The sequence below is a fragment of the Sphingomonas sp. genome (genome assembly GCF_965200105.1).
In the GTDB taxonomy this organism is placed as follows: Bacteria; Pseudomonadota; Alphaproteobacteria; order Sphingomonadales; family Sphingomonadaceae; genus Solisphingomonas.
Genome location: NZ_CBDATN010000002.1, coordinates 55735 through 111529 on the forward strand (window position 1 = coordinate 55735; position 55795 = coordinate 111529).

Below are 55795 nucleotides of genomic sequence, written 5' to 3' on the forward strand. Positions count from 1 at the left end.
GGCGAGCGTACCGGCCGTCGCCGTCGACTACCCGGACGGCAGCTCCGGGCTGCGGCTCGTCGAGCGGCTATGGTCGGAAGCGTGAGCGCGCTCGCGCTCGTGGCGGCGCTCCGCGATCCATCAACGACCCATACGCTCGATCGCGAAGGATGGACCAGCCTGCTGACCGCCGCGCGCGCGGAGCGGTTGATGGGGGCGCTCGCGACCCGCCTCGATCGGCGCAGCGCACCTGCGGAAGTGGCGGCGATCCTCGACGACGCGGATGCCGGCGCCGCCCACGAGCGCCGCGGCGCGCTGTGGGAAGCGGAGATGGCGCGGCGCGCGCTGGTGCCGCTCGGCTGTCCGGTGGTCCTCCTCAAGGGCACCGCTTTCGCCGCCGCCGGCCTCGACGCCGGACGGGGGCGCGCGATTGGCGACCTCGACATACTCGTACCGCGCGCCGCGCTCGACGCGGCGGAGGCGGCCCTGCGCGCGGCAGGATGGGAGCCGGTGAAGGCCGACGCCTATGACGATGAATACTACCGCCGCTGGATGCACGAGCTGCCGCCGTTGATCCACCGCGCACGGGATCGCATGATCGACGTGCATCATACCATCCTTCCCACGACCGCGCGTCCGACCCCGGATGCCGCCGCGCTGATCGCCAGTGCGGTGCCGCTCGGCAACGGCCTGGCGGTGCTCTCGCCCGCCGACATGGTGGTGCATGCCGCAGCCCACCTGTTCGCCGACGGCGATCTCGCGGGGGGCTTGCGCAACCTGTGGGACATCGACCGGCTGTGCCGCGAGTTCGCCGACGACGATGCGGACTTCTGGACCAAGCTCGGCGCGCGCGCCCGGCTCCACGGGTTGGTGGATGCGGTCGGCCGCGCCCTGCGCCTCGCCGCAGACCTGTACGCCACGCCGGTGCCCGCCGCCCCGCATCGGCGCCATCCGAACGACGCCGTCTATCGTCGCCGCCTGCTCGCGCGCGACGGTTGGGGTCGGCAGACGCGTCCGGTCACCCGATTGGCCTTCTACGTCCGCTCGCATTGGCTGCGGATGCCGCCGCACCTGCTCGCGCGGCATCTTCTCGTCAAAGCGTGGCGAGGGCGGGGATGAGTTCGTCCCAGTGATCGATAAGCCGATCCGCGCATAATGCTTCCGGCGGCCGGTCGGAGAAGCCGAAGCTGAGCGCCACGCACGGCACGCCCGCCGCGCGCGCGGTATCTGTGTCCGTGATGGAGTCGCCGACGAACGCCGCCGGTCCACCGCCGGCCGCCTCGATCGCGGCGAGCAGTGGGGCGGGATCGGGCTTCCTCACCGGCAGCGTGTCGCCGCCGACGATCGCGGCGAAGCGGTCTTCCCAGCCGATCGCTGACACGAACCGGCGCGCCAACTCCTCCAGCTTGTTGGTACACACGGCCAACGCCACGCCGTCCGCCGCGAGCGCGTCGAGCGCCGCCTCGACACCGGGAAAGGGACGCGAGCGATCGGCGATGTGCGCCTCATACCAGTCGAGGAAGATCGGGAAGCCTTCCTCCACCATCGTCTCGTCGCCGCCGCCGGTCGCCGCCAGCCCTTTGCGGAGCAGCGCGCGCGCGCCGTGGCCGACCATCGCGCGAACGTCGTTGGCCGGCACCGCGGGGCGGCCGAGCACGCCTAGCGCGTGATTAAGCGCGTCGGTCAGGTCCGGCGCGGTGTCGGCGAGCGTGCCGTCGAGATCGAAGACGACGGTGCGGAAGCGCAGGCGAGTCATCGCCCACCCGAGTGGCGAACGGCGCTGGAAACGGCAAGCGCGCCGTGGCATCCGCGCCGCCCATGACGCAGCACCCCTTCGCCGCCGTGATCCTCGCCGCCGGCAAGGGCACGCGCATGAAGTCCGATCTGCACAAAGTGCTGCATCCGATCGCGGGCCGGCCGATGTTGCTCCACCTGCTCGCCGCGTTGCGCGAGTTGGGCGCCGCGCGCGAGGTGGTGGTGGTGGGCTCGGGCCGCGATCAGGTCGAGGCGGCGGTGGCGCCGCTCGGCGTGGAGGTGGTGGTGCAGGAGCCGCAGCTCGGCACCGCCCACGCGGTGCGGCAGGCGGAAGGTCGCGCTCGCCGGCTTCGAGGGCGACGTGCTCGTCCTCTACGGCGACGTGCCGTTGGTAACGGCGGCCACCTGCCGGCGGATGCTCGACCGGCTGCACGAGGCGGACGCGCCCGCCGTAGTGGTGCTCGGCTTCTGTCCGGCCGATCCGCTCGCCTACGGCCGCGTGATCGCGCACGACGGCATCATCGACAAGATGGTCGAGTACAAGGACGCGAGCGAGGCCGAACGTCAGGTCGAGCTTTGCAATTCGGGCCTGATGGCAGTTCGCGCTGTCGACCTGTGGCCACTGCTCGGGCGCGTCGGCAACGACAACGCTGCGGCTGAATACTATCTGCCCGACATCGTCATGCTCGCTGCCGCCGAGGGCCGGCCGTCCGCCGTGATCGAGTGTGGCGTCTGGGAGGTCGAGGGCGTCAACAGCCGCGCGGAGATGGCCATGGTTGAAGCCGAGTGGCAGCACCGCCGCCGCGCCCGCGCGATGGCCGAGGGCGCGACCCTGCTCGCGCCCGAGACGGTGTGGTTCTCGCACGACACCGAGATCGGCCGCGACGTCACGATCGGGCAGGATGTCGTGTTCGGGCCGGGCGCCAGGATCGCGGACGGCGCGACGATCCATGCCTTTAGCCACATCGAGGGCGCGAGCGTCGCGTCGGGCGCGATTGTCGGCCCGTTCGCGCGGCTGCGCCCCGGCGCGGCGATCGGCGCGCGCGCCCACATCGGCAACTTCGTCGAGGTGAAGAACGTGACTGTGGGAGAGGGCGCCAAGGCCAACCACCTGAGCTATCTCGGTGACGGCTCGGTGGGCGCTGGCGCGAATATCGGCGCGGGCACCATCTTCTGCAACTATGACGGCTTCCTCAAATATCGTACCGAGGTGGGCGAGGGCGCGTTTATCGGATCGAACAGCGCGCTGGTCGCGCCGGTGTCGATCGGCGCCGGCGCGATCGTGGCGGCGGGATCCACCGTGACGCGCGACGTCGCGGCCGACGCGCTCGCGCTCGTGCGCCCGGCGCAGGAGGAGAAGCCCGGCTGGGCCGCGCGCTTCCGCGACAGGATGCGCGCGGCGAAGGCGGCGCGCGCCAGGTAGGGCTTGCGTCGGCGGCCGTTTGCGGCTGTCTGGCCGACGCGGTTGGGACCGGGGGGTCGGCCGCGCAGGTCCAGACAAGGGGTAGACATGCGCAAGATCCTCCCGCTGCCGCTGGCGGCGCTCCTCCTCGCTTCCATCGCGGTCGCGCAGACGCCGTCCGATCATCCGAGGCCCGGTGCGTCCGACGACAAGGATGCCGTCTCGAAGCAGGCGGCCAAGGACAAGGCGGACGAAGCCGCCGAAGGCACGATCAAGCCGCCGGTGGACGAGCAGGCGGTCTCCACCCGCCACGTCGCGCAGACGCATCGCGGCCCGATGAAGTACACCGCCACCACCGGCACGCTTACCATCCGCGACGACGACGCGCACCCGATCGCGTCGGTGTTCTACGTCGCCTACGTGGCGGACGGGGTGAAGGATTACGGCCACCGCCCGATCACCTTCTTCTACAATGGCGGCCCCGGCTCCTCGTCGCTGTGGCTGCACATGGGCTCGTTCGCGCCGATGCGCGTGCAGACCGCCAGCCCCGAATATATCAAGCCCGCGCCCTATCCCTTCGGCCCGAACCGCGAGACGCTGCTCGACAAGACCGACATGGTGTTCATCGACATGGTCGGCGCCGGCTACTCGCGCCCGCTGGGCACCAAGAGCGGCAAGGATTTCTGGGGAGTCGATCAGGACGCCGACGCCTTCGCGCGCGCGATCCAGCGCTACGTCACCAAGACGGCGCGGTGGCAGAGCCCCAAGGTGATCTTCGGCGAGAGCTACGGCACCACGCGCTCGGGCGCGCTTGCCTACCAGTTGCAGGACAGGGGCATGGCGCTGAACGGCGTGGTGCTGCTGTCGTCGATCATGAACTACGGCATCCGCCAGCCCGGCTTCGACCGGCTCTACGTCAACTACCTGCCGAGCTACACGGCCACCGCCTGGTATCACCACAAGCTCGCCAATCCGCCCACCGACCTCGCCACCGCCGTCGCGCAGGCGCGCGCGTTCGCGGAAGGGCCCTATGCCTCGGCGCTGGCGCAGGGCTCCGCGCTCGACGAGCCGGGGCGGCAGCGGATCGCGGAGCAGATGGCGGCGCTGACCGGGCTCTCGCCGCAGTTCCTGCTGGCCTCGAACCTCCGCGTCGACCTGCCGCGTTTCCAGAAGGAGCTGCTGCGCGCCGACCGGCTGACGATCGGCCGCTTCGACAGCCGCTACACTGGCGTCGACACCGACGCCGCCGGCGACCGGCCCGAATATGACGCATCCGACACCGCCATCTCGGGCGCGTTCATCGCCACCTTCTCGGACTATCTGGTGCGCGACCTCCATTATCGGACGGACATGCCGTACCGTGTCTCCGCCTACGGCACGACAGGGTTCGACTGGGACTGGAAGCACAAGGCGCCGGGCGATCGGATGGCGCAGGCCGCGCCCAACACCGCCGTCGATCTCTCGACGGCGATGCGCACCAACCCCTATCTCCACGTCCTGTCGCTCAACGGCTACTACGACATGGCGACGCCCTTCTTCGGCACCGAATATGATCTGCGCCACATGGAGCTGCGCGGGCCCCAGGCGGCGAACCTCGCCTTCCGCTACTACCCGTCGGGCCACATGGCGTACCTGAACCCCGATGCGCTCGCCGCGATGCACGCCGATCTCGCCGCCTTCTACGACGAGGCGGTCTCGGCGGCGACCTCGCGAGGGCCAACGTTGCCGGCGCAGATATCGGCGGGCCGCGCCGGAGCGAGCGGACCCAATCGCTAGATTTCGAGCTGGCTACCCAGTTCGACAACGCGGTTGGGCGGCAGCTTGAAGAACTCCATCGCGCTCTCCGCGTTGCGGACCATCAGCGCGAACAGCTTCTCGCGCCAGATCGCCATGCCCGGCGTCTCTGACGCGATCAGCGTCTGGCGGCCTAGGAAGAAGGTCGTCTCCATCAGCCGGAACGGCGCGCCGCAGACCTCGACGCGGGCGAGGGCGACAGGCACGTCGATCTCCTGCATGAAGCCGTAGAACAGCATGATGCGGTAGAAGCCGTCGCCGATCCGCTCGACCTTGATGCGCCGCTCGTCCCCGACGATCGGCTGCCCCAGCACCTTCACGGTCAGGATGACTACGCGCTCGTGGAGCACCTTGTTGTGCTTGAGGTTGTGGAGCAGCGCGGGCGGCGCGCCCTCGGCCGAGGCCGAGAGGAAGACGGCGGTGCCGGGGACGCGGCGCGCCGCCTTCGTCGCCGATCGCATGAACAGGTCGGGCGGCATCGATCCCTCCGCGAGCCGCTCGCGCAGGATGCGCCGGCCGTTGGCCCAGGTGGTGAGCCCGACGAAGGCGCAGGCGCCGACGAGCAGCGGAAACCACCCGCCGTCGGGAATCTTGGTGACGTTGGACGCGAAGTAGGCGCCGTCGACGATGGCGAACGCGCCGATCGCCCCCGCCGCCAGCGCGCGGTTCCATCGCCAGACCTGGATCACCAGCACCGCCAGCATGCAGGTGGTGATGAACATCGTGCCCGTCACCGCGATGCCGTAGGCGGAGGCGAGATTGTCCGACTTGCGGAACACCAGCACGAGCGCGATCACGAAGATGAGCAGCAGCCAGTTGACGAGCGGGATATAGATCTGGCCGGCCGCGTGCGCCGAGGTGTGCGTGATCCGCAGCCGCGGCAGGAAGCCGAGCTGGATCGCCTGCTGCGTCACCGAATAGGCGCCGGAGATCACCGCCTGGCTGGCGATGATCGTCGCGAACGTGGCGAGCAGCACCAGCGGTAGCCGCAACGCGTCGGGGGCCAGCAGGTAGAAGGGGTTCTGGATCGTCGCCGGATTGGCGATCAGCAGCGCCGACTGGCCAAGATAGTTGAGGAGAAGGCACGGAAAAGCGACGTACAGCCACGACGCGGTGATCGCGCGCCGGCCGAAATGGCCCATGTCGGCGTAGAGCGCCTCCGCCCCCGTCACCGCCAGCACGATCGAACCTAGGGCTAGGAAAGAGAGCAGCGGATGCTCTGCGAAGAAGCGCACGCCCCAGATCGGGTTGAGCGCCAGCAGCACCGAAGGCTCGCGCACTATCTGCGGCAGGCCGAGCAACGCGATGATGACGAAGTAGACGAGCATCACCGGCCCGAAGAGCCGCCCCATGCTCTCCGTGCCGCGCGCTTGGAGGAGGAACAGCCCCACGAGGATGGCGAGCGCGCCCGGCAGCACCACCGCCGTCAGATCGGGATTGACGATCTCCAGCCCTTCGACCGCCGAGAGCACCGACATGGCGGGCGTGATGATCGCGTCGCCGTAGAAGAGCGACGTCGCCAGGACGCCGAGCAGGATGATGCCGCGCGTCCACTTGCGGCCTGCCGAATGGCGCACGATTAGCGCCAGCAGCGCGAGGCTTCCTCCTTCGCCCTCGTTGTCGGCACGCATCGCTACGAGAACGTATTTGAGCGTGACGACGATCGTCATCGTCCAGAAGATCAGGCTGAGCACGCCGAAGATGTGGAGCCGGTCGATTGGCAACGTGTGCGCGCCGATGAAGCTGAGCTTCAGCGAGTAGAGCGGCGACGTTCCGATGTCGCCGAACACGACGCCGATCGCGCCCAGCGCCAGCTTGGCCAGCGGCTGCTCCCGTGCCTCGGCGTGCGTCGACTCGGAAATGCCGTCCTCGGGCGGCATGGTCGCGGGATCGGGCACCGAGCCGTCGCCATGATCGGTCATAAGTGTAGGCCCCGCTTGGCCCCGAGCCGAATCGGCGGGACGCGGCGCGCTATGATCGCGCTCTCGCCCGAAATCCAGTCGCCGGAGGGCGCCCGAGCCTACGCGATTGCATCCGCAGGCGAAGTTGGTAGGGGCGCGCGATGCCGAACCGCCCGCTCCTGATGTCAGAACGCCGGTTCGATCGCACCGTGCTGATGCTGGTGGTGCTCGGCTTTGTCGCGCTGCTCGGCGCCGGCGGCATAGCGGCCTATTCGGTGATGCGCACCGCCGAGCACGCAGGGTGGGTCGAGCATACCTATCAAGTGGAGGGCGATATCGCGCGCTTCCGCCTGCTGATCGAGCGGCTGGAGGTGCAGCGGCGCGGCTTCCTGCTGACCGGCGGCGATCGGTTCGCGCGCAACTTCGTCGCCACCGCGCGCGAGGAGCCCGCCGCGCTGGCGGCCATCCGCTTCGCCACCCGCGACAATCCGCGCCAGCAGGCACGGCTCACGACCCTGGAAAGGATCGGCGCACGCCAGCTCCGCCTGCTCGGCTCTTCGATCGCGGCGCGCGCGCGTGGCGGTCACGCGGCGCTGGAGGCGGACGGCAGCGTCGATCTCACGCGCGCGCTCCGCCGCTACAGCGAAGCCATGATCGTGGAGGAGCGCGGGCTGCTCGCGCAGCGGATCTCCGCGCAACGGGCGAGCAGCCGGGTCGTTTTCGCCATGCTGATCCTGTGCGGCGCGCTGATTGCCGCCGTCGCCGTCATGTCGGTGCTCATCATCCGGCGCTACACGCACGACCTGCTCTCGTCGCGCGAGGCGCTACGCGGTCTGAACGAGACGCTGGAGGAGCATGTCGCCGAGCGCACGCGCGATCTCTCGCGCGCCAACGAGGAGATACAGCGCTTCGCCTACATCGTGAGCCACGACCTGCGATCGCCGCTGGTCAACGTGATGGGCTTCACGGGCGAGCTGGAGGCGGCGACCAAGCCGCTCGCGGCGCTGGTCGACGCCGCCGAGGCGCAGGCTCCGGCGATCCTGACCGAGGACGCGCGGCTGGCGGCGCGCGAGGATCTGCCCGAATCGATCCGCTTCATCCGCACGTCCACGCAAAAGATGGACCGGCTCATCAACGCGATCCTCAAGCTCTCGCGCGAAGGCAAGCGCGTGCTGGCGCCCGAGCCGCTTGATCTCGTCGCGATCGTCGACGGGATCGTCGCCTCGCTCCGCCACCTGATCGACGAGAACGGCACGGAGGTCACCGTCGATCGTGCGATGCCGCCGCTCGTCGCCGATCGGTTGGCGGTCGAGCAGCTCCTCTCCAACCTTATCGAGAACGCACTGAAATATCTGAAGCCGGGTCGGCCGGGCCGCATCGTGATTTCCGCGCGCGAGACGGGGACACGGATCGATCTCGCCGTCTCCGACAACGGGCGCGGCATCGATCCGCGCGACCATGACCGGATCTTCGATCTGTTCCGGCGGTCGGGCACGCAGGACAAGCCCGGCGAGGGGATCGGCCTCGCCCATGTTCGCGCCCTCGCCTATCGCATGGGCGGGCTGGTCGACTGCCGCTCCGCGCTGGACGCGGGCGCGACCTTCACGCTTTCGCTACCAAGCACGCCTAACGACAATCGGGGGACAACGTCGTGAACGCACATCAGCCTGTCAGCATCGTGATGGTCGAGGACGACGAGGGCCATGCGCGCCTTATCGAGAAGAACATCCGGCGCGCCGGCATCTCCAACGATGTCCGCCACTTCACCGACGGCGGGTCGGCGCTCGCCTACCTGTTCGACGCGCCCGAGGGGCCGGCGCGCAACGGCCCGGCGCTGGTGCTGCTCGACCTCAACCTGCCCGACATGAGCGGCACCGACATCCTCGTCCGCATCAAGGCGGAAGATAGCCCGCTTCGCCGCACGCCGGTGATCGTGCTCACCACCACCGACGACAAGGTGGAGATCCAGCGCTGCTACGATCTCGGTGCCAACGTCTACATCACCAAGCCGGTGGACTACGAGAATTTCGCCGTCGCGATCCGCCAGCTCGGCCTGTTCCTGTCGGTGATCCAGGTGCCCGATCCCGAGGCATGACGGAAGCCTCGCGCCTCCTCTATATCGACGACGACGAGGGGCTTTGCCGCCTCGCGGCACGCAACCTCGCGCGGTTGGGCTACACGGTCGAGACCGCGCAGGATGGCGCCATCGGCTGTGCCATGGCCGCTGCCAAACGCTATGATGCGGTGGCGGTCGATCACTACATGCCGGGCATGGACGGGCTCGCGACGCTCGCCCGCCTGCGCGGGATCGAGGATGCGCCGCCGGTCGTCTATGTCACGGGTTCGGAGGAGGGGCGGATCGCGGTCGCGGCGCTGAAGGCCGGCGCCGACGATTATGTGGTGAAGACGGTAGGCGAGGATTTCTTCTCGCTGCTCGACACCGCGATCCGGCAGGCGATCGCCCGCCGCGCGCTGGAGCGCGACAAGCGCGCCGCCGAGACCGAGCTGCGCGAAAGCAACGCCAGGCTCGAGACGCTGCTGCGCGAGGTCAATCACCGGGTCGCGAACTCGCTCCAAGTCGTCTCAGCTCTCGTCCAGCTTCAGTCGAGTGCGCTCGCCGATCCACCGGCGCAGGCCGCGCTCGCCGACACGCGGCGGCGGATCGAGGCCATCGCTCAGGTCCATCGCCGGCTCTACACCGGTCACGCGGTCGATCGGGTGGCGATCGACGACTATCTCGGCGCACTCGTGGCGGAACTGGAGGAGACTTGGTCCACTCCCGACGCGCCTTACGCGGTGAGGCTCGCCTGCGATCCCATCGAGATGCAGGCCGATCGCGCCGTGTCGTTGGGCGTGATCGTAAACGAGCTCGTCAGCAACGCCTGCAAGTACGCCTATCCACTCGGCGTCGGCGGCGAGGTGCGCATCGCGCTCGGCCAGGCCGATGAGGGCCGCTTCCGCCTCGTCGTCGAGGACGATGGCTGCGGCATCGAGCGCGATTCGGCGCCGCGTGGTACCGGCGTCGGCACGCGGGTGATCGCCGCGATGGCGCGCAGCCTGCGCGGCACGCTCGACTACGACGCCTCGCACTCCGGCGTCCGCGCGGTACTCGTCGGCGCCTTGTAGTTGCGCATTAGTCGCGCCGGCGACAAGTTACCCGGCAACCTGTGTTGTCTCATCGCTCGGTTGCGCGTTAGGGCAGCTTGGTGCGAGAGAGCTTCGTAAGGTCGTCAAGGGAGGGTCAGGCGTTGTTGCCCGTATATTCCCACCCTGTCCGCCGGCCGGGCGCGCTGAAAAGGCTGGCGGCCGCCGTGGGTCGCATGCCGTTGCGGCGGGCCCGCTTCGTCGTGCTCGCGCTGCTCGCATGCGCGGGGGCGCTGGACTTCGGGATCGGGCGCGGCGTCTCGATGTCGCTGCTCTACGCATCCACGATCGCGTTCGCTTCGTGGCGGTTGGGTCGCAACGCCGGCTTCGTGACGGCCGCCGCCGTCGTGGCGCTCGCCTGCCTCGGTGCCACGCGCGACATGGCACCGGTCGCGGCGAGCGTCCCGGTGCTCGCCTGGAACCTCGCCGCCAACAGCCTCGGCGCGGTCATGCTCGCGATCCTCGCCGCCGCGTTGCGCTCGACGATCGAGCATGAGCGCACGCTCGCATCGGTGGACGCGCTGACCGGCGCGCTCAATCGCGCCGCCTTCTTCGATCGTCTCGAGCGCGAGGTGGCGGCCGCACGCCGCAGTCGTGATCGGCGGCTGCTCGCCTGCGTCGATCTTGATGGCTTCAAGGCGCTGAACGACGGCTACGGACACGGCGCCGGCGATCGGCTGCTCGCCGAGTTCGCGAGCGGCGTCATGGCGGGCCTCGACGCGGGCGAGGCGATCGCGCGCGTCGGCGGCGACGAGTTCGCGCTGCTCCTCGCGCTCGCGCCCGGCGAAGGCGCGGCGCAGCGCGCGGGTCGCCTCCAGCACTGGCTGTCCGACCTTCTTAATCAGAGCGAGATCCGAGTGACGTGCAGCAGTGGGGTGGTGGCGCTCCCCGGGCCGGACGACGCGGCGATCCAGGGTGAGGCCCTGCTCGCGGCCGCCGACGCGGCCATGTACGAGGTCAAGCGTTCGGGGCGGGACGGCGTGCGCGTCGCCGCCCCGGCCGCGCCCGGAGCTGCGGCATCGCGTCCGATTCGCAACGCCGCCTGACCGAAACTTCATAGGCGGGCGCTGGAAACTCTTTACGCCGGCGCGCTAGAGGGTTCCGGAGATCGGCGGGCGAAGGAACCGGCTTCATGTGCGGCATCATCGGTATCCTCGGCGGCGCGCCGGTCGCCGGACGCCTGCTCGACGGCCTTCGCCGGCTCGAATACCGCGGCTACGACAGCGCCGGCATCGCCACCGTCGCCGACGATCGCATCGAGCGGCGGCGCGCGGCGGGCAAGCTCGACAATCTCGCCGCCGTCCTCGCCGCCGATCCGCTGCCCGGCGACATCGGCATCGCGCATACCCGCTGGGCGACGCACGGCGCGCCGACCGAGGACAATGCCCACCCGCATGCCACCGATCACGTCGCCGTGGTCCACAACGGCATCATCGAGAATTTCCGCCCGCTGCGCGAGGAGCTGACCGCCAGGGGCCGCAGCTTCCGTTCGCAGACCGATACCGAGGTGGTGGCGCAGCTCGTCTCCGAGCAGGTCGAGGCGGGCATCGATCCCGTCGAGGCGGTGCGCGTCACCCTCAAGCGGCTCCACGGAGCCTTCGCGCTGGCTTTCCTGTTTTCCGGACGGCCGGACCTGCTGATCGGCGCGCGCCTCGGATCGCCCCTGGTGATCGGCTACGGCGAGGCGGGCGAGACGTATCTTGGCTCCGACGCGCTCGCGCTCGCCCCGCTCACCCAGCGCATCGCGTACCTGGAGGAAGGCGACTGGGTGGTCGTCACCCGCGAGGGCGCGCAAGTCTACGATCGCGACGACAATCCCGTCGAGCGAGCGGTGACGATCTCGGGCGCGACCGGCGAGACGATCTCGAAGGGCAATTACCGCCACTACATGCTCAAGGAGATCCACGAGCAGCCGATCGTGGTTGCGCAGACGCTGCGCACCTATCTCCGCCGCTTCGAGGGCGAGCTGGCGCCGCCGCCCGGCGACATCGATCTCGCCGCCGTCCGCCGCGTGACGATCGTCGCGTGCGGGACGAGCTTCTACGCCGGCATGGTCGCCAAATACTGGTTCGAGCAGTTCGCGCGCGTTCCCGTCGATATCGATGTCGCGTCCGAGTTCCGCTATCGCGAGCCGGTGATGGAGGAGGGCGGCCTCGCTCTCTTCATCAGCCAGTCGGGCGAGACGGCGGACACGCTGGCGGCGCTGCGCCATGCCCGCATGTCGGACCAGAAGATCGCGGTGGTCGTCAACGTGCCGACCTCGACGATGGCGCGCGAGGCGGATCTGCTGCTGCCCACCCACGCCGGCCCGGAGATCGGCGTCGCCTCCACCAAGGCGTTCACCTGCCAGCTCGCCGTGCTCGCCGCCTTCGCCGCCAACCTGGCGCGCGCCAAGGGGCGGATGAGCCGCGAGGAGGAGCGCCGCATCGTCCGCCACCTCTCGGAGGCACCCGCCGCGATCAACGGCGCTCTCGCCTATGACGAGGCCATCGAGGTGCTGGCGGCGACGATCGCGGGCGCACGTGACGTGCTCTACCTGGGGCGCGGGCCGGACTATCCGCTAGCAATGGAAGGCGCGCTCAAGCTCAAGGAGATCAGCTACATCCACGCCGAAGGTTACGCGGCGGGCGAGATGAAGCACGGCCCCATCGCACTGATCGACGAACAGGTGCCCGTGATTGTCCTCGCACCTTCCGGCCCGCTGTTCGAGAAGACCGTGTCTAACATGCATGAGGTGCAGGCGCGCGGCGGGCAGGTGGTGCTGATCTCGGACTATGACGGCGTCGATCGGGCGGGGGAGGGCTGCGTCGGCACGCTCACCATGCCCAAGGTCCACCCACTGATCGCACCGATCGTCTACGCCATCCCGGTCCAGCTCCTCGCCTATCATGTCGCCGTCGCGAAGGGCACCGACGTCGATCAGCCGCGCAACCTCGCCAAGTCGGTGACGGTGGAATGAACCCGGATCGTTCCCGCCGACCATGTGTCTCGCTCGAACATAGTTCTGGGAACTTGAACATAGTCTTGAGCGCCACCCGGACCGGGTAGCGCCGGCCGACGCGCGGCCTCGAACATAGTTCTGCGCTGAGAAGCCCCGCGTCACAGCGGGGATAGAGGAAAAGAGCGTCTTTAATCCAAGCCGGCATCGCCGGACCGGGCGAGTTCGCTTGCGCGCCCAATCCGCACATCGGACGGAGCGTCCGTGGACGAGACGATGCTTGAGCCGGGGACGTGTGCGCGCAGCAAGTTCCAACGGCTGAAACAGAGATCGGCGACGGATTCGCTCGGCAACACCGCCGAGATTGAGGCCTGCCTGCCGGACAGCCCTCGGAGCGGCGACGGGCTCACGCCACGCGCGTTCCTTTAGTCCCCTCATGCACTCCACCTTGATCCAGACGACCTGCTTGATTGTGGCGTAGGGAAGCGTCTGCTCCATCACCTGGAGGTTGTTGGCGAGCGTCCGCAGCGTGATCGTGGTCTTTCCCTTGCCGGGATCGCCGACGAGCGCGAACGCGGGCAGTTCGTTGTGCGTCAGCGGCGGCAAAGACGGCGTTGATCCCTCGGTCTCCGCGACCGTTGCTCTCAAGGCTAGAGCGATTTTCGAGCGGGCTGAATCGGCTGGGATTCACACGGCTAGGATTTTCTGATTCATGATCCATGCTGGCGGAGGAGGCTGGCATGGATGGGTCGAGCCTTATCGCGTGATCTTCGGGATCGTGTCGTTGCTGCCGTTGAAGGTGGGATGTCGTGCCGGCGAGCGGCCGAGCGGTTCGGCGTCAGCGCGGCGAGCGCGATACGGTGGCGGCAGCTGGCGGTGCGTCATGGCGTGCCGGCGGCCAAGCCGCAGGGCGGAGATCGTCGAACGGCGAAGATCGAGGAGCATGCGTCCTTCATCCTGGACGCAATCGAGCAGCAGCCCGATCCGACCTTGGCGGAGTTGCGCGAGATGCTGGTGGCGCGTGGCGTGAGCGTCAGCATCGCCACGCTGTGGCGCTTCTTCGCCCGGCACGGGATCACGCGCAAAAAAAGACCGGCCACGCGAGCGAGCAGGACCGTCCCGACATCCTGAAGCAGCGCGGGAAATGGTTCGACGGCCAACTCGACCTGGACCCCGAGCGGCTGGTGTTCATCGACGAGACCTGGGCCAGCACCAACATGGCGCGGCGCCATGGCCGCTGCCAGCGGGGCGAGCGCCTGCGCGCCGACATCCCGTTCGGTCACTGGAAGACAACCACCTTCGTCGCCGGCCTGCGCCGCACGGGCATGGTTGCGCCCTGGGTACTCGACGCACCCATGAACGCCGACGCTTTCCTCACCTACGTCACCCGTGTCCTCGTGCCTGAACTCGGACCCGGCGACGTGGTCATCATGGATAACCTGTCGAGCCACAAGGCGCCGGCCGTGCGCGACGCCATCGAGAGCGTCGGCGCCAGGCTGCTCTTCCTCCCGCCCTACAGCCCCGACTTCAACCCATCGAGCAGGCCTTCTCCAAGCTGAAGGCGCACCTGCGAAAGGCAGCCGAGCGCACCATCCATGGCCTCTGGAACGCCATCGGCCGCATCCTCGACCTCTACTCGCAACAGGAACGCACCAACTACTTCGCCGCCTGCGGCTACGATGCAGACTGATCGAAAACCGCTCTAGCTTCTCGATGGCGGCGGCGTTCGCCAAGCGCACGGGGCGGTGGTCACGGCGCGCGGGATAATGCGCCTCGTAACGCTGCCGGACGACCATGCCGATCCGCTCGGCTAGGCCCACCTCGTTGCCGTTCGGGAACACCGCGTCGAGCCGGCGCGGGCAGCAGTAGCGGCTATGTTCGAACCAGAGCGCCTGCTGATCGCGCAGGTGGACCGACTGGGCACAGAACTATAAATCCTGACCCGCCGTTCGAACGCATGCAGTTGGGCCCTGCCTGATGAGGGGGGATATAAGGGTTCGGCGGAAAACTTTGTTCCAGCTTCATACCATGACATGCAGGCTTGGGGCTGACTTGTCCGAAAAGGCCGTCGGCTCCCGCGTTGCGGTGCGGCACGGCAGCGGCTAGGCGCGACGCGATGCCCGGCTGGCTGAGAGGAGTGGCGACTGCGCTGGCCGTGCTGATCGTGCTGACGGCGTTCGTCGTCGCGGTGCTGCCACGCCTGCTCGATTGCAGCTACTATCAGGGCCCGGTCAGCGACCATTTCGACGGCACCCGCTTCTACAATCCCGACGATCGCCGAGCGGGCGCCGTCCGCCCGCGTCGCTTCTCCTTCCTGCGCCTGGCGAAGTTCGCCGCCGGGATGGAGCGCGAACCATGGCCGAAGAGCGTGCCGGTGCATCCCTCCACGCCTCCGCGTCGCGTCGCGGGCGACGCGATGCGGGTGACGTGGATCGGGCACTCGACCGTGCTCGTGCAGACTCAGGGTCTCAACATCCTGACGGACCCGATCTGGTCGGAGCGCGCGTCGCCGGTCTCCTTCGCCGGGCCGAAGCGGGTGCGCGCGCCCGGCGTCGCGTTCGATGCGCTGCCGCCGATCGACCTCGTGCTCGTCAGCCACGCGCACTATGATCATCTCGATCTCGCGACGATGCGGCGGCTGTGGTCGCGCGATAGGCCACGCGTCGTCGTGCCGCTCGGCGTCGACACGATCCTGCGCGGCGCCGGCGTGCCGTCGATCGCGCGCGATTGGGGACAGCGGGTGGCGATCGCGCCCGGCGTCGGGCTGGTGCTGGAGCGCGTGCATCATTGGTCCAACCGCACCGGACCCGATCGCAACCGATCGCTGTGGACCGGCTTCACGCTCAGGCTGCCCGGCGGCAACCTGTTCTTCGCCGGCGACACCGGCCTCGGCGACGGAAGCTGGGTGCGGAACGCGGCTCGCGACGGCCCCTACCGGTTCGCGCTGATTCCGATCGGCGCCTACTTGCCGCGCGAGATGATGGCATCGAGCCATATCGAGCCGAACGATGCCGCCCGCATCTTCCGCGATCTTGACGCCAGCTACGCGCTCGGCGTGCACTGGGGCACGTTCCAGCTCTCGTCGGAAGGCATCGACGATCCGCCTCGCGCGCTCGCCGCCGCGCTCGCCGAAGATGGCGTGCCCGCCGGCCGCTTCCGAACGCCGTCGCCCGGCGAGGCGTGGGAGGTGCCGCCGCTCCGTTCATCCACTCGGTAGGTTACATCAAGACGGGATGCGAGTTCGGGGGCGTGCGCCAAGGTGACGCCCAAGATGCTGGGTCAGGCCAACAGTAGCAATGTCAACGGTCAGGTGCGTGACACGTTCGGCGGCGATGGCGACGCGCGCGCCGATCGCGATGGCTGGCGCACAGACGCGGGCGTCGAGTACGCGCTTCTGATGCGCCGTCGCTCGCGCGGCGCGGCCGCTCAGGCCGCCGGGCAGGTGCCGACGTGACGGCCGCTGTCTCGACCTCGAAAACGCATCTTCAGCCCGTTCGCTTCGCCGGTGCCGGCGAAAGTGAAGTCGTAGCCGGTGGCCGTGTAGCTTCCCGTTCCTTCGACGTGCATCGTGCGGCCGGCATCGGTGCAGTCGCCCGCCGCCGACAGCCTGCCCGCTGTCACGTCTATCCGTGAGAAGCGGCAGCGCCGGTCCGTCCCGTCGAGCAGGAAACGCGAGGGATCGCGCAGCTCGTCGGCCGAGTAGCAGTCCCGCACGGGCTTTGGCGTCGGTAGCAGCGCCTGCATCCGATCGGCGATCTCAGACGATCCGTTCACCTCGTCGAGCGCGAAGACGACGCTGTGCTCCCACTGTCCCGGCGCGAGCGGTGGCGAAGGCGCCGCCGCGAGCAGCAGCGGGACGGCGAGGAGCGGACGGGAGATCATGCGCGCTTCTAACCCGACCGCTCGCGCCGTCCAACCATAGCCCGTCGTCTCGTCGCTGCAATCTTCGTGACCGCCGGAACGCCGCCACCGCTCGGGCCACGACGTGACAGTGACGGCGGCCTGCCGCTTCTGATCGGTCGCGGGGGCGCTGGCGGTCCCCGCCGCCAGCGCCCATATCGTCCGCATGGCCATCCAGATCCGCACCGACCTCGCCGAGCCCGAGCCCGAGCACTTCGTGCCGCATCGGCCGAGCAGGCCCGAGAAGTCCGAGGGTGGCAAACCGTTCCGTCTCGTCTCCGATTACGAGCCGTCGGGCGATCAGCCCACCGCGATCGGCGATCTCGTCGGGCAGGTGAGGGAAGGCGAGCGCAACCAGGTGCTGCTCGGCGTCACCGGATCGGGCAAGACCTTCACGATGGCCAAGGTGGTCGAGGCGGTGCAGCGACCCGCGCTGATCCTTGCACCCAACAAGATCCTCGCCGCCCAGCTCTACGGCGAGTTCAAGCAGTTCTTCCCCGACAATGCGGTGGAGTTCTTCGTCAGCTACTACGACTACTACCAGCCCGAGGCCTATGTGCCCCGCTCCGACACCTACATCGAGAAGGAAAGCTCGGTGAACGAAGCGATCGACCGGATGCGCCACTCGGCGACACGATCGTTGCTGGAACGCGACGACGTGCTGATCGTCGCATCGGTCTCCTGCCTCTACGGCATCGGCTCGGTCGAGACCTACTCGGCGATGACCTTCACCCTCAAGAAGGGAGAGACCGTCGATCAGCGCGAGATCGTCCGCAAGCTCGTGGCGCTTCAATACAAGCGCAACGATCAGGCGTTCGCGCGCGGCAACTTTCGCGTGCGCGGCGACAATCTGGAGCTGTTCCCCTCGCACTACGAGGATACCGCGTGGCGCGTCGCCTTCTTCGGCGACGAGGTGGAGAGCATCACCGAGTTCGATCCGCTGACCGGCAAGACGATCGCCAAGCTGGATTACGTCAAGGTCTACGCCAACTCGCACTACGTCACGCCCGGGCCGACGCTGAAGCAGGCTACCGAGGCTATCCGCCATGAGCTCGCCGAGCGGCTGAAGGAGCTGGTCGGCGAGGGCAAGCTGCTGGAGGCGCAGCGGCTGGAGCAGCGCACCAACTTCGACCTGGAGATGATCGCCGCCACCGGCTCCTGCGCCGGAATCGAGAATTATTCACGCTTCCTCACCGGCCGCCTTCCCGGCGAGCCGCCGCCGACCTTGTTCGAGTATCTGCCCGAGAACGCGCTCCTGTTCGTCGACGAGAGCCACCAGACGGTGCCGCAAGTCGGCGGCATGGCGCGCGGCGACCATCGCCGCAAGATCACGCTTGCCGAGTACGGCTTCCGCCTGCCGTCGTGCATCGATAACCGCCCGCTGCGCTTCAACGAATGGGACGCGATGCGCCCGCAGACCATCTCCGTCTCCGCGACGCCGGGGCCGTGGGAGATGGAGCAGGCCGGCGGCGTGTTCGCCGAGCAGGTGATCCGCCCCACCGGCCTCATCGATCCCCCCGTCGAGGTGCGCCCCGTCGAGCATCAGGTCGACGATCTGGTGGACGAGTGCCGCAAGGTGGTGAAGGCCGGCTACCGCGTGCTGGTGACGACGCTCACCAAGCGCATGGCCGAGGACCTCACCGAGTATCTCCATGAGGCGGGCCTCAAGGTCCGCTACATGCACTCCGACGTCGAGACGCTGGAGAGGATCGAGCTGATCCGGGACCTTAGGCTCGGCGTGTACGACATCCTCGTCGGCATCAACCTGCTGCGCGAGGGGCTCGACATCCCCGAATGCGGGCTCGTCGCCATCCTCGACGCCGACAAGGAGGGCTTCCTCCGCTCAGAGACCTCGCTCGTGCAGACGATCGGCCGCGCCGCGCGCAACGCGGACGGCCGCGTGATCCTCTACGCCGATTCGATCACCGGATCGATGGAGCGCGCCATGGCCGAGACCGAGCGCAGGCGTGTGAAGCAGATGGCCTATAACGAGGAGCACGACATCACGCCGGCGAGCGTAAAGCGCAACGTGACGGACATCGTCGCGCACCTCGCGTCGCGCGATCAGGTGACGGTGGAGACCGGTATCGAGGACGCGCCGCACATGGTCGGCCACAATCTGCGCGCCTATATCGAGGATCTGGAGAAGCGGATGCGCAAGGCCGCGTCCGACCTGGAGTTCGAGGAGGCGGGCCGGCTGCGCGACGAGATCCGCAAGCTGGAGGCCGACGAACTCGGCCTGCCCAGCGAGCCGTCGCGCGCGCCGGTGCGCGGCAACTCGACGCTGGGCAAGCCCGGCACGCGGCAGACGCGTTACGGCAAGGCGAAGCAGGCGCGCGCCGAGAAGCGGGCGAGGGGGCACGGCTAGCGTTTGCGTGCGCGCCTTCGTGCAGGCATGAGCCCAGTCATGCGTCGCCTCCTCCCCATTGCGCTCGTGCTGGCGCTCGCCGACTGCGCCGGACCGAAGCCGAGGCCGACACCGCCGCCGCCCCCGCCCGCCGCCGCCGCGCTTCCCGCAGCACCACCGCAGCAGGATTGGCGCGACGTGCCGCTGACGCCCGGCGCCTGGAGCTGGCGCGGCGGGGCAGGCCGCAGCCTCGCGCAGTTCGGGTTGCTGGGCGCACCGGCGATCTTCGCCCTCTCCTGCGATGCGAGCCACCGGACGATCAACCTATCGCGGGCCGGATCGACGGGTGGCGCGGCCACGATGCTGTTCACCACCTCGTTCGGCGCCTTTCCGCTTGCCGCTTCCGACGGCGCCGGCGAGCCCCCAGCAATCGTCGCGCGGGCGGCCGCCTCTGATCCTCACCTCGATCAGATCGCCTTCAGCCGGGGCCGCTTCCTGGTCGATGTCGCCGGCGCCGAGCGGCTGGTGCTGCCGGCTTGGCCCGAGGTCGCGCGCGTGATCGAGGATTGCCGATCCTGATCCTAATATCGGGGCTTGCGTCCGCCGCGAGGCGTGCCATCTTCACCGGACCGTTCCACAACGCGAAAGGAGGTGATCCGATGTCTCATGGTTCAGCACAGAGGTCGGTTCTGCCCGTTCGGGAGGCGCGCCGCTGATCCTCCGGGATTAGCGGGCCCTGGTCTCCCGGGCCGGACCTCCGGCCGCTGACCATGCGAGACCGCCGGGACGAGATCCGTCCCGGCGGTCTTTCTGCATCCAGGAAGCACGATGATCGCACTGCCCGACGACGCTCGCGTGATCCTCTGCGACGTGTGGGGAGTGCTCCACGACGGCGTCGCCGCCTTCCCTCCCGCGCTAGACGCGCTCGATCGCTGGCGCGCGGAGGGGCGGATCGTCGTGCTGCTCACCAACGCGCCGCGTCCGTCTGTCGCGATCGCGCGCCAACTCGACGGGCTGGGGCTGACCAAGGATCACTATGACGCGCTCGTAACGTCGGGCGACGCCGGCCTCGCCTTCGTGCGCGAACGAGGCGGCGCCTGCGCGCTGATCGGCACAGCGCGCGACCGCGCCGCGCTCGCCGAGGCCGGGTTCGTGCCGGGCGACGCAGGCGACGAGCCGATCGTGGTGTGCACCGGCCTAGACGAGCGAAGGCGCGATCCGGCCGATTATCATGAGGAGCTGGCGAGAATGCGAGCGCGCGGCGCGCTGCTCGCCTGCTTCAACCCCGATCGCGTGGTGCTGCACGACGGCGCGCGCGAAGTCTGCGCCGGCGCAATCGGCGATCGCTACGCGGCGATGGGAGGTGAGGTGGTGTTCACCGGCAAGCCGTTCGCGCCGATCTACGCGCGCGCGCTCGACCTGGCATCGCTGCGGCTCGGCCGACTGGTAGAGCGTGGCGAGGCGATCGCGATCGGCGACGGCATCGCCACCGACATGGCGGGCGCCGCGCGCGAGGGGCTGCGCTTCGTCTTCGTGGCCGCCGGGATCGAGCGCGACGAGATCGCGCGCGTCGGGCTGGAGCAGGTGCTCGCCGAGGCCGCAGACGCCCACACGCTGGGCACGGCCCGCCCGATCCTGACCGTCGAGGCGCTCGCCTGATCGGCTAGAAGCTCGGCTGGTCCGCCCCGTCGGATGGCACGTGGATGCCGCACTCCACCTTGTCCCAGCCGCGCCAGCGGCCGGCGCGGGGATCCTCGCCGGGCTTCACCTTGGAGGTGCAGGGCGCGCAGCCGATCGACAGGTAGCCCAGCGCCTCCAGCGGGTGGCGCGGCAGCTCGTGCGCGGCGAAATAGCCGTCCAGCGCCGCCTTGTCCCACCGCGAGAGCGGGTTGATCTTCAGCCGGCCCTCGTCGATCTCGAACAGCGGCACGGCCGCGCGCGTGCTCGACTGGAAGCCCTTGCGCCCCGAAATCCAGGCGTCGAACGGCGCCAGCGCGCGCCGGAGCGGCTCCACCTTGCGGATCTCGCAGCAGCCGTCCGGGTCGTAGGACCAGCGGAGCCCCGTGCCATCCTTGGCGGCGAGCACGCGGGGATCGGGGCGGAACACGCGCAGATCGGTGAAGCCTAGCGTCTCGGAAAGCTCATCCCGATATGCGAGAGTCTCGCCGAACATCTTCTGCGTGTTAGTGAAAATCACCGGTACGTCGCGATCGACCTGAGACACCATGTGAAGCAGAACCGCGGACTCGGAGCCGAACGACGACACCGCCGCCACGCGCCCGCGAAGCTCGCCCGCGAGCAGCTCCGTGAGCATCGCCTGCGTCGGCACCTCGGCGTAGCGCGCGTTCAGCCGATCCGCATCCGCTTGGGTGAAGGGCGGGGCGGTATCGATGACGTCGATCGCACGCGCCGGATCAGCCACCGCGCAGCGCCCAGATGACGGGGCGGCGATCCTCCGCGCCCTGGTAGGCGAAAGGATAACGGCCGAGCGCACGCTCAACGGCGACGGGATCGAGCGGCGCGGCGGGGGCCAGCGCATCGAAGCCGCAGCGCCGCATGTGCGGCACCTGATCGACGAGCACGTCGCCCGCCGCGCGCAGTTCGCCCGCATACCCCGCTTCGCGCAGGATGCGCGCCGACGAGTAGCCACGGCCATCACGATAGGCCGGGAAGGCGACCTCGATCAGCGACAACCGGCCGAGATGCGGCAGCAGCGCGCGCGCGTCCTCGTCCGGCTCCAGCCGTACGGCGGTAGCGTCGGGCTGCTCGAGGAAGGCGTCGAGCGTCACCGCCGGCTCCTCGTGCGGCGCATCGTCGCGGAAGCGCCAGCCGCCGGGGGCGTCAACCATAGATCACCGCCTTGAACGGCTCCATGCCGAGCCGCCTGTAGGTGTCGAGGAAACGCTCACCGGGCTCACGCCGCTCGACATAGAGGTCGGTCACGCGCTCGATCGCATCGACGACTCCGTCCTCGCTGAAGCCGGGCCCGGTGATGCGCCCGAGGCTCGCATCCTCCGCCCCCGAACCGCCCAGCAGGAGCTGGTAGTTCTCGGTGCCTTTCCGATCTACGCCGAGGATGCCGATGTGACCGGCATGATGGTGACCGCAGGCATTGATGCACCCCGAAATCTTGAGCTTGAGCTCGCCGAGGTCGCGCTGCCGCGCCGGATCGGCGAAGCGCTCCGAGAGCTTCTGCGCGAGCGGGATCGAGCGCGCGTTGGCGAGACTGCAATAATCGAGGCCGGGGCAGGCGATGATGTCGGTGACGAGATCGAGGTTGGCCGATGCCAGCCCGGCGGCGTCGAGCGCCTGCCACACCGCGTGGAGATCGGCCTTACGAAGGTGCGGCAGCACGATGTTCTGCGCGTGCGTCACCCGCAGCTCGTCGAAGCCGTAGCGCTCCGCGAGATCGGCGAGGAGGTCGATCTGCTCGGCGGTGACGTCGCCCGGAATTCCGCCGGCGGGCTTCAGGCTGATGGTCGCAATGGCGTAGCCGGACTGCTTGTGGCCACGGACATTCTGGTCGACCCACAGCCGAAAATCCGGATCGGAGAGATCGAGATCGTCGCCCAAGCCAGGCTCGAATGCGGGCGGCGCGAAGCAGGCGGCGATACGCTCGAACTCGGCGGCCGGCGGATCGATGCCGAGGCTCGCGATCTCAGCCCACTCCGCCTCGACTTGGCGGCGATACTCGTCCGCGCCGATCTCGTGGATCAGGATCTTGATGCGAGCCTTGTAGATATTGTCGCGCCGACCGTGGCGATTGTAGACGCGCAGGCACGCCTCGACATAGCTCACCAGCCGCTCGGCGGGCACGAAGGCGCCGATCAGCGGCGCCACCATCGGCGTCCGCCCCATGCCGCCGCCGACATAGACCTCGAAGCCGAGCGCGCCCGCGTCGTCGCGCACCATCTTGAGCCCGATGTCATGCAGCCGCATCGCCGCGCGATCCTCGTCCGCCGCGATCACCGCAATCTTGAACTTGCGCGGCAGATAGCTGAACTCAGGATGGAAACTCGACCATTGGCGGAGCAACTCGGCCCACGGACGCGGATCGCCCACCTCGTCGGCGGCCGCACCCGCGAACTGGTCGGACGAGATGTTGCGGATGCAGTTGCCTGACGTCTGGATGGCGTGCATCTCGACGGTGGCGAGCTCTTCGAGAATGCGCGGCGCGTCCTCCAGCCGAATCCAGTTATACTGAATGTTCTGGCGCGTGGTGAAGTGGCCGTATCCCTTGTCGTAGGTGCGCGCGACATGCGCCAGCATCCGCATCTGGCGGCCGTTCAGAGTGCCGTAGGGCACCGCCACGCGCAGCATATAGGCGTGGAGCTGGAGATAGAGGCCGTTCATCAGCCTGAGCGGCTTGAACTGGTCCTCGGTCAGCTCGCCCGACAGCCGCCGCGCAACCTGGTCGCGGAATTCGTCGACGCGGGCGGCGACCATCGCCTGATCGAACTGGTCGTAACGATACATGTCAGGAGGCCTTGGCTTCGGCGGGCGCGGCGTCCGCGTTCTGAGCCTGGCGCGTCGACCCGGCCAGGATCGGGATCTCGGGGTGAATGGCGTAGGCGGGATGCACGCTGGGACCCGCCGCGCGGATACGATCCTTGATGTGGAGCGGGCGCGGCCCTCGCGACGAGGGTTCGGCCTCGACGAGGTAGGGCACGTTGACGCGCCGCGCCGCCTCCTCGCGCGCGATCAGCGCTTCCCCGCCGCTGCCGACGTCGACGGCGTCGGCGACGTGGCGCGACCACCCGCCGCCGTCCCACCACACGACGTCGCCCGCGGCGAGATCGTTGCCCGTCGCAAGCATCATGGGGCCAGCGCCTCCGCCCGTCGGGCGTAGACGCCGAGCCGATCCTCGGCGTCGGACAGTGTCACCACCTCGCCCACGACGATGATCGCGGGGCTCTCGACACCCTCGCGCCGGACGAGATCGCCCACGTCGGCGAGCAGCGTGCGAAGCGCGCGGTGACCAGGCAAGGTGCCGCGCTCCAGCACCGCCACCGGGATCGCCGGATCGACGCCATCGGCCATCAGCTTGTCGGCAATGGCGGACGCGTTGGCCACGCCCATGTAGATGACGAGCGTGCGGCCCGCGCCGGCGAGGCCCGACCAGTCCTGCTCCGACAGGCCCTTGCACTGGCCCGCGACGAAGCTGACCGCGCTCGACAGTTCGCGATGGGTGAGGGGGAGCATCGCCTCCGCCGCACAGCCGAGCGCCGCCGACACCCCAGGCACCACTTCCACGGGAAGCCCGGCGGCGCGCACCGCCTCCACCTCCTCGCCGCCACGGCCGAAGACGAACGGATCGCCGCCCTTCAGCCGCACAACGATCGCGCCGGCACGGACGTGCGCCACGATCAGCGCGTTGATCGCCTCCTGCGGCAGCGTGTGACGCGCGCGGCGTTTGGCGACGGAGATGCGTTGCGCGTGCGCCGGCGCGTGATCGAGCACGGCCGGATCGATCAGTCCGTCGTGAACGACCACATCGGCCGAGCGCAACGCGTCGACCGCGCGAAGCGTGAGCAGACCGGGATCGCCCGGTCCGGCACCGACCAGGATGACGCGGCCGCGCGCGTGGGGATCGAGAAGCGTCGCCATGGCACCCATCTGGTACCGCCCTGCCGATCCCGCAACCGATCCAATCTTGATGGCCTAGAAGCGCGGCTTCGCGTCGGCGCTCAGCCCTCGCGCAGGCCGACTGGGATGGTGGCGCTCGCCCGCTCGGCCTCGCCCGATACCACCGGGTACGCGCAATAGTCGGCGGCGTAGTAGGCGGCGGGTCGGTGATTGCCCGAGAGCCCGACGCCGCCGAACGGCGCGGAAGAGGGCGCGCCGTTGGTAGGCTTGTTCCAGTTGACGATCCCGGCGCGCACCGTCGTCCAGAAGCGATCGAACAACACCGGATCCTCGCTCACCAGCGAGGCGGAGAGCCCGAAGCGCGTGTTCGACGCCTCGGCGAGCGCGGCATCGAAATCGGGCACGCGGATCACCTGGAGGACGGGTCCGAAAATCTCCTCGTCGGGGCGGTCGACGACATCGGTGACGTCGATGAGGCCGGGACTTAGGAACGGGCGGCCCTCGACCAGACGACTGGGGGGGCGGATCGCGCGGCCGCCCTTCGCCTGCAGCGACGCGAAGCCGGCCTCGACGCCGTCGGCGGCGTCGTTGTCGATCACCGGACCCATGAAGGGCGCAGGACTGGAGTGCGGCTCGGCGACGACCAGACGGTCGATCAGCCCGGCGATCTCGTCGAGCAGCGGCTGGTGCGCGCCGTCGCGCACGATCAGGCGGCGTGCGGCGGTGCAACGCTGGCCGGCGCTGAGGAAGGCGGATTGGACGCACAGCATGGCGGCGGCTTGCACCGACGAACTATCCCACACCACGATCGGATTGTTGCCGCCGAGTTCCAGCGCCAGGATCTTGTGCGGCGCCTCGGCAAACTGGCGATGGAGTGCAAGTCCCGCCCGCGCCGATCCGGTGAACAGCAGCCCGTCGATGCCGGGATGGGCGGCGAGCGCGCGGCCCGCATCCGGCCCGCCGATCAGCAGCCGCGCGCAGCCTTCGGGAGCGCCGCCCTCGCGCAGGCAGTCGATCAGCATGGCGCCCACCGCCGGGGTCTTCTCGCTGGGCTTGAATACCACCGCATTGCCGGCGAGCAGCGCGGGCACGATGTGGCCATTGGGCAGGTGCGCCGGAAAGTTGAACGGGCCGAGCACCGCCAGCACCCCGTGCGGCTTGTGGCGCACCGCCGTGCGGTTGCTCGCGTCGCCCAGCTCGCGGCTGCCCGTGCGTTCCGCGTGCGCCGCGATCGAGATCTCGACCTTGTTCGCGACCGCCTCGACCTCGGTCGCCGCCTCCCACAGCGGCTTGCCCGTCTCGCGCGCGATCAGGTCGGCGAAAGCGTCCGCTCGCGAACGGACGATGTCGGCGAAGCGGCGCAGCGTCTCGGCGCGATCGGCGATCGGCCGCGCGGCCCACTCCGCCCACGATGCGCGTGCAGTCTCGGCCTCGCAATCGACGTCGCCAATCGCACCTTCCCAGATGATGGCGCCCGTCGCGGGTTCGGTCGAGACCAGCATGCGGGGCGGGGCGGGCGCGTTCGTCATGGCCGAGAGCTAGGCCCGCGGGGGTCGCCCGGCAAGCGCGTCGGCCATCCGCCGGACGGCGGCGATCTTCGCCTCTAAAGCAGTCCAGTCATCGGCGTCGGCGATCGGCGTCCAGATCGCCTCGACCTCCTCGATGTGCATCGAGCAGGGTTTGGGATCGAACCAATAGGGGTGATCGAGCGATGCGGCGGCGTCGTAGCCGGCGATCGCCTCCAGGAACGGTGCGAACACCGGATGAGAGTAGGCATTGTCGGCGGGCGAGGGGCCGCGCCTCTTGCCCCCTCGCCAATCGAAGAAGGCGCGGTCGATCGTGACCGTCCGGCGCGCCAGCGCGCGCTCGAGATGCCCGACGAGCGCCAGGTCCTCCGCCTCGCCGCGCGGGCGCACGCCCAACCTGCGCAGCATGGCGGCGGTGAGCGCCGCCTCGTAAGCTGCGGGGAAGCCGTCCAGAACGCCCGCCAGATCGTCGATCGATGCGATCTGCGAGAGCGCGATCGCGAGCTGCGCCACGTCCCAGTGGATCGCCTGCGCCTGTCGACCGAAGGCGTACAGGCCCTGATGGTCGAAATAGGCGGCCGTGAAGCCCGGCTCCCAATCGGGCGTGAACCGCCACGGGCCGTAGTCGAAGCTCTCGGCGGTAATCGCGATATTGTCGCTGTTGAGCACGCCGTGGACGAAGCCCGCCGCCATGTAGGAGGCCGCCAGCTCCGCGGTTCGCTCGACGACGCGGCGGAACAGCGCCAGCACGGGATCTTCGCCCGGCTCCTCGCCGTAGAGGTTGAACAGGCAGTAGCGCGTCAGCGCTTCCAGGCCGGCCGCATCTTCGAGGTAGGCGAGCCGCTGGAAGCTGCCGATGCGGATGTGGCCCCAGGACAGCCGCGTGAGCACCGCCGAGCGGGTGGGGGAGGGCTCGTCGCCGCGGTGAAGCGCCTCGCCCGTCTCGACGAGCGAGAGGGTTCGAGAGGTCTCGACGCCCAGCGCCTCCAGCATCTCGGTCGCGAGCACCTCGCGCACGCCGCCTTTCAATGTGAGGCGGCCGTCGCCAAAGCGGCTCCACGGCGTCTGGCCCGAGCCCTTGGTGCCCAGATCGAGCAGCCGCCCGTCGTTGGCGCGCACCTGCGCGTAGAGGAAGCCGCGCCCATCGCCGATATCGGGGTTATACGCGCGGAACTGGTGGCCATGGTAGCGCAGCGCCAGCGGCTGCGGCAGCGACCCCTCGAAGGCGTGGAAGCGACCGAACCGCTCGATCCACTCCGCGTCTGCAAGGTTCTCGAGCCCGATTTCGGCCGCCGCACGGTCGTTGCGGAAACGCAGCCGAGTCTCCAGGAAATCCGCCGGCGCAACGCGATCGTAGAAGCCGTCGCCGAGGGTTAGGATCGCAGCCTCGGGGCGGAACGGAGCGGGTTGCGGCGCTGGCGACATGCCGCGATATGGACGCGGCCGATCGGGAGGGCAAGCATGGCGGGATCGGCGCGTTTCATCGACGGCTGGTGGCAATCGCCCGACGGGCTGCGCCTCCACTATCGCGACTATCCCGGCGATCCTAGCCTCGTGCCGCTGCTCTGCCTTCCGGGGCTTAGCCGGAACGCACGCGATTTCGAGCCTGTCGCGTGCCGCCTTTCACCCGGCCGGCGCGTCATCGCCGCCGAGCTGCGCGGGCGCGGCGAGAGCGGCTACGCGCCCGATCCCGCCACCTACGCACTGCCGCATTATGTCGTCGACCTGGAGGTGCTGCTGATCGAGCTGGCGCTACCGCGCTTCGTGATCGTCGGCACCTCGCTCGGCGGCATCCTCGCCGTGCTGCTCACCAGCGCCGATCCGGCACGCGTGGCGGGCGTGGTGCTCAACGATATCGGCCCGGTGGTGGAGGCGGCGGGTCTCGCCCGCATCCGAGGCTATGTGGGAAAGGGGGCGAGCTGGCCTACTTGGATCCACGCCGCGCGGGACCTTGCCGATATGCAGCGCGACATCCATCCGGGGTACGGGCTGGAGGATTGGCTCGGCACCGCCAAGCGGTTGTGCCGCCTCACGCCGACGGGGCGCATCGTGTTCGACTACGACATGCGGATTGCCGAGCCGATGCGCGCGCCCGATATAGCGCCGCCGCCCGACCTTTGGCCGGTCTTCGAGTCGCTTGTCGGTCGGCCCGTGCTGCTGATACGCGGCGAGACGAGCGACATCCTCTCGCGCAGGACGGCGACGACGATGGCCGAGCGGCTGCGCGATCTGGACGTCGCTACCGTGCCCGCGACGGGCCACGCGCCCACGCTGGCCGAGCCCGTGGCAGCCGCCGCGATCGACCGCCTCCTCGCACGAGCGGACGCTGCGGCAGCCACCTCCGGTTAACCATCCACGAGGCATAAGTCGGTGAATGGCGGTCCGTATTCTTCACCTTCACTCCACCTTCGCCGCCGGCGGCAAGGAAGTGCGCGCTGTTCGTCTGATGAACTCGTTCGACGGCGCCGCCCGCCATACGGTGCTAAGCGCGGTGCCGGGGGCGCTCGGCGCGCGCGCGCTGATCGCACCGGAGGTGACGGCGGATTTCCCTGAAGCTCCCGCGCTCCACGGCCTGCCAGCCCCGCGACGCTATCTCTCGCTCGCGCGTTTCATGACGGGCTTCGATCTCGTGCTCAGCTACAATTGGGGCGCGATGGACGGTGTGATGGCACACCGCCTACTGGCCCGCGCGATGCGGTTGCCGCCGCTCATCCATCACGAGGACGGCTTCAACGCCGACGAGATGCACCGCCGCAAGCGCAAGCGCACGCTGTTCCGCAAGGCCGCGATCGGCACAGCGCGCGCACTCGTCGTCCCGTCCGAGACGCTTGCCGTGATCGCGCGCGAGGAGTGGGGGCAGGACGATCGTGCGATCCGCTTCATCGCCAACGGCGTCGCCGTTGATCGCTACGCCGCCGCACCCGTCGCGGGCGTCATACCCGGCTTCCAGCGGGTGCCGGGCGAGGTGGTCATCGGCACGATCGCCGGGCTGCGCCCCGTCAAGAACCTACCGCGTCTCGTCCGCGCGTTCGCGGCGCTCGGCATGGCGGCGCGGCTGGTGATCGTCGGGGAGGGGCCGGAGCGCGAGGCGATCGCCGCCGAGGCGACCGCGCTCGGCGTCGCGGATCGCCTCGTCATGCCTGGCTTCGTCGCCGATGCGTCGCGCTACGTCGGTCATTTCGACATCTTCGCGCTCTCGTCCGACAGCGAGCAGGCGCCCGTCTCGCTCATCGAGGCGATGGCGGCGGGGTTGCCCATCGTCACTACTGACGTCGGCGACATCTGCGCGATGGTCTCGCTCGAGAACCGGCGCTTCGTCGTCCCCGCCGACGACGAGGCGGCGTTCGCGGCTGCGCTGGCACGGCTGGTCGCCAGCCGCGACCTGCGTTACCGCGTCGGTACCGCCAACCGGGAGGTGGCGCGGGCGCGCTACGACGAGCGCGCGATGATCGCAGCCTATGCCGCCTTGTACGAAGGCGCCATGGGCCGGCCCGGCGCGCTCGCAATCGACTAGCGCATTGCGAAGCGCTTTCTGGTAGGCTTGGGCATAACGGGCCCGGGTTGCCGGTGGGAGAAGCGCGTGTTCAAGGGTTTGCAGCCGATCCTCTACGGCAGCCGCGAGGTGTGGCCGCTGGTGGAAGGCGGCAAGGGCGTGTCGGCGACCAACCATGTAAGCTCCGGCGCGTGGGCGGCCGCTGGCGGCATCGGCACGGTCTCCGCCGTCAACGCCGACAGCTACGATCCCGAGGGCAGGATCATCCCGCAGGTATATCGCGCGCTCACCCGCCGCGAGCGGCACGAGGAGTTGATCCAATATGCCATTGACGGCGCGGTCGAGCAGGTGCGTCGCGCGTGGGAAATGGCCGGCGGCAGGGGCGCCATCAACATCAACGTGCTATGGGAAATGGGCGGCGCGCAGCGCGTGCTGAATGGGGTGCTGGAGCGCACGCGCGGGCTCGTCGCCGGCGTCACCTGCGGCGCCGGGATGCCGTACAAGCTCTCGGAGATCGCCGCGCACTACAATGTCAGCTACCTGCCGATCGTCAGCTCCGGCCGTGCCTTCCGCGCGTTGTGGAAGCGGGCCTACTCCAAGGCGGCGGACTGGCTCGCCGCTGTTGTCTACGAGGATCCGTGGAAGGCCGGCGGCCACAACGGCCTCTCCAACGCCGAAGATCCGCTGGCGCCCGAGGATCCCTATCCCCGCGTGAAGGCGTTGCGCGAGACGATGCGCGAGGGCGGCATCCCCGACGAGACGCCGATCGTCATGGCTGGCAATGTCTGGTTCCTGCGCGAGTGGGAGGATTGGATCGATAATCCCGAGCTGGGGAAAATCGCTTTCCAGTTCGGCACGCGTCCGCTGCTGACCCGCGAGAGCCCGATCCCCGAGGAATGGAAGCAGCGGCTGATGAACCTGGAGGAGGGCGACGTGCTCCTCCACCGCTTCTCGCCCACCGGCTTCTACTCGTCGGCGGTGCGCAACCCGTTCCTCCGGAACCTGGAGCGCCGGTCCGAGCGGCAGGTGCCCTTCTCGACGCAGGCGGCGGGCGACCACCAGTTCCAGCTCGACGTCGGCGTCAAGGGCAAGAGCTTCTGGGTGACGCTGGGCGATCTCCAGCGTGCGCGCGAGTGGTACGGGCTCGGCTACACCGCCGCGCTCAAGACGCCCGACAACACGCTGGTGTTCGTGACGCCGGACGAGATGAAGACGATCCGCAAGGATCAGGCGGACTGCATGGGCTGTCTCAGCCAGTGCGGCTTCTCGTCCTGGGCGGACAACGAGACCAATTCGAGCGGCCGGCTCGCCGATCCGCGCAGCTTCTGCATCCAGAAGACGTTGCAGGACATCGCGCACGGCGGCGATACCGAGCAGAACCTAATGTTCGCCGGCCATGCCGCCTATCGCTTCAAGCAGGATCCCTTCTATTCGAACGGCTTCGTGCCGAGCGTCAAGCAGCTCGTCGATCGCATCCTTACGGGCGATTGAGGATGGGACCGGGGGGCTTGCAAGCCAACTTCTTACAACCCTCACCGTCGCGAGCGGCGTCCGTGCGGAGCACCATGAGAGCTGCGGCGTGATCGCCTGCCTTTTCGGGTGTTCCGGCGGTCGCATGGCCAGTCTGCGAAGGGTGAGCGCCGCCCGTTCGGGAGTTCGCCGACACCCGGTACTGGCCGCGGCATCATCTACATCTTAAATGCTTCGCGCGTGACCCGCTCCCGTCGACGACGCCTGCCGTCAAGCTGCTGACCGAAGCGTGTGACGAAAGCGTCATCTTGCCCTCACCGCGCGGCAGGCCGAGCAGGACGATCATAGCGCCATGGTTCGTCCTTGGTCGCCGCGCCGCGCCGCGCCGCGCTCTGCGCTGCTCGGGATCGCGGTGGCGATCGGAGTGGCGGCGTCCGTAGCGGTGCTCGGCGAGCATGGCGCCTTCTCAGACATAGCCAGTCGTCCGCTCGCCAGCATACCCGGAGTGACGCTGGCGGACGACGTGGGCAACATCGGCATGCCCGTCGTGACCAGTCTCCGTTCCGATGGCGAGGCGGAGCGCTCGGGACTTCGGGTCGGCGATCGCATCGCGGCGGTCGACGGACACCCGGTGCGGGACGTCGCCGCGCTCGGCCGCGCGATGCGGTTGCAGGCGGGTACAAAGCCATTACGCCTTCATGTCCGCCGCGGCGATACGGTATGGACCGTCGCAGTCGATCGAGCCGAGCCGGGTATAGAGACGCATGACCCACAAGATCCTGCTGGTTGAGGACGATCCCCGTACCGCAGCCTATATCGTCAAGGGGCTGGCGGAGGAGGGGATGACGGTGGATCACGCCGCCACCGGCCGCGATGGGCTGTTCCACGCGACAGACGGCGGCTACGACGCGATCGTGCTCGATCGCATGCTGCCCGGCATGGATGGCATGGCGGTACTCGGCGCGCTGAGGGCCGGCGGCATTCACACGCCCGTGCTGATGCTGTCGGCGATGGCGGCGGTGGACGATCGCGTCGCCGGGCTCACCGCCGGCTCCGACGATTATCTGACGAAGCCCTTCGCCTTCGCGGAGCTGCTCGCGCGGTTGCGGCTGATGCTGCGCCGGGGCGGGGGCGGGCCGCAGCCGACGACGCGCCTCGCGTGCGGCGATCTGGCGGTGGACCTGCTCTCTCGCCGGGTGAAGCGCGGCGCGCGCTCCGTCGATCTCCAGCCACGCGAGTTCCGGCTGCTGGAGTATCTGCTCCGCCATCAGGGCGAGGTCGTCACGCGGACTATGCTGCTGGAGGGCGTATGGGATTATCATTTCGATCCGGGCACCAACGTCATCGACGTTCACATTAGCCGGCTGCGACGCAAGATCGACGACGGTGAGGTCGTGCCGCTGATCCACACGGTGCGCGGCGCGGGATACCGGCTGGCGGTGGACGCCTGAGTTGGGCCTGCCGCGCATCCTGCGCTCGACGAGCGCGGGATTCTTCGCGCTGGTGTTCCTGCTCCAGCTCGTGTCCGGCACCGCGCTGCTGCTCTACGTCCGCCACATCATCGCGGACGAGCTCGAGCGTACGTCGCGGACGCTGGTGACGTCGCTGCGCGACGACCTGGTCGCCAGTTATGCGCAGGAAGGGGAGATCGGCGTCCGCACGCTGATCGCCGCGCGGCTAGCTGGCTCGCACGCCCGCGACGCCGCGGTGCTGCTCGACGATCCCGTCGGCAACCACCTGGCCGGCAACATCGCCGAGTGGCCGCCGCCGCTGTCCTTCTCGGCGGGCTGGCGCGTGCTCACCCTCTACCGGGTAGGGCGCGATCGGCCCGAGCCGATGGGCGTCGTCGCCGCCACGTTGCCCGGTGGCCAGCACCTGCTCGTCGGCCACGTGATAGAGGGCGATCTGCGTGTCCGCCGGCTGACGGGCGAAGCGATGATCGCGGCACTGCTGCTGGCGGTGCCGCTGGCGCTGTTCGGCGCGGTGGTGGCGACGCGCGTCGTCACCATCCGCGTCGAGCGCGTCGCCGAAACCGCGCGCGCGGTGGGCGCGGGAGATCTGTCGCTGCGCGTGCCCATCGACGCCGACGCCCGCGATGCGTTCACGGAGCTCGGACGCGCGATCAACGCGATGCTCGCCCGAATCGAGGCGCTGGTCGGCGAGCTGCGCGTGGTCACCGACAGCCTGGCGCACGACCTCCGCTCCCCGCTGACGAGGCTGCGCGTCACCATCGAACGGGCGACGCGCGAGACCGAAGACGACGTCGCGCTCGCCGCGCTCGATCGCGTGGCCGGCGACGCGGAAGCGCTGCTCGCGATGCTCGGAACCGCCCTCCAGATCAGCCGCGCCGAGGCGGGGATCGGCCGCGACAGCTTCGTTGTCGTCGATCTCGGCCGGATGGCGGAGGATCTCGCCGAGATGTACGGCGCGCTCGCCGAGGAACATGGCATGACGCTCGTGGCGGAAGGCGCGATCGCGGCAAGGGTCCAGCGCGAGCTGCTCGGCCAAGCGCTCGCCAACCTCGTCGACAACGCGATCAAATATGGCCGAGCGGGGGGCTTCATTCGGATCTCGGCAGGCGTCACGGGCGACCGGATCCTACTGTCGGTCGACGATAATGGGCCCGGCATTCCTGAACATCGCCGCGCCGAGGCGCTGCGCCGCTTCGGGCGGCTCGATCCGGCGCGGGGCGCCGACGGCGCCGGGCTCGGCTTGGCGCTCGCCGCGGCGGTGGCGAGGCTGCATGGCGGCGAGCTCAGGCTGGGGGACAATCGTCCCGGCCTGTCGGTGACGATCGAATTGCCCGCCTAGCGGTCGCGCTCCTGGCGCTTAGCCTCGGCCCAAAGCGCCTCCTTGGCGTCGAGCGGGAGCGCGGCGAAGCCGTCCCCGGCGGCAAACTCCATGGTAGCGAAGCGACGTTCGAACTTGGCATTGGCGGCGCGCAGGGCGGCTTCGGGATCGATGCCGAGATGGCGTCCCCAGTTGACCAGCGCGAACAGCAGGTCGCCGAACTCTTCGTAGCGCTCGGCATCGTTGCCGGCGGCAGTCAGCTCGGCCAGTTCCTCGTCGATCTTGGCGCGTGGACCGTCCGCGTCCGGCCAATCGAAACCGACCCGTGCCGCGCGGCGCTGAAGCTTCGCGGCGCGCAACAATGCGGGGAGCCCCAGAGCCACGCCGGCGAGCGCACCGGCCGTCGACCGCGACGCACGCTCGTCCGCCTTGATCGTCTCCCAGTCGCCCACATCGGCGTCGCCGAAGACGTGCGGATGGCGCCGGACCATCTTGTCGGAGATACCGTCGACGACGTCCGATAGCGTGAACGCATCGGCTTCCTCGGCGATGCGGGCGTGGAAGACGATCTGGAGCTGGAGGTCTCCGAGCTCGTCGGCGATCTCGCGCGGATCGTCGCGCGCGATCGCGTCCGCGACTTCATAGGCCTCCTCGATCGTATAGGGCGCGATCGTCGCGAACGTCTGCGCGCGATCCCACGCGCAGCCGTCGACCGGATCACGCAGCCGCGCCATGATCTCGGCCAGTCGAGTCAACGCCGCGCCGGCGTCTGCGGAACGGCTCACCACCATCAGGTGATGGACCCTGTCCGAGTGTTCGGTCGGATCGGATAATAGGTATTATGTAAACAGCGAACTGGCATCAGCTATAGCTGCCCCTCCACGCGGCGAACACGAACGCCATCCCGAAGAGGATCGCCCAGATCAGCGCGTAGCGGCCGAGCGGCTGGTCGGCGCGGCGTCGCACGTAGAGGGCGCGGCCCACCAGGATCAGCGCGCCGATAACCGAGATCATTGCGATAGCGGCTTGCTGGCTCATGAGAAATCGAGCTCCATGCCATCATAGCCTGGAACCACATGATCCGGAAGTTCGGCGCGAAGCGATCGATAGTCCATGGAATTGTCCATGTGGACGAGCACGCTGAGCGACGGCTTCAGCCGGCCGACCCAACCGAGAACCTGATCGAGGCTCGGGTGCGACGGGTGCGGACGCTTCCGCAAGGCGTCCACGATCCACACGTCGACGCCTTTGTAGAGCCTGGCCATGTCGTCGGTCAGCGCATTGAGATCCGTGGCATAGGCCGCCTTGTGACCATCATGATCGAAGCGCAGGCCGGCCGACATGATCGCCCCGTGCGGCTGATCCGTCGAACGAATCCGAATGTCCCCGATCATGATGTCGTCGAGCAGTTCGTGGCCGCGCACGGTCGGCGGATACCCATCCTTGCCCTCGAAGGCGTAGTAGAAGCGCTCGCGAAGCGAGCTGAGCGTCGATGGTCTGGCGTAGCCCTCCACCGCCGCCCGATTGAGGATCACGATCTGGCGCAGATCGTCGATGCCATGGCTGTGATCGGCATGGTCGTGCGTCCAGATCACCGCGTCGAAGCGGCTGGCCTGTGCATCGAGGAGCTGGTCGCGCAGGTCCGGCGATGTATCGACCAGGATGCGCGTGCGGTCAGTCTCGACGATGATCGAGGCGCGACGTCGGCGGTTCTTCGGCTCCTTGGGATCGCAGGAGCCCCAATCATTGCCGATGCGCGGCACCCCGGACGAAGTGCCGCTGCCCAGGATGCGGATCCTCACGGCCGCGCCTTGGCGAAGAGGCGGAAGAAGTTGGCGGCCGTCTTCTCCGCCAGCGCCTCCGCGCTTACGCCGCGCAGCCCGGCCAGGAAACGCGCGGTGTCGGCGACGAAAGCCGGCTCGCAGGGCCGGCCGCGATGCGGCACCGGTGCCAGGAAGGGTGCGTCCGTCTCTATCAACAGCCGTTCCTCGGGTACGGTCCTGGCAATGGCCTGCAAATCCTTGGCGTTCCTGAACGTGAGGATGCCAGACAGGGAGATCGAGAGCCCGAGCGTCAGCACCTTTTCCGCGAAGCTCGCACTGGCTGTGAAGCAGTGGATCAGCGCCGGATAAGCACCCTTCTCCATTCCTTCCGCCAGGATCGCGTACGTGTCGTCCTCGGCTTCGCGGGTATGAACGATCAGCGGCAAGCCGGTCTCGCGCGCGGCGTCGATATGGGCGCGAAAGCTCAGCCGCTGCCGCTCGCGGTCGCTATGATCGTAGTGATAGTCGAGGCCGCTCTCGCCGATCCCGACGACCCGCGAGTGGCCGGCGGCGCTGACAAGTTTCGCGGTGTCGACGTGCGGATGCTCGTCAGCTTCGTGCGGATGGATGCCGATCGACGCCCACACGTCCGGTTCGCGTGTCGCCGTCGCGACGATCGTCGGCCACTCGCGCTCGCGTGTCGCGATGTTGAGCATCGTCGTCACGCCGGAAGCGCGCGCCGCCGCCAGCACCTCGCCCTGGCGTTCCGAAAGGCCCGGGTAATCGAGATGGCAGTGGCTATCGACAAGCATGGCGCGCGCAATAGGCCAAGAGCTACTCCGCCGCCACCTCGAGCCGCGGGAAGACGCCAGTCGGCTGAGGCAGCACAGTGCCGGGCGCGAGCGGAGTCGCGAGCGCGGCGAAATCGCGAGCGTCCGCCCCCTGCCCGAGCTGGTCGAGCAGCGCGTCGGCCGAGGCGGGGACTGCCCACCGAACGAGGATGGCGAGTTGCCGTACGGCCTCGGCGGTCCAGTAGAGGACCGCATCCGCCGTCGCCGGATCGGATTTTCGCAGCGCCCACGGCGCCATTTCCGCGAAATAGCCATTGGCCTCGCGAACGAGGCCCCAGATCGCCTCCAAAGCTTCGTGTAGCCTCAAATCATCGAGATGATGTTGCAGCAACCCCTCGATATCCCAACCAAAGTGTGGCTTGCGAACCTCCGCGATCGGCTCCGGCACCACGCCGCCGCACTGCTTGGCGATCATCGAGAGGCAGCGTTGCGCGAGGTTGCCGAGGCCGTTGGCGAGGTCCGCGTTGACGCGGGTGACGATCGCCTCGTCCGAATAGCCGCCATCCTGTCCGAAGCTCACCTCGCGCAGCAGGAAGTAGCGCAGCCCATCGACGCCATAGCGCTCCGCCAGCGCATGAGGATCGGCGACGTTGCCCGAGGACTTCGACATCTTCTCGCCGCGATGCAGGACGAAACCATGCCCGAACACGGCTTTCGGCAGCGGCAATCCCGCCGACATGAGGAAAGCCGGCCAGTAGACGGCGTGGAAGCGCACGATGTCCTTGCCGATGACGTGGAGGCTGGCCGGCCACCACTTCGCGGCCATCGGCTCGTCATAAGGCCACCCCGCGCCGGTCAGGTAGTTGGTAAGCGCGTCGACCCAGACGTACATGACGTGCTCCGGCGCCCCCGGCACGGGCACGCCCCAGTCGAAACTCGTGCGGCTGATCGAGAGATCGGCGAGCCCGCTGCGCACGAAGCTCGCCACTTCGTTGCGGCGCGCCTCGGGGCGAACGAAACCGGGATGCGCCTCGTAATGGGCGAGCAGTCGATCCTGATAGGCGGAGAGGCGGAAGAACCAGCTCTCCTCCACCGTCCACTCGACGGGCGTACCCTGCGGCGAGAGGCGCCCGCCCTCCCCGTCGAGGAGTTCGTCTTCGGCGTAGAAGGCTTCGTCACGGACCGAATACCAGCCTTCGTAGCGGCCGAGATAGACGTCGCCGCGAGCCTCCATGCGCCGCCACAACTCGGCCGACGCCGCGTAGTGATCGGCGTCCGTGGTGCGGATGAAACGATCGTAGGAGATATTCAAGGCATCCGCCATCACTTTGAATGCGCCCGACATCTCATCCGCCAGCGCGCGCGGCTCCAGGCCCCGCGCACGTGCCGTCTGCGCCATCTTCAGGCCGTGCTCGTCGGTGCCGGTGAGGAACCGGACGTCGCGTCCGGCCAGCCTATGCCAGCGCGCGATCGCGTCGGCGGCGATCGCCTCGTAGGCGTGGCCGACATGCGGGCGGCCGTTGGGATAGCTGATCGCCGTAGTGACGTAGAAGGGTCTGGTCATCGGGGGCGTGGCGCGTCCTGCGGGGCGAGCGACGCGAGCAGCCCGGCAAGCTCGAACACCGTCGCCTGGGGATCGAGCGAGAGGCGCACCGCACTCCCGGCCAGGGTGCGCGCCTTCTCCCATGCCGCGATGGCGTCGGCAAGCGCGCCGCCGCTGCGCATCCGCGCCTCCGCCGCGATGCGGCCGGGTACGCGTTCAAGGAACAGTTCGTAGCGGGGCTGCGCCGCCTTGAGCGCCAACGTACGCCCCAGCGAGCACCGCTCGTGATTATCGGCATCGCCGCGCGCGACCAGCTTGTCCATCGCGCGATCCAATCCGGCGACGTCCAGTCCGGCGAAACCGAGCGCGCGGCCGGGGGAGCCCTCTCCGGCGGCGACCAGTGCCGCGATCTCGCGATCCTCGGCCTGTGGCATCGCGCGTCCGAGCGCCGCTGTCATGTCCTCGTCGCCAAGAGATTGGAAGCGCAGCATACGGCAGCGCGAGCGGATCGTCGGCAGCAGGCGGCCCGGCGCATGGCTGACGAGCAGGAAGACCGCGTCGCTCGGCGGCTCCTCAAGCAGTTTGAGCAGCGCGTTGGCGCCCGAGCGCTCGAGATCGTCGGCGGCGTCCACGATCACCACGCGGCGCCTGGAGAAGGTGGGCGCCGTGGCGAACAGCCGCGACAGGCCACGCACCTGGTCGACGCTGATCGATCGGGCATGATCCTTGGTCTTCTCGCGGAACAGCCGTTCGAGCAGCATCGTGTCGGGGTGGCTGCCGGCGGCGAATAGCCGCGCGATGCGATGATCGTCGGGAACGTCGAGGCCCGGTGCGTCCGGCGTCGGTCCCGCCGCCTCAGCGAGCAGGCGCAGCGCGGCGGCGCGCGCGAAGCGGCCCTTGCCGACCCCGCGCGGGCCCGCGAGCAGCCAGGCATGGTGTAGCCGGCCGGTACGATGCGCGTCGAGGAAGGCCGCGATGGCGCCGTCTTGCCCGAGGAGGCTCATGGCTCGATCGCCGAGAGCAGCCTCGCGGTAACGGCCTCCACGGTGCCGGACGCATCGACGAGGCGGACGCGGGCCGGATCGGCCTGCGCGATGGCGTGGAAGGCGCCGGCAACGGCGGCGTGGTAGGCGGGATCGCGCGCGCCGAAGCGATCGCCACCGTCGCGGTCGCGGGCGCCCGCACGCGCCAGCGCTTCCTCCTCGGGCAGCGCCAGGAGCAGCGTGCAATCGGGCAGCAGCCCGCCCGATCCGACATCGTGCAGCGCCATCAACGCCTCGTGCGGGATCGCATCAGGACCGCCTTGGTAGGCAAACGAACTGTCGAGGAAACGATCGCACACCACCCACGCACCCCCCTCCAGTGCGGGGCGGATCGTACGGGCGACATGGTCCGCGCGGGCGGCCGCGAACAGCAGCGCCTCGGCGCCCGCCGTCCAGCGCTCGCGCTCGCCTTCCAGCAGCAAGGCGCGGATCGCCTCGGCACCCGGGCTGCCGCCAGGTTCGCGCGTCTCGACGACGTCGTGTCCTCGCGCGCGCAGCGCGGCCGCGAGCGCGCGCGCCTGCGTCGACTTGCCGACGCCCTCCCCGCCCTCCAGCGTGATGAAGCGCCCTTGCGCCACCTGCGCGCTCAGGCGAGCCCGACGAGCGCCTTCAGCGACGCCCATATGCGGCCGAAGAAGCCGGCTTCGCCGACATCCGCCTCGGCGACCAGCGGCATCACCTGCGGCGTCGTGTCGCCGGACGCGACGACAAGGTCGGCGACGTGCTGACCCGCCTTAATCGGCGCCTGGATCGGGCCGTCATAGACGATCTTCATCGGCGGCGCGTCCCCCGGCCGGTTCGCGCCGAGCACTCCGCCCATGCCCAGCGGTACCGTCGCGCCGAGATCGCGCGGCGCGATCAGCCCGACCGTAGAGGCCGCGCCGCCCTGCACCTGCGCGTCGCCGACATGCTTGCCGCGTGCGAACAGCGGCTTCAGCCGCCATGCCGAGAAGCCCCAGTTCATCAGCGCCACCGATTGCTGCACGCGCTCGTCCCAGCTGTGCATGCCGGCGAGCACCATCACGAGGCGCCGGCCATTCTGCTCGGCCGAGCCGGTAAAACCGTAGCCGGCCTCGTCGGTGTGCCCGGTCTTGAGGCCGTCGGCGCCGGGCACGCGGCCGAGGATCGGATCGCGGTTCGCCTGCTGGATGTCCGCTCCGCCCATCGTCTTGCCCCAGGTGAAGTTGGGCTTGGAATAGTAGGTCTTGTAGAGATCGGGGAAGTCGCGGATCGTCGCCTCGGCCAGCGTCGCGAGATCGCGCGCGGTGACGTGCGTCACGCCGCCGTCGGGCCACCCGTTGGAGGTGCCGAAGTTCGATCCCGTCATGCCAAGCTTCGTGCGTTGCTGGTTCATCAGGTTGACGAAGGCGGGTTCGGTGCCGGCGATGCCCTCGGCCAGCACGACGCAGGCGTCGTTGCCCGACAACGTGATGATGCCGGCGAGGAGATCGCCCACCGACACCTGCTCGTTCGGCGAGAGGAACATTGTCGATCCGGCGGCGGGGCCGTGCCACTTGGCCCAGGTCTCCGGGCGAACGGTGAGCTTCTGGTCGAGCTTGAGTTCGCCGCGCTTCACGAGATCGAAGGCGACGTAGACCGTCATCATCTTCGCCATGGAAGCGGGCGGCATGCGGTAATCTGGCTGCTTCGACAGCAGGATCGCGCCCGAGTTCATGTCCTGCAGGAAGGCGACCGGTGCCGGCGTGTCGAACGGCGGTGCCGCGGCGGGCGCCGCCACCGCGAGCAGGACCGTGGACGCGGCGACGAGGCGGGCGTGCTTCATGGGAGCGTGGTTCCGTTGGCGATGAGTCCGGGCGCGTCGAGCGCCACCGCACCCTGATAGCCGCGAGAGGCGAGCCGCGCCAGCGCATCGGCGCGCGCGACGGCGTCAACATAGGGGCCGGTCAGCACGCGGTAGCCGCCGCCCGAAGGCTCAACGCGTCCCCCCTCGCCCGCCAGCACGGAGGCGAGTGCGTCGGCGGCATCCGGATCCGCAGGTGTCGCGACGACAATCCAGTAGCCGGACGTTGCGATCACATCTTGAGGACGCGACGGAGGCACGGCGAGCGGCGGCGTCGCCACGGGCGCGCGCGGCAGCGGCCGGGGCGACGCGGGAACCGGGCCGACACCCGGCGGCGACGCGGTCGCTCTGACGGACGCCAGCATGATCGGATAGCCGCGCCGCAGCGCCTTGGCCTGGCCCGACGTCGGCGTGACGCGGCGCACGCGGACCAGCGCGCGGCCCGCGCGATCGATGTCCAGCTCGTGCGCCGCTTCGCGCGAGAGATCGAGGATGCGGTCGCGCGCGAAGGGACCGCGATCGTTGACGCGGACGATCATCCGCTGGCCGGTATCGAGCCGCGTCACCTCGACGTAGGAGGGCAACGGCAGCGTCGGATGAGCCGCCGAGACGCGGCGCCTGTCGAAGCGCTCGCCGTTGGCGGTTGGCCGGCCCTGCTCGCGCGTGCCGTACCAGCTCGCCTCGCCGATCGTGTCGTAGCGGGAGTCGTCATAGGGTACGTAGGTGCGCCCACCGACAGCGTAAGGACGGCCGAGGCGAACGGGCGCGTCCGCCACCAGCCGATGCACCCCGCCCCCGCAGCCGGCCAGCAGCAGGAAGAGTGCGAGCCCCCCGCTTCTCGTCGGTCCCGTTCGGGCCGAGCCTGTCGAAGCCTTGCCCTTCTTCGCGAGGCAGGTCTGCCCTTCGACAGGCTCAGGCCGAGCGGGCGAGAAGCGGCCGCCGTTATCCGGCCACCGCATCCGAGAGCAGCCCGACCGACAGCGCATAAAAGTTGGAGCAGTTGTAATCGAGAATCGCGCGATAGTTGCCGAAGGTGAGATAGGCCTGCGCGCCCAGGCCGTCGGGCTCGATCAGCGTCGCCATCGCGTCGTCCGACACGCCGCGGCCGCCCGCCTGGACGATGCCCAGCCCGCGCCACTCGCGCATCGTCAGCCAGCGGCTCTGGCGCGCGTGGACGCGGGGGCAACGCGGGCTGTTGAGGTGGGTGGCGACGGCGGCGCGGTCGAGCGAGGCGGGCACCACCACCGGTAACGCCCACGGCTCTCCCGCCTTCCACCCGGCGTTGACGAGGTAATTGCCGATCGAGGCGAGCGCGTCCGCCGGGCTGTTCCATATGTCGGCGCGGCCGTCGCCGTCACCGTCGCGCGCGACGCGGAGGTAGACCGAGGGCAGGAACTGCGGATAGCCCGTCGCGCCCGCCCAGCTCCCCTTGAGCTGGTAGCGGGGGATGCCTTTGTCGATCAGCTTGAGCGTGGCGATCAGCTCGGGCTCGAAGAGCTGCCGCCGTCGGCCTTCGTAAGCAAGAGTGGCGAGGCTGCGCGCGAGATCGAAGTCGCCGGTATAACCGCCATAGCTGGTCTCCTGTCCCCAGATCGCGACCATCACTCCTTCCGGCACGCCGGTTTCGCGCTCGAAGCGCGAAAGGTGGCCGCGCTGCTGCGCGTAGGCGGCACGGCCGCGTGCGATCAGGTCGGGCGTGACGTGCTTGGCGTAATAGGGTTGGAAAGGCTGTATGCGGCCTGGCGCGGCCATCGGCGAGCCGCCGGGCTGCGCCTGGTCCAGCTCGACGACGCGCGGGTTCGGTGTCAGCGTCGGCAACACCTGATCGAGCGTGCGTCCGCTGACGCCGGCGGCGAGCGCGCGGGATCGGAAGCCGACGAGATAGCTCTGGAAGCCAGAGTCAGTGCTATCCTGCGCGCTCGAAGGCGATAGCCCGCCAAGCGCGAGCGCGGCGCCGATACCCAGCCATTTCATCGAGCGCGCCACGCCGCCACCTCCCCTTGTCGCTATGCTCTCGCACGTCGGCGGCGCGGCGTCAGCCCGTCTCGTCGCGGTGCTTGCACGGGGGAGCGCTCCGCCCCTAGAGCAGGACGCACCGGGCAGGTGGCCGAGTGGTTTAAGGCAGCGGTCTTGAAAACCGCCGTGGGTTCGCGCTCACCGTGGGTTCGAATCCCACCCTGCCCGCCATCAGTCTACGATGAGGCGAGGAGATGGCGCTTGGAAACGAAGCCGGTCGGGCTGGACCGCCGCGAGGCGGAGCGCTTCGCGGTCGATCTGCCGGCGACGCTGCGCGGCTATCGTCAATCACCGGTGGACGCGCGGGTGGACGACGTGTCGACCGGCGGCGCGCTGATCGCGGCCGACGCGCCCGATATCCTGCGCGGTGACGAGATCCTGCTCGATCTCGACTGGTGCGAGTTCGTGGTGACGGTGGCGTGGACGACCGAGGGGCATCTCGGCGTCATCTTCCACCGGCCGCTGCATGCCGTCGAACTGAACGGGCTGCGCGAGCAGGGGCGCAGGCGATCCTGAAGCCCCCGCGCGTGCCGCTACTTGCGACCGAGGCTCAGCCCGCCGAAGCGCTTGTTGAAGCGCGCCACCTGGCCGCCCGCGTCGAGCAGCGAGCCGCGTCCGCCCGTCCACGCCGGATGCGACAGCGGATCAATGTCGAGCAGCAGCGTGTCGCCTTCCGAACCCCAGGTCGAGCGGGTCTCGTAGACGGTGCCGTCGGTCATCTGCACCTTGATCATGTGGTAGTCGGGATGCGCGTTCTTCTTCACGGGCAGGCTCCTCGGCGGCGCTGGTTACCGACCAGCACCGTTCGCGGGCCCCGATAAGCCAAGCACCGTGACGGCGCAACCGCTCGGCGTGGTGCTGGCGGGTGGGCTCTCGCGCCGCTTCGGCAGCGACAAGGCGCTCGCCCTGGTCGGTGGGCGTCCGATGCTCGACCACGTGATCGCGCGCCTGCGGCCGCAATGCGCCGACCTTGTGGTGGCGGGGCGGCAGTGGCCGGGAGCGTCGTGCATCGACGATCTTCCCCATCCTGGTCTCGGGCCGCTGGGCGGGCTCGCGGCGGCGCTGGCATACGCGCGTGGGCTTGGACACGAGTTGGTGCTGACCTGCGGTTGCGACCTGCCCGAGCTGCCCGGCGGGCTCGTGGCGCTGCTCTCGCCGGCGGACGCGGTGCTTACCCATCAGCCGACCATCGGGCTCTGGCGCGCCGATCGCTCCGACATGCTGCTCGCCTGGATCGAGGCGAGCCGCCGCCACTCGATCTTCGCCTGGGCGGAGGAGGTTGGCGCTCGACAGGTGGCAGGGCCGGCGATCGTCAATGTCAATCGACCGGAGGATCTGGAGGCGATCAGGCCGCCGGCGGATCCGCGATCATCGCGGTGAAGTTCGCCTCCGTCGCCACCGTCTCGCCGAGCAGCGCCCTGCCCGCGAACTTGCAGATGCGGCCGCGCATCTGCACCACGTCCACCGCCAGCGTCAGCAGCACGCCGGGCTCCACCGGCTTGCGGAAGCGCGCGTCCTCGATCGCCATGAAGTAGACCAGTCGGCCGGACCCCGCGAGGCCGAGGCTCTCGATCGCCAGGACGCCCGCCGCCTGCGCCAGCGCCTCGACGATCAGCACGCCGGGCATGATCGGGCGGCCGGGGAAGTGCCCCTGGAAGAAGGGCTCGTTGAAGCTCACTGCCTTCGTCGCGCGGATCGACCGGTGAGGGACGATCTGCTCCACCCGGTCGACCAACAGCATCGGGTAGCGGTGCGGCAACGCGGCCAGCACGCGCGTGATGTCGAGCGGGCCGGACGCGGTCTCCGCGCCCGGCGAGCCTTCGCTCATCGCGTCGCGCTCATCGGCCCTGCGTGCCCGGGCGACCCGGCGTCGTCGCAGGACGCGCACCGGCCGCAGGCGCGGCGCCTTGCTGCGGCAGCGCGATGCTCGGCGTCGGGAAGGCGGCATCCAGCCGCTGGACGAGCAAGGTCGTCACGTCGGCCTGCGGATCGGAGGCGAGCGCCGCGTCCTTGCTGATGACGACCGACGCCTTGCGCTCGGCGCGGATCTGCTCGGCGATCGGCCCGGCACGATCGATGATCTGCTGGCGGACGTAATTCGCGACGACGTTCACCTCCTCGCCGAGCTGCTGCGCGGACGCCTGCGCCTGCTGCGCGCGCTGGAGCGACTGCTGGAGCTGGGTCTGCGTGGCGGGCGGGATCGGCGCGCCCTGCTTCACCGCGCCGCGCTGCGTCTCGAACGCCTGCGCCGCGGTGTTGGCGGCCTGCTGACGCTGCTGAAGCTGCGCCTGATACTTGGTCTGAAGCTGCTGCGTCCCGCTACGCCCGGCGGCCGAGTTCTGGAAGACGGCGTTGAAGTCGACGACCAGCACCCCCCCATCGCTGGAGGACGCGGCGAGCGCGGGCGCCCCGAACGAGACGGCCGCGGCGGCGGCGAGCATGGCGGACTTGACGAGCTTGGTCATCAGAACTGCGTTCCCACGTTGAAGGAGAAGAGCTTGGTATCGTCGCCTTTCTGCTTGACGAGCGCCTTGGCGATGTCAATCCGCAGCGGCCCGAACGGCGAGTTCCAGGAGACGCCGAAGCCGACCGATACGCGCGGGCTGATCGAGCTGCCGTAATAGACTTCCTGGAAGGCCGGGTAGAGGCTCGCGAAATAGGGGATGCTGTTCTGCGTCGTCGTGGTGGAGGCGCAGGAGGAGTCGGTACAGTAGAGCAGGTTGCCGCTGCCGTCCTTGGCTTGCGTCTGCCTCTGGACCGGGCTTGCCGAGCCGACGATCCGCGGCCGCTTCAGCCCGAACACCGACCCGGCATCGACGAAGATCGACGGCTTGAAGCCGGCCTCGCGCGCGCCAGACCCGAGCGGAACCTGCACCTCGAAGTGGCCGACATAATAGGCGCGACCTCCGAGCGCATCGTCCTGCAATTTGCCGCCGGCGAGATTGGGCTGGCACGACTGCCCCGCTGCCGGCGTGCCGCCGACCAGGCAGTTATAGCGGATGATGCGCGGGCCGACGCCGCGGATGTCGAAGCCGCGGATCTGCGGCTGGCCGAGATAGAAGCGGTCGGTCAGCCGGATCGCGTCGACCGCGTTGCCAGATGAGTCGGTACGATCGCCGGCATAGCCCCAGATGTAGCCGCCCTCGGCGTGGGTGTTCAGCACGAAGCCCGCGCCCAGGTTGCGGTAGTTGTCGGCGGTCGCCGTATTGCGCAGATATTTCACGCTGCCGCCGAGACCGGCCACATCCTGCCCGAACACCAGCCGGTTGCCCGCCGTCGGCGTGATGCGATTGTTCAGCGTGTCGTAGACGATGCTGTAGCCGACCGACGATGTCACCCGCTTGCCGATCGCGTCGCAGAGATACTGGCCCGCGATGATCGGGCTGCAGACGCCGTTGAGATAGTAGGTGCTCCGGTCGAGCGTCACGTCGTCGTAGTTCAACGTGTAGCGCGTCGCCAGCGACCAGTATTCGGTAAGTGGAACGCCCAGGCGGAGCTGGAAGCCCGTCGTCGTCTGATTGTAGGTCGTGTTGCGGTTGTTGTCGTTCGTGTAGTTGAACGAGCGGAAGTCCCGCCGGTAGACATCACCACCGAACGCCAAATTCTTGTCGAACAGGTACGGCTCAGTGAAGCCCAGGCTGAGCGACTTGGAGTAGGCCGAATAGTCGGCGCTGGCGCGCACCGTCTGGCCCTTGCCGCGGAAGTTGGATTGCTCGATCGACAGGCTGACGATGAACTTCTCCAGGCTCGAATAGCCCGCCGAGACCTGAAGCTGGCCGGTCGACTTCTCCTCGACATTGGCCTGGAGCACCACGCGATCGGGCGCCGAGCCCGGCTTCTGATCGACCTCAAACTTATCCTGGAAGAAGCCGAGCGAGCGGATGCGGTCGCGCGAGCGCTTGACGAGGAAGCCGTTGAACGCGTCGCCCTCCTGCAACCGGAACTCGCGCCGAACGACCTTGTCCTGCGTGTTGCTGTTGCCCGCGATGTCGATGCGCTCGACATAGACGCGCGGCGCCTCGTTGGCGTGGAAGTTCACGCCCATCGTCAGCTTCGACTGGTTGCGATCGAACTCGGGGCGGATGTCGGCGAAGGCGTAGCCGAGCGCGCCGGCGGTCTCGGTCATGGTGTCGACCGTGTCCTCGACCGCCTTGGCGTTGTACCAGTCGCCTTGCTTGACGTGGATGAGGGTCTTGAGCTGATCGGCCTTGAGGTCACGGATGTCGCTCTGGGCGTCGATCTTGCCGAACTTGTAGCGCTGGCCCTCATCCACCACGTAGGTGATGACGAAGTCCTTCTTGTCGGGCGTGAGTTCCGCTACCGCCGAGACGACGCGGAAGTCGGCATAGCCCTGCGTCAGGTAGAATTGCCTGAGCTTCTGCTGGTCGTAGGCGAGGCGGTCGGGATCGTAGCTGGTGCCGCCCGAGAAGACGTGGAGGAGGTTCGACTCCTTCGTCGCCATCTGCCCCTTGAGCTGGCTGTCGGCGAAGTGCGCGTTGCCGATGATGTTGATGCGCTTGACCTTGGACTTGTCGCCCTCGTGGATCTCGAACACCACGTCGACGCGGTTCTGATCGAGCAGCACCATTTGCGGATCGACGGTGGCGGCGTAGCGGCCTTGGCGGCGGTACAGCTCGATGATCCGGGCCACGTCGGCCCGCACCTTGGCGCGAGAGAATATCTCGCGCGCCTGGAGCTTGATCTCGGGCATGATCTTGTCGGACTTCAGCCGCTTGTTGCCCTCCAGCACGACGCGGTTGACCACCGGGTTCTCGCGCACCTTGATGGTGATGGCTCCGGGGCTGGCCGGATCGTCGACGATCTGGACATCGGCGAACAGGTCGGTCGCGTAGAGCGCCTTCAGCGCGGTGTCTCCGGCATCGCGCGTGTAGGTCTGGCCGACCCGCAGCGAGACGTAGGAGAGCACCGTCTCGGGCTCCAGGCGCTGGTTGCCGCTGACGCGGAGCGACCGGATCGTTTCGCCGCCCTGTGCAGGATCGGCGGCGGGAACGGGCGCGGCGGGTAGCGGCGCGACCGGAACGCGCGCGGCACGCGGCGCGCGGCGTTGCGCATCGGCGGGCGAAACCGCGCCCACGCCAAGGATGGTGCCGATCAGCAGCCCGGCCATGAGCCGGCTGCGGTTGGTAACAGTGGTCACGCCCTTACCCGCCTTGCCTGGGCGGCGGCATGGCCGCCTCCCTCCCCGCCTCGAAAGGCTTTCCGCCCCTGCCCGATAGCGTCCGGTCGATCAAGCCGGGCGGGTCCGCTTCATCCGATCAGCCCCGCGAGCCTCGCCCACAATCCCGCCATGCCAAGATCGTTGAAGGTGACGAAGAGCATGACCCCGAGGAGGAGCGCCAGACCGGATCGAAACGCCCACTCCTGCACGGCCGGCGCGACCGGCTTCCGCCGAACCGCCTCGACCACGTAGAAGAGCAGGTGTCCGCCATCCAGCATCGGGACTGGCAGCAGGTTGATGAACCCCAGGTTGATCGAGATCCCCGCCATCAGCAACGCCACCGCGAACCAGCCGAGCGTCGCCTGCTGCCCCGCCACCCGCGCGACGCCGACCGGACCGGACATCTCCTTGGCCGATCGCTCACCCACCACGATCTGGCGCAGCGCCACAACCGTCGTCACCACCGCGTCGCCGACATAGCCGGCGGCGCGCGCGGGCACCTCGGCGAGCGGCACCGGCTCCATCCGGCCTCCGCCGGCCGCGATGCCGAGCACGCCGATACGCGCGGTGTTGCCGAAGCGATCGCTCGTCTGCGAGGCCTTGGTGACGACGTCCAGCGCGGCCGGCTGACCGGCACGCACCAGGTCGAGGTGCATTCGCGTGTCGGGCCGCAGCGCCGTGTAGCCGCCGATATCCTCGAAGCGGCGGACGGCGACGCCGTTGATCGCGACGATGCGGTCGCCGGTGCGCAACCCCGCTTCGGCCGCGGCCGAGCGCGGGATCACGCGGGCGACGACCGGCGGCGTCACCGGCTCGCCGTAGGCGATCAGGATGCCCGCGAGCACGACGAGCGCGAACAGGAAGTTGACGGCCGGACCGGCCAAGACAATCAGGAAGCGCTGCCAGACAGGTTTCGCCTGGAAGGTGCGCGCGCGCTCGTGCGGCGGCAACGCCAGCCACTCGGCCGATGGCTGCGATGCGGGATTCATGTCGCCGGCGAACTTGACGTAGCCGCCTAGCGGCAGCGCACCGACCTTCCAACGCGTCCCCGCGCTGTCGGTCCAGCCGAGCAGTTCGCGGCCGAAGCCGATCGAGAAGGCATCGGCCTTCACGCCGCACCAGCGGCCGACCAGGTAATGACCGAGTTCGTGCAGGAAGATCAGCGGGCCGATTACCAGCAGAAAGCATCCGGCCGACCAGATCAGCGTTCCCACTCCGCTCATGCCGCAACCCTCTCCATCGCCTCTTCCGCACCAATGCGCGCGGCGGCGTCGATGGCGACAACGTCTTCAAGGTTAACCGGTGCGGCTGGATCGAAACGATCCAGAACGGCGGCGACAGTGTCCGCGATGTCGAGGAAGCCGATCCGTCCGCCGAGGAAGGCGGCCACGGCGGCCTCGTTGGCGGCGTTGAGAACCGCCGGCCGCGCGCCGCCTGCCTCCAGCGCCGCGCGGGCCAGCGCGAGCGCGGGAAAGCGCACGAAGTCCGGCGCTCCGAAATCGAGCCGGCCGATGCGGGCGAGATCCAGCTTCTGGCACGGCGTCGCCATGCGATCGGGCCAGGCGAGCGTGTGCGCGATCGGCACGCGCATGTCGGGCGAGCCGAGCTGCGCCAGCACCGAGCCATCGACATATTCCACCATCGAGTGGACCACCGACTGCGGGTGGACGAGGACGTCGAGCCGCTCGGCGCCCACCGGGAACAGGTGAAACGCCTCGATCAGTTCCAGCCCCTTGTTCATCATCGTCGCCGAGTCGATCGAGATCTTGGCGCCCATCGACCAGTTCGGATGCTTCACCGCTTGCGCCGGCGTCACGCTCCGCATCCGCTCCTGCGGCCAGTCGCGGAACGGGCCGCCGCTCGCCGTCAGCACGATGCGGGACACGCGGGCGGGGTCGCGCTCGTAACACTGGAAGACGGCGTTGTGCTCGGAGTCGACCGGCAGCAGCGTCGCGCCGGCACGTGCCGCCGCGTCCGTCATGATGGCGCCCGCCGAGACGAGCGATTCCTTGTTGGCGAGGCCCACGGCCTTACCGCGAGCAAGCGCCGCCATCGTCGGCCTGAGCCCGGCAAGCCCGACGATCGCCGCCATCGTCCAGTCGGCGCCCCGCGCAGCCGCCTCGACGATCGCGTCGGCCCCGCCCGCCGCCTCCACGTCGCTGCCCATGAGCGCGTTGCGCAGCTCGCCCAGCCGGCTCTCGTCGCCGATCACCGCCACGGCGGCGCGCGTGCGCCGCGCCGCCGCCGCGAGGCCGGCCACGTTGCGGTGCGCGGTCAGTGCCTCGACGCGGAAGCGATCCGGCTCGCGCTCGACGAGATCGAGTGTGGCGGTGCCGACCGAGCCGGTGGCGCCGAGAATGGTGACGCTCCTCACCCGATCGCCCCGCTGGCGACGATCGCGGCGACTAGGCACGCGACCGGCACGACACCGTCGAGCCTGTCCATCGCGCCGCCGTGGCCGGGCAGGATGGCCCCGGAGTCCTTCACGCCCGCTCGCCGCTTCATCGCGCTCTCGTAAAGGTCGCCCGCCTGCGCCGCAATCGCGAGCAGGCCTCCAAAGCCCGCGAGGCGCAGCGGCAGCCGCAGCATGATCGCGAGCGCCAAGCCGACGATGCCGGCCGCGGCGATGCCGCCGATCAGGCCCGCCCACGTCTTGTTGGGGCTGATCGCCGGCGCGAGCTTGGCGCCGCCGAAGCGTCGTCCCGCGAAATAGGCGCCGATGTCCGTCGCCCACACGATCGCCAGCGTCCAGAGCGTGAGGTCGATGCCGTCATACTGGCCGTGCAGGAAGAACAGCGAGAGCGTCGGCAACCCGGCGTACAGCATCCCCGCCGCGAGCCGCAGGTTGCGCGTCACCGCCGCCACCAGCGCCGCCGCCGCCGCCAGCACGAAGGGGGAGAAGACGTCCGGTATGTCGAGGTGCGGCTGCTCGACGAGCAGCGCCAGCGTCAGCCCGACGAAGGACAGCCACATCTGCCAGCGTTCGGCGGCGATCATCGACGCCCACTCGGCGAGCATGACCAGCGCGGCGACGGAGAGCAGCAGCCAGAACGGCGTCTGGCCCCAGGCGACGGCGAACAACGCGACGAGGATCAGCGCCAGCCCGGTGACCGTGCGGACGCCGAGATCGGATCGCTTCGGCTTGGGCGCGATGGCGGCCGCGTTCACAGGCCGCCGTAGCGCCGCTCGCGCCCGGCGAACACGTCGCAAGCCGCCGAGAGCGCGGCCGCGTCGAAGTCCGGCCACAGCGTGTCGGTGAAGACGAGCTCGCTATACGCCGCCTGCCAGAGCAGGAAGTTGGAGAGCCTGACCTCGCCCGAGGTGCGGATCAGCAGGTCGAGCGGCGGCAGCTCGGCGGTGTCGAGCCGTGCCTCGACGACCGCCTCGTCGAGCGCGTCCGGATCGATCTCGCCGGCGCGCGCCTCGCGCATCAATCGGCGGGTAACGCGCAGCATCTCGTCGCGCGCACCGTAGTTGAGCGCGATCGCGAGCGTCAGCGCACGATTCGATGCGGTGCGTGCGATCGCGTCGTCGAGCATGGCCACGATGTCGGGTTCGAGCTTGCGCCAGTCGCCGACGATCTTCAGCCGGACGTCGTTGCGGGCGATCTCTTCCAGTTCGCTGGCGACGAAGCGGCGGAGCAGGCCCATCAAGTCCGCGATCTCCGTAGCGGGCCGACGCCAATTCTCGGAGGAGAAGGCGTAGAGCGTCAACGCCTCCAGTCCCATCTCGCAAGCCGCGCGCACGGTGCGCCGCACCGCCTCGGCACCCGCGCGGTGGCCGGCGACGCGGGGCAGGCGACGCGCCTTCGCCCAGCGGCCGTTGCCGTCCATGATGATCGCGACGTGGCGCGGACCCGCGCCCTCGTCACCGCCCCCCGGCTTCGGCATCGGGCGCCCGCGCGGGCTCACTTGCCGAGGATTTCCTTTTCCTTGGCGGCGGTAGCGGCGTCGATGTCGGCGATCGTCGCGTCGGTCAGCTTCTGGACCTCGCCTTCGTGGCGCTTCCGATCGTCTTCGGAGAGGCCGGCCTTCTTCTCGTCGGTCTTGAGCGTGTCCATGCCGTCGCGGCGCACGTTGCGGACGGCGATCCGCGCCTTCTCCGCATATTGCCCGGTGAGCTTGGCCAGCTCGCGGCGGCGCTCCTCGGTCAGGTCCGGGATCGGCAGGCGCAGCGTCTGACCGTCGACGATCGGATTAAGCCCGAGGCCGGCCGAGCGGATCGCCTTGTCGACCGGCCCGACGTTGGTCTTGTCCCACACCTGCACCGACAGCATGCGCGGCTCCGGCGCCGACACGGTGGCGACCTGGTTGAGCGGCATGGCGGCACCGTAGACGGTCACGTTGACGGGATCGAGCAACGCCGTCGACGCGCGGCCGGTGCGCAGCCCCTGAAGGTCGTGCCTCAGCGACTCGACCGCGCCGGCCATGCGGCGCTCCAGGTCTGCCTTGCTATACTGCGGTGCCGCCATCTCAGTCTCCGTTACGCACGATCGTTGCGGTGCCCTCGCCCGCCAGCACGCGGGCCAGGTTGCCCTGCTCGCGGATGTTGAACACCACGATCGGAATGTCGTTGTCGCGGCACAGCGCGACCGCGCTCGCGTCCATCACCTTCAAGTCCTTGGCGAGCACGGTGTTGAAGCTCACCGTCTCGTAGCGCTTGGCGTCGGGCACCTTCTTGGGATCCGCGTCGTAGACGCCGTCGACCGAGGTGCCCTTGAACAGCGCGTCGCACTTCATCTCGGCGGCGCGCAGCGCCGCGCCGCTGTCGGTGGTGAAGAAGGGAGATCCGACGCCGGCGGCGAAGATCACCACGCGGCCCTTCTCCAGATGCCGCTCGGCGCGCCTGCGGATGAAGGGCTCGCACACCGAAGCCATCGGGATCGCCGACTGCACGCGCGTCTCGACGCCGAGCTGCTCCAGCGCGTTCTGCACGGCGAGCGCGTTCATGACGGTGGCGAGCATGCCCATATAGTCGGCGCTCGCCCGGTCGAAGCCCTTGGCGGCGGCGGCGAGGCCGCGAAAGATGTTGCCGCCGCCGACCACGATGCAGAGCTGGTAGCCGGCCTCGCGGATCGCGAGTATCTCCTCGGCGACGCGCGTGACGGTGTCGGGATCGATACCGAACTGGCCCGGCCCCATCAGCACCTCGCCCGAGAGCTTCAGCAGGATGCGTTGGAAGCGCGGGCGGGTCATCGGTGCGGGTGCGTCCATCGGCTGGGGCTGGTCCGGCGGACCTTAGAGACGAGGGCCCGGACTGCCAAGCAGCCCGAGCCCCGCCCGGATACTATTCGGAAGCGTCCATCTCAGGCGGTCGGCGCCGGCTCCTTAGGCGCGGTGCCCGCCGCCGCCGCGACTTCGGCGGCGAAGTCCGACGTCTGCTTCTCGATGCCCTCGCCGAGCTGAAAGCGGACATAGTCCTTGAGTTCGATCGGCTGGCCGGCGTCCTTCGCGGCCTTCGCGACCACATCGGCTACCGGCGTCTTGTTGTCCATGACGAAGAGCTGGCTAAGCAACGCCGCCTCCTTCTTGAATTTGGCAACCGCGCCCTCGATCATCTTCTCGATGATGTTGTCGGGCTTACCGCTCTCGGCCGCCTTGTCGCGCGCAATGCCACGCTCGCGTTCGATGGTGTCGGCATCGAGACCCTCGGCGTGGAGCGCCTGCGGGCTGGCGGCAGCGATGTGCATCGCGATCTGCTTGCCCAGCGGCTCCAGCACGTCGGCGCCGGCCGGGCTCTCCAGCGCGACGAGCACGCCGATCTTGCCCATGCCGGGCACCTGCTGGTTGTGGACGTAGGGCACGACGACGCCCTGCCCGACTTCCAGCACGCGCACGCGGCGCAACGTCTGGTTCTCGCCGATGGTCGCGACGTTGGCGGTGAGCGCGTCGGACACCGTGCCGCCCCCCGGGTAGGAGGCGGACTTGAGCTGCTCGACGTCGCCACCCGACTTGAGCGCCAGCTCGGAAACGTTGCGCACGAACGCCTGGAACTGCTCGTTCTTGGCGACGAAGTCGGTCTCGGAGTTGACCTCGACCGCCGCTCCACGCGTGCCGGCGACCGCCACGCCCACGAGGCCCTCGGCCGCCGTACGGCTGGACTTCTTCGCCGCCGAGGCGAGGCCCTTGGAGCGCAGCCAGTCGACCGCGGCCTCCATGTCGCCGCCGGTCTCGGCGAGCGCCTTCTTGCAATCCATCATGCCCGCGCCGGAGCGCTCGCGCAGCTCCTTCACGGTCGCAGCGGTCACTTCCGCCATGTCGCTATTCCTTTCAGACGTGGACGCGCGGACGCCGCCCGCGCGGAGACGATCCCGGCCGCAGCCGGGATGCCCCTTGATTGTTACGCCAGCGCGGCTTCGGCCGGCGGCTCGTCCATCGCGCCGATATCGAAGCCATGCTCGACGCGGCCCTGCTGCCCGCCGCGCGTCGCGGCCTCCGACACCATCTCGCAATACAAGCGGATGGCGCGGCTGGCATCGTCGTTGCCCGGGATCGGGAAGGCGATGCCGTCGGGACTGACGTTGGTGTCGAGCACCGCGACGACCGGAATGCCCAGCGTGTTGGCTTCCTTGATCGCCAGCTCCTCCTTGGAGGCGTCGATGACGAACATGACGTCGGGGATGCCGCCCATGTCGCGGATGCCGCCGAGGCTCAGTTCGAGCTTGTCGCGCTCGCGGGTGAGCTGGAGCACCTCCTTCTTGGTGAGCCCCTGCGTGTCGCCCGAGAGCTGCTCCTCCAACGACTTGTAGCGCTTGATCGAGTTGGAGATGGTCTTCCAGTTGGTGAGCATCCCGCCCAGCCAGCGATGGTTGACGTAATGCTGCCCGGCCATGCGCGCCGCCTCGGCGATCGGCTCCTGCGCCTGACGCTTGGTGCCGACGAACAGCACCTTGCCGCCCGACGACACGGTCTGGCTGATGAACTCCAGCGCGCGCGCGAACAGCGGCACGGTCTGCGAGAGGTCGATGATGTGCACGCCATTGCGATCACCGAAGATGTAGGGCTTCATCTTCGGGTTCCAGCGGTGCGTCTGGTGGCCGAAATGCGCGCCGGCGTCGAGCAGCGCGTGCATGGATACGGCAGGTGCTGCCATCGTGGATAACTCCTTCCGGTTATACCTCTGCGAGGCAGTGACCGTTCGCGAGCGAGCCCGCACCCGGCACCGGGCTATGTCGCCCCGCATGTGGAATGGAGGCGCAGGTAGCGGCGATCGGCGCGCGTCGCAAGGCTTGACATCACGGAACATATGTGGAACAAGGAACCATCCACAGCGTTTATGGTTAACGGTCGACCAAGATGGTCGGCTTTGGCCGCCAGGAGGGCCTGTTCATGCTTCACATGCTTGCTACGCTCGTCAGCCTTTTCGTCCTGTTCGGTGCGGGGAGCGTCATCGCCACGTCGCTTGCGGAGCGAAAGGATGCCATCGGAGGCGCGCTCGGGGTCGCCGCTCGTCCGCGTGCCGTTGTCGCCGTCGCTCGGCGTACGCGCGTGCGCTGGTACAATGTCAAGCCGGTGTCGCTCGCACGTCCGCTGCGGTCGCGGTCCGCCGCTTGATCCGGGCGTAGGATCGTATCGCGAGCGGGATCGCCGCGAGATAACAGAGCGACAGGGCCGACAGGCTGGGCCAGGGGGCGT

General features: G+C 69.0%; 54 protein-coding genes, 1 tRNA gene and 2 pseudogenes (2 of these 57 running past the window's edge). 24 read left to right on the plus strand and 33 right to left on the minus strand.

Going from position 1 to position 55795, the window contains the following annotated elements; translation table 11 throughout:
• Both ACOFKX_RS01415 and ACOFKX_RS01420 read left to right on the plus strand, forming a co-directional pair.
• A protein-coding gene (locus ACOFKX_RS01415; protein ID WP_419827309.1) for an HprK-related kinase A crosses the window boundary here: on the plus strand, positions 1–85 show its end. Its footprint begins 755 nt before the window's first position; 85 of the gene's 840 nt are visible here — the last part of the coding sequence; its start codon lies beyond the left edge, outside the window; it ends in the stop codon at positions 83–85.
• Positions 70–1098, plus strand: a complete 1029-nt coding sequence (locus tag ACOFKX_RS01420) for a nucleotidyltransferase family protein (protein ID WP_419825321.1) — start codon at positions 70–72, stop codon at positions 1096–1098. The genes ACOFKX_RS01415 and ACOFKX_RS01420 overlap by 16 nt, the downstream gene beginning before the upstream one ends.
• On the opposite strand, the gene gph is transcribed toward ACOFKX_RS01420, so the two are convergent.
• Positions 1073–1735 carry a phosphoglycolate phosphatase gene (gene gph, locus ACOFKX_RS01425; protein ID WP_419825322.1) on the minus strand — a complete coding sequence of 221 codons (663 nt, stop codon included), beginning with the start codon at positions 1733–1735 and terminating at the stop codon, positions 1073–1075. The two genes, ACOFKX_RS01420 and gph, sit on opposite strands and share 26 nt — an antisense overlap.
• Before the next feature lie 62 nt (positions 1736–1797).
• Between gph and glmU the strand changes: the two are divergent.
• Both glmU and ACOFKX_RS01435 read left to right on the plus strand, forming a co-directional pair.
• Positions 1798–3157: pseudogene (gene glmU, locus ACOFKX_RS01430) on the plus strand (bifunctional UDP-N-acetylglucosamine diphosphorylase/glucosamine-1-phosphate N-acetyltransferase GlmU).
• Positions 3158–3244: 87 nt separating this feature from the next.
• Positions 3245–4912, plus strand: a complete 1668-nt coding sequence (locus tag ACOFKX_RS01435) for a S10 family peptidase (RefSeq protein ID WP_419825323.1) — start codon at positions 3245–3247, stop codon at positions 4910–4912.
• Here the strand turns inward: ACOFKX_RS01435 and ACOFKX_RS01440 are convergent.
• On the minus strand, positions 4909–6852 hold the full coding sequence (locus tag ACOFKX_RS01440) for a potassium transporter Kup (RefSeq protein ID WP_419825324.1): 1944 nt from the start codon (positions 6850–6852) through the stop codon (positions 4909–4911). The two genes, ACOFKX_RS01435 and ACOFKX_RS01440, sit on opposite strands and share 4 nt — an antisense overlap.
• Before the next feature lie 140 nt (positions 6853–6992).
• Here ACOFKX_RS01440 and ACOFKX_RS01445 point away from each other — a divergent pair, with 140 nt between their 5' ends.
• The 8 genes and pseudogenes from ACOFKX_RS01445 to ACOFKX_RS01480 all read left to right on the plus strand — a co-directional run bounded on the left by ACOFKX_RS01445 (position 6993) and on the right by ACOFKX_RS01480 (position 16367).
• Positions 6993–8486, plus strand: a complete 1494-nt coding sequence (locus ACOFKX_RS01445; RefSeq protein ID WP_419825325.1) for a sensor histidine kinase — start codon at positions 6993–6995, stop codon at positions 8484–8486.
• Positions 8483–8926 carry a response regulator gene (locus ACOFKX_RS01450; RefSeq protein WP_419825326.1) on the plus strand — a complete coding sequence of 148 codons (444 nt, stop codon included), beginning with the start codon at positions 8483–8485 and terminating at the stop codon, positions 8924–8926. The genes ACOFKX_RS01445 and ACOFKX_RS01450 overlap by 4 nt, the downstream gene beginning before the upstream one ends.
• On the plus strand, positions 8923–9957 hold the full coding sequence (locus tag ACOFKX_RS01455) for a sensor histidine kinase (protein ID WP_419825327.1): 1035 nt from the start codon (positions 8923–8925) through the stop codon (positions 9955–9957). The genes ACOFKX_RS01450 and ACOFKX_RS01455 overlap by 4 nt, the downstream gene beginning before the upstream one ends.
• 194 nt (positions 9958–10151) lie before the next feature.
• Positions 10152–11021 carry a GGDEF domain-containing protein gene (locus ACOFKX_RS01460; protein ID WP_419827310.1) on the plus strand — a complete coding sequence of 290 codons (870 nt, stop codon included), beginning with the start codon at positions 10152–10154 and terminating at the stop codon, positions 11019–11021.
• Positions 11022–11107: 86 nt separating this feature from the next.
• The gene (gene glmS / locus ACOFKX_RS01465) at positions 11108–12934 is read left to right on the plus strand and encodes a glutamine--fructose-6-phosphate transaminase (isomerizing) (RefSeq protein WP_419825328.1); all 1827 of its coding nucleotides are present in this window, start codon (positions 11108–11110) and stop codon (positions 12932–12934) included.
• Between the two features lie 723 nt (positions 12935–13657).
• Positions 13658–14603, plus strand: a pseudogene (locus ACOFKX_RS01470) (IS630 family transposase).
• A gap of 426 nt (positions 14604–15029) precedes the next feature.
• A complete protein-coding gene (locus tag ACOFKX_RS01475) occupies positions 15030–16130 on the plus strand; it encodes an MBL fold metallo-hydrolase (protein ID WP_419825329.1) in 1101 nt (366 codons plus the stop codon).
• A 42-nt stretch (positions 16131–16172) separates the two neighbouring features.
• Positions 16173–16367, plus strand: coding sequence for a hypothetical protein (locus ACOFKX_RS01480; protein WP_419825330.1), 195 nt, complete (start codon positions 16173–16175; stop codon positions 16365–16367).
• On the opposite strand, the gene ACOFKX_RS01485 is transcribed toward ACOFKX_RS01480, so the two are convergent.
• Positions 16340–16981 carry a DUF3617 domain-containing protein gene (locus tag ACOFKX_RS01485; protein WP_419825331.1) on the minus strand — a complete coding sequence of 214 codons (642 nt, stop codon included), beginning with the start codon at positions 16979–16981 and terminating at the stop codon, positions 16340–16342. The two genes, ACOFKX_RS01480 and ACOFKX_RS01485, sit on opposite strands and share 28 nt — an antisense overlap.
• Here ACOFKX_RS01485 and uvrB point away from each other — a divergent pair.
• The 3 genes from uvrB to ACOFKX_RS01500 all read left to right on the plus strand — a co-directional run bounded on the left by uvrB (position 16980) and on the right by ACOFKX_RS01500 (position 20819).
• The gene (gene uvrB, locus ACOFKX_RS01490; protein WP_419825332.1) at positions 16980–19181 is read left to right on the plus strand and encodes an excinuclease ABC subunit UvrB; all 2202 of its coding nucleotides are present in this window, start codon (positions 16980–16982) and stop codon (positions 19179–19181) included. The genes ACOFKX_RS01485 and uvrB overlap by 2 nt on opposite strands.
• Positions 19182–19220: 39 nt before the next feature.
• A complete protein-coding gene (locus ACOFKX_RS01495) occupies positions 19221–19739 on the plus strand; it encodes a hypothetical protein (RefSeq protein ID WP_419825333.1) in 519 nt (172 codons plus the stop codon).
• Between the two features lie 249 nt (positions 19740–19988).
• Positions 19989–20819 (plus strand): TIGR01459 family HAD-type hydrolase, encoded by an 831-nt coding sequence (locus ACOFKX_RS01500; protein ID WP_419825334.1) that lies wholly within the window; start codon positions 19989–19991, stop codon positions 20817–20819.
• A 4-nt stretch (positions 20820–20823) separates the two neighbouring features.
• On the opposite strand, the gene ACOFKX_RS01505 is transcribed toward ACOFKX_RS01500, so the two are convergent.
• From ACOFKX_RS01505 to ACOFKX_RS01535, 7 genes are all read right to left on the minus strand, one after another.
• Positions 20824–21582, minus strand: coding sequence for a phosphoadenylyl-sulfate reductase (locus ACOFKX_RS01505; protein ID WP_419825335.1), 759 nt, complete (start codon positions 21580–21582; stop codon positions 20824–20826).
• Positions 21575–22009, minus strand: coding sequence for a DUF934 domain-containing protein (locus tag ACOFKX_RS01510; RefSeq protein WP_419825336.1), 435 nt, complete (start codon positions 22007–22009; stop codon positions 21575–21577). The genes ACOFKX_RS01505 and ACOFKX_RS01510 overlap by 8 nt, the downstream gene beginning before the upstream one ends.
• A complete protein-coding gene (locus ACOFKX_RS01515; RefSeq protein WP_419825338.1) occupies positions 22002–23636 on the minus strand; it encodes a nitrite/sulfite reductase in 1635 nt (544 codons plus the stop codon). Before ACOFKX_RS01515 ends, ACOFKX_RS01510 begins: the two co-directional genes overlap by 8 nt.
• A gap of 1 nt (position 23637) precedes the next feature.
• Positions 23638–23979 carry a DUF2849 domain-containing protein gene (locus ACOFKX_RS01520; protein ID WP_419825339.1) on the minus strand — a complete coding sequence of 114 codons (342 nt, stop codon included), beginning with the start codon at positions 23977–23979 and terminating at the stop codon, positions 23638–23640.
• Positions 23976–24767 carry a uroporphyrinogen-III C-methyltransferase gene (gene cobA / locus ACOFKX_RS01525; protein WP_419825340.1) on the minus strand — a complete coding sequence of 264 codons (792 nt, stop codon included), beginning with the start codon at positions 24765–24767 and terminating at the stop codon, positions 23976–23978. Before cobA ends, ACOFKX_RS01520 begins: the two co-directional genes overlap by 4 nt.
• A gap of 80 nt (positions 24768–24847) precedes the next feature.
• Complete coding sequence (astD, locus tag ACOFKX_RS01530; protein WP_419827311.1) at positions 24848–26248, minus strand: succinylglutamate-semialdehyde dehydrogenase; 1401 nt, start codon at positions 26246–26248, stop codon at positions 24848–24850.
• 36 nt (positions 26249–26284) lie between these two features.
• Entirely contained in the window at positions 26285–27697 is a 1413-nt protein-coding gene (locus ACOFKX_RS01535; protein WP_419825341.1) for a protein adenylyltransferase SelO family protein, read from the minus strand.
• A gap of 36 nt (positions 27698–27733) precedes the next feature.
• On the opposite strand from ACOFKX_RS01535, the gene ACOFKX_RS01540 reads away from it, so the two are divergent.
• The 6 genes from ACOFKX_RS01540 (at position 27734) to ACOFKX_RS01565 (ending at position 34046) form a co-directional block, all read left to right on the plus strand.
• Positions 27734–28621: an alpha/beta fold hydrolase gene (locus ACOFKX_RS01540; RefSeq protein ID WP_419825342.1), complete on the plus strand. Its 888-nt coding sequence runs from the start codon at positions 27734–27736 to the stop codon at positions 28619–28621.
• A gap of 25 nt (positions 28622–28646) precedes the next feature.
• Complete coding sequence (locus ACOFKX_RS01545) at positions 28647–29786, plus strand: glycosyltransferase (protein ID WP_419825343.1); 1140 nt, start codon at positions 28647–28649, stop codon at positions 29784–29786.
• A gap of 66 nt (positions 29787–29852) precedes the next feature.
• Positions 29853–31256: an NAD(P)H-dependent flavin oxidoreductase gene (locus ACOFKX_RS01550; protein WP_419825344.1), complete on the plus strand. Its 1404-nt coding sequence runs from the start codon at positions 29853–29855 to the stop codon at positions 31254–31256.
• Between the two features lie 331 nt (positions 31257–31587).
• Positions 31588–32025, plus strand: a complete 438-nt coding sequence (locus ACOFKX_RS01555) for a PDZ domain-containing protein (protein WP_419825345.1) — start codon at positions 31588–31590, stop codon at positions 32023–32025.
• A complete protein-coding gene (locus tag ACOFKX_RS01560; protein ID WP_419825346.1) occupies positions 32000–32686 on the plus strand; it encodes a winged helix-turn-helix domain-containing protein in 687 nt (228 codons plus the stop codon). The genes ACOFKX_RS01555 and ACOFKX_RS01560 overlap by 26 nt, the downstream gene beginning before the upstream one ends.
• 1 nt (position 32687) lies before the next feature.
• The gene (locus ACOFKX_RS01565) at positions 32688–34046 is read left to right on the plus strand and encodes a sensor histidine kinase (RefSeq protein WP_419825347.1); all 1359 of its coding nucleotides are present in this window, start codon (positions 32688–32690) and stop codon (positions 34044–34046) included.
• On the opposite strand, the gene mazG is transcribed toward ACOFKX_RS01565, so the two are convergent.
• From mazG to ACOFKX_RS01615, 10 genes are all read right to left on the minus strand, one after another.
• Positions 34043–34810, minus strand: a complete 768-nt coding sequence (mazG, locus tag ACOFKX_RS01570; RefSeq protein WP_419825348.1) for a nucleoside triphosphate pyrophosphohydrolase — start codon at positions 34808–34810, stop codon at positions 34043–34045. The genes ACOFKX_RS01565 and mazG overlap by 4 nt on opposite strands.
• Before the next feature lie 76 nt (positions 34811–34886).
• Positions 34887–35063 carry a hypothetical protein gene (locus ACOFKX_RS01575; RefSeq protein WP_419825349.1) on the minus strand — a complete coding sequence of 59 codons (177 nt, stop codon included), beginning with the start codon at positions 35061–35063 and terminating at the stop codon, positions 34887–34889.
• Positions 35060–35827: an MBL fold metallo-hydrolase gene (locus ACOFKX_RS01580; RefSeq protein WP_419825350.1), complete on the minus strand. Its 768-nt coding sequence runs from the start codon at positions 35825–35827 to the stop codon at positions 35060–35062. The genes ACOFKX_RS01575 and ACOFKX_RS01580 overlap by 4 nt, the downstream gene beginning before the upstream one ends.
• Positions 35824–36600: a TatD family hydrolase gene (locus ACOFKX_RS01585; protein WP_419825351.1), complete on the minus strand. Its 777-nt coding sequence runs from the start codon at positions 36598–36600 to the stop codon at positions 35824–35826. The genes ACOFKX_RS01580 and ACOFKX_RS01585 overlap by 4 nt, the downstream gene beginning before the upstream one ends.
• 22 nt (positions 36601–36622) lie before the next feature.
• On the minus strand, positions 36623–38143 hold the full coding sequence (metG, locus tag ACOFKX_RS01590) for a methionine--tRNA ligase (protein ID WP_419825352.1): 1521 nt from the start codon (positions 38141–38143) through the stop codon (positions 36623–36625).
• The gene (locus tag ACOFKX_RS01595; RefSeq protein WP_419825353.1) at positions 38140–39126 is read right to left on the minus strand and encodes a DNA polymerase III subunit delta'; all 987 of its coding nucleotides are present in this window, start codon (positions 39124–39126) and stop codon (positions 38140–38142) included. Before ACOFKX_RS01595 ends, metG begins: the two co-directional genes overlap by 4 nt.
• Positions 39123–39743, minus strand: coding sequence for a dTMP kinase (gene tmk / locus ACOFKX_RS01600; protein ID WP_419825354.1), 621 nt, complete (start codon positions 39741–39743; stop codon positions 39123–39125). Before tmk ends, ACOFKX_RS01595 begins: the two co-directional genes overlap by 4 nt.
• A gap of 8 nt (positions 39744–39751) precedes the next feature.
• Positions 39752–40948 (minus strand): D-alanyl-D-alanine carboxypeptidase family protein, encoded by a 1197-nt coding sequence (locus ACOFKX_RS01605; RefSeq protein WP_419825355.1) that lies wholly within the window; start codon positions 40946–40948, stop codon positions 39752–39754.
• On the minus strand, positions 40945–41742 hold the full coding sequence (locus tag ACOFKX_RS01610) for a septal ring lytic transglycosylase RlpA family protein (RefSeq protein WP_419825356.1): 798 nt from the start codon (positions 41740–41742) through the stop codon (positions 40945–40947). Before ACOFKX_RS01610 ends, ACOFKX_RS01605 begins: the two co-directional genes overlap by 4 nt.
• Positions 41743–41908: 166 nt before the next feature.
• Complete coding sequence (locus ACOFKX_RS01615) at positions 41909–42940, minus strand: lytic murein transglycosylase (protein ID WP_419827312.1); 1032 nt, start codon at positions 42938–42940, stop codon at positions 41909–41911.
• A gap of 123 nt (positions 42941–43063) precedes the next feature.
• On the opposite strand from ACOFKX_RS01615, the gene ACOFKX_RS01620 reads away from it, so the two are divergent.
• Positions 43064–43153, plus strand: a tRNA-Ser gene (locus ACOFKX_RS01620).
• Between the two features lie 30 nt (positions 43154–43183).
• A complete protein-coding gene (locus tag ACOFKX_RS01625) occupies positions 43184–43498 on the plus strand; it encodes a PilZ domain-containing protein (protein WP_419825357.1) in 315 nt (104 codons plus the stop codon).
• Positions 43499–43515: 17 nt separating this feature from the next.
• Here ACOFKX_RS01625 and rpmE read toward each other — a convergent pair whose 3' ends face one another.
• Entirely contained in the window at positions 43516–43746 is a 231-nt protein-coding gene (gene rpmE / locus ACOFKX_RS01630; protein WP_419825358.1) for a 50S ribosomal protein L31, read from the minus strand.
• Positions 43747–43813: 67 nt separating this feature from the next.
• On the opposite strand from rpmE, the gene mobA reads away from it, so the two are divergent.
• Positions 43814–44362 carry a molybdenum cofactor guanylyltransferase gene (mobA, locus tag ACOFKX_RS01635; protein ID WP_419825359.1) on the plus strand — a complete coding sequence of 183 codons (549 nt, stop codon included), beginning with the start codon at positions 43814–43816 and terminating at the stop codon, positions 44360–44362.
• Here the strand turns inward: mobA and fabZ are convergent.
• From fabZ to ACOFKX_RS01695, 12 genes are all read right to left on the minus strand, one after another.
• Positions 44328–44810 (minus strand): 3-hydroxyacyl-ACP dehydratase FabZ, encoded by a 483-nt coding sequence (gene fabZ, locus ACOFKX_RS01640; RefSeq protein ID WP_419825360.1) that lies wholly within the window; start codon positions 44808–44810, stop codon positions 44328–44330. The genes mobA and fabZ overlap by 35 nt on opposite strands.
• Positions 44811–44820: 10 nt before the next feature.
• Positions 44821–45447, minus strand: a complete 627-nt coding sequence (locus ACOFKX_RS01645) for an OmpH family outer membrane protein (protein ID WP_419825361.1) — start codon at positions 45445–45447, stop codon at positions 44821–44823.
• Positions 45447–48110, minus strand: a complete 2664-nt coding sequence (gene bamA, locus ACOFKX_RS01650) for an outer membrane protein assembly factor BamA (RefSeq protein WP_419827313.1) — start codon at positions 48108–48110, stop codon at positions 45447–45449. The genes ACOFKX_RS01645 and bamA overlap by 1 nt, the downstream gene beginning before the upstream one ends.
• A gap of 140 nt (positions 48111–48250) precedes the next feature.
• The gene (locus ACOFKX_RS01655) at positions 48251–49384 is read right to left on the minus strand and encodes a M50 family metallopeptidase (RefSeq protein WP_419825362.1); all 1134 of its coding nucleotides are present in this window, start codon (positions 49382–49384) and stop codon (positions 48251–48253) included.
• Entirely contained in the window at positions 49381–50535 is a 1155-nt protein-coding gene (locus tag ACOFKX_RS01660) for a 1-deoxy-D-xylulose-5-phosphate reductoisomerase (RefSeq protein ID WP_419825363.1), read from the minus strand. Before ACOFKX_RS01660 ends, ACOFKX_RS01655 begins: the two co-directional genes overlap by 4 nt.
• Complete coding sequence (locus ACOFKX_RS01665) at positions 50532–51329, minus strand: phosphatidate cytidylyltransferase (protein WP_419825364.1); 798 nt, start codon at positions 51327–51329, stop codon at positions 50532–50534. The genes ACOFKX_RS01660 and ACOFKX_RS01665 overlap by 4 nt, the downstream gene beginning before the upstream one ends.
• Positions 51326–52051: an isoprenyl transferase gene (locus tag ACOFKX_RS01670; protein ID WP_419825365.1), complete on the minus strand. Its 726-nt coding sequence runs from the start codon at positions 52049–52051 to the stop codon at positions 51326–51328. Before ACOFKX_RS01670 ends, ACOFKX_RS01665 begins: the two co-directional genes overlap by 4 nt.
• Positions 52052–52068: 17 nt before the next feature.
• Positions 52069–52632, minus strand: a complete 564-nt coding sequence (frr, locus tag ACOFKX_RS01675; protein WP_419825366.1) for a ribosome recycling factor — start codon at positions 52630–52632, stop codon at positions 52069–52071.
• Between the two features lies 1 nt (position 52633).
• Complete coding sequence (gene pyrH / locus ACOFKX_RS01680; RefSeq protein ID WP_419827314.1) at positions 52634–53356, minus strand: UMP kinase; 723 nt, start codon at positions 53354–53356, stop codon at positions 52634–52636.
• A gap of 110 nt (positions 53357–53466) precedes the next feature.
• Complete coding sequence (gene tsf / locus ACOFKX_RS01685) at positions 53467–54417, minus strand: translation elongation factor Ts (protein ID WP_419825367.1); 951 nt, start codon at positions 54415–54417, stop codon at positions 53467–53469.
• Positions 54418–54500: 83 nt separating this feature from the next.
• Positions 54501–55253: a 30S ribosomal protein S2 gene (gene rpsB / locus ACOFKX_RS01690; RefSeq protein WP_419825368.1), complete on the minus strand. Its 753-nt coding sequence runs from the start codon at positions 55251–55253 to the stop codon at positions 54501–54503.
• Positions 55254–55664: 411 nt separating this feature from the next.
• Positions 55665–55795, minus strand: partial view of a CDP-alcohol phosphatidyltransferase family protein gene (locus ACOFKX_RS01695; RefSeq protein WP_419825369.1) — the final stretch only. Its footprint extends 667 nt past the window's final position; only the last 131 of its 798 coding nucleotides appear in the window; its start codon lies off the right edge, out of view; its stop codon occupies positions 55665–55667.

Bases quoted from the DNA above. Each gene is read 5' to 3' on its own strand.
- ACOFKX_RS01420 (WP_419825321.1), top strand. From the start codon at position 70: ATGGTCGGAAGCGTGAGCGCGCTCGCGCTCGTGGCGGCGCTCCGCGAT.
- gph (WP_419825322.1), bottom strand. From the start codon at position 1,735: ATGACTCGCCTGCGCTTCCGCACCGTCGTCTTCGATCTCGACGGCACG.
- ACOFKX_RS01435 (WP_419825323.1), top strand. From the start codon at position 3,245: ATGCGCAAGATCCTCCCGCTGCCGCTGGCGGCGCTCCTCCTCGCTTCC.
- ACOFKX_RS01440 (WP_419825324.1), bottom strand. From the start codon at position 6,852: ATGACCGATCATGGCGACGGCTCGGTGCCCGATCCCGCGACCATGCCG.
- ACOFKX_RS01445 (WP_419825325.1), top strand. From the start codon at position 6,993: ATGCCGAACCGCCCGCTCCTGATGTCAGAACGCCGGTTCGATCGCACC.
- ACOFKX_RS01455 (WP_419825327.1), top strand. From the start codon at position 8,923: ATGACGGAAGCCTCGCGCCTCCTCTATATCGACGACGACGAGGGGCTT.
- ACOFKX_RS01460 (WP_419827310.1), top strand. From the start codon at position 10,152: ATGCCGTTGCGGCGGGCCCGCTTCGTCGTGCTCGCGCTGCTCGCATGC.
- glmS (WP_419825328.1), top strand. From the start codon at position 11,108: ATGTGCGGCATCATCGGTATCCTCGGCGGCGCGCCGGTCGCCGGACGC.
- ACOFKX_RS01475 (WP_419825329.1), top strand. From the start codon at position 15,030: ATGCCCGGCTGGCTGAGAGGAGTGGCGACTGCGCTGGCCGTGCTGATC.
- uvrB (WP_419825332.1), top strand. From the start codon at position 16,980: ATGGCCATCCAGATCCGCACCGACCTCGCCGAGCCCGAGCCCGAGCAC.
- ACOFKX_RS01485 (WP_419825331.1), bottom strand. From the start codon at position 16,981: ATGCGGACGATATGGGCGCTGGCGGCGGGGACCGCCAGCGCCCCCGCG.
- ACOFKX_RS01495 (WP_419825333.1), top strand. From the start codon at position 19,221: ATGCGTCGCCTCCTCCCCATTGCGCTCGTGCTGGCGCTCGCCGACTGC.
- ACOFKX_RS01500 (WP_419825334.1), top strand. From the start codon at position 19,989: ATGATCGCACTGCCCGACGACGCTCGCGTGATCCTCTGCGACGTGTGG.
- ACOFKX_RS01510 (WP_419825336.1), bottom strand. From the start codon at position 22,009: ATGGTTGACGCCCCCGGCGGCTGGCGCTTCCGCGACGATGCGCCGCAC.
- ACOFKX_RS01515 (WP_419825338.1), bottom strand. From the start codon at position 23,636: ATGTATCGTTACGACCAGTTCGATCAGGCGATGGTCGCCGCCCGCGTC.
- ACOFKX_RS01520 (WP_419825339.1), bottom strand. From the start codon at position 23,979: ATGATGCTTGCGACGGGCAACGATCTCGCCGCGGGCGACGTCGTGTGG.
- cobA (WP_419825340.1), bottom strand. From the start codon at position 24,767: ATGGCGACGCTTCTCGATCCCCACGCGCGCGGCCGCGTCATCCTGGTC.
- astD (WP_419827311.1), bottom strand. From the start codon at position 26,248: ATGCTGGTCTCGACCGAACCCGCGACGGGCGCCATCATCTGGGAAGGT.
- ACOFKX_RS01535 (WP_419825341.1), bottom strand. From the start codon at position 27,697: ATGTCGCCAGCGCCGCAACCCGCTCCGTTCCGCCCCGAGGCTGCGATC.
- ACOFKX_RS01540 (WP_419825342.1), top strand. From the start codon at position 27,734: ATGGCGGGATCGGCGCGTTTCATCGACGGCTGGTGGCAATCGCCCGAC.
- ACOFKX_RS01545 (WP_419825343.1), top strand. From the start codon at position 28,647: ATGGCGGTCCGTATTCTTCACCTTCACTCCACCTTCGCCGCCGGCGGC.
- ACOFKX_RS01555 (WP_419825345.1), top strand. From the start codon at position 31,588: ATGGTTCGTCCTTGGTCGCCGCGCCGCGCCGCGCCGCGCTCTGCGCTG.
- ACOFKX_RS01560 (WP_419825346.1), top strand. From the start codon at position 32,000: ATGACCCACAAGATCCTGCTGGTTGAGGACGATCCCCGTACCGCAGCC.
- ACOFKX_RS01575 (WP_419825349.1), bottom strand. From the start codon at position 35,063: ATGAGCCAGCAAGCCGCTATCGCAATGATCTCGGTTATCGGCGCGCTG.
- ACOFKX_RS01585 (WP_419825351.1), bottom strand. From the start codon at position 36,600: ATGCTTGTCGATAGCCACTGCCATCTCGATTACCCGGGCCTTTCGGAA.
- metG (WP_419825352.1), bottom strand. From the start codon at position 38,143: ATGACCAGACCCTTCTACGTCACTACGGCGATCAGCTATCCCAACGGC.
- ACOFKX_RS01595 (WP_419825353.1), bottom strand. From the start codon at position 39,126: ATGAGCCTCCTCGGGCAAGACGGCGCCATCGCGGCCTTCCTCGACGCG.
- ACOFKX_RS01605 (WP_419825355.1), bottom strand. From the start codon at position 40,948: ATGAAGCACGCCCGCCTCGTCGCCGCGTCCACGGTCCTGCTCGCGGTG.
- ACOFKX_RS01615 (WP_419827312.1), bottom strand. From the start codon at position 42,940: ATGAAATGGCTGGGTATCGGCGCCGCGCTCGCGCTTGGCGGGCTATCG.
- fabZ (WP_419825360.1), bottom strand. From the start codon at position 44,810: ATGAGCGAAGGCTCGCCGGGCGCGGAGACCGCGTCCGGCCCGCTCGAC.
- ACOFKX_RS01645 (WP_419825361.1), bottom strand. From the start codon at position 45,447: ATGACCAAGCTCGTCAAGTCCGCCATGCTCGCCGCCGCCGCGGCCGTC.
- bamA (WP_419827313.1), bottom strand. From the start codon at position 48,110: ATGGCCGGGCTGCTGATCGGCACCATCCTTGGCGTGGGCGCGGTTTCG.
- ACOFKX_RS01655 (WP_419825362.1), bottom strand. From the start codon at position 49,384: ATGAGCGGAGTGGGAACGCTGATCTGGTCGGCCGGATGCTTTCTGCTG.
- ACOFKX_RS01670 (WP_419825365.1), bottom strand. From the start codon at position 52,051: ATGCCGAAGCCGGGGGGCGGTGACGAGGGCGCGGGTCCGCGCCACGTC.
- frr (WP_419825366.1), bottom strand. From the start codon at position 52,632: ATGGCGGCACCGCAGTATAGCAAGGCAGACCTGGAGCGCCGCATGGCC.
- pyrH (WP_419827314.1), bottom strand. From the start codon at position 53,356: ATGACCCGCCCGCGCTTCCAACGCATCCTGCTGAAGCTCTCGGGCGAG.
- tsf (WP_419825367.1), bottom strand. From the start codon at position 54,417: ATGGCGGAAGTGACCGCTGCGACCGTGAAGGAGCTGCGCGAGCGCTCC.
- rpsB (WP_419825368.1), bottom strand. From the start codon at position 55,253: ATGGCAGCACCTGCCGTATCCATGCACGCGCTGCTCGACGCCGGCGCG.